The sequence below is a fragment of the Burkholderia sp. 9775_39 genome, from assembly GCF_015712225.1.
Classification (GTDB): domain Bacteria; phylum Pseudomonadota; class Gammaproteobacteria; order Burkholderiales; family Burkholderiaceae; genus Burkholderia; species Burkholderia cenocepacia.
Map to the genome: position 1 here is coordinate 57,672 of NZ_JACCQC010000022.1, position 55,834 is coordinate 113,505.

Here is a 55,834-nt window from a genome sequence, read left to right on the forward strand (position 1 = left end):
CTGTTGCTGGCGGCCTTGCTCGGCAGCCTCGTCGGCATCGAGCGCGAACGGCTGTCGTGGGCGGCCGGGTTGCGCACGCACATGCTGGTGGCTGTGGGGGCCGCGCTCGTGATGGTCGTGTCGGCGTTCGGCTTCGCCGACATCCAGGACGCGAAGAACGTGTCGCTGGACCCGTCGCGCGTCGCCGCGCAGGTCGTGTCGGGCATCGGCTTTCTGGGCGCGGGGTCGATCATGCTGCGCGGCGAGATCATCCGCGGGCTGACGACCGCCGCGAGCCTGTGGGTCGTCGCGGCGGTCGGGCTCGCCGTGGGCGGCGGGATGTACGTGGCCGCGATCGCCGCGACCGCGATCGTGCTGGCGATCCTGGCCGGGCTGAAGCCGATCGAGAAGCGCTTCTTCGCGACGCGGCAGCGCTGGGGCGTGCGCATTCTCGCGAGCCGCGGCGCGGTGAAGCTCACGTCGCTGCAGGCGATGCCCGGCATCGACCAGGCACGGATCGTCCGGTTCATCATCGAGCAGGACGACGCGACGCCCGACGACGATCGCATCCATGTGGTGTTTTCGAAGATGACGAGCGGCGAGTTCCAGGTGGCGCGTCAATCCCTGCAGACCCTCGCCGGCATCAAAAAATTGGAGGAAAGCGCTGGGTAGACGGTCATTCGAATAATATTGACGAACATTTCCGAGGACATTTCATGTGGCAAGAAGAGCGATACCAGAGGATTCGGCTTCTGTTATCGAAGATGCAGCGCGTTTCCACCGACCGGATCATGGCCGAGCTGAACGTGTCGCGCGAAACCGTGCGCCGCGATCTGGTCGATCTCGAGGCGCTCGGTGAACTGAAGCGCGTGCACGGCGGCGCGGTGCAGGTCGGCGACGAAGCGCCGATCGCCGAGCGTGCGCAGACGCACGTGAAGGCGAAGCTGGCGATCGCCCGCGCGGCCGCCCGGCTGGTGTCGGGCTCGCAGACGCTGTTCATCGACGCGGGCACGACCACGACGCTGCTGGCCGAGGAACTGGCGAAGCTGTCGGGCCTCACGATCGTCACGAATTCGATCGACGTCGCGCTGAAGATGCGCTCGGGCGACCCGGCGCAGGCGAAGAACGAAACGATCCTGCTCGGCGGGATGATCGGCAGCCGCGCGGCGGCGACGGTCGGCGACGGCACGGTCGCCGAAATCTTCCGCTATCGCGCCGATCTCGCGTTGCTGTCGCCGGTCGGCGTCGACCACGTGCGCGGCGCGACGAACTACGACCGGATGGAAACCGAAGTGGCGCGCGCGATGGTCAGCAACGCGGCGGAAGTCGCGATCCTCGCCGATTTCAGCAAGCTCGGCACGAACAGCCGGATCGGCTTCTGCGAACCGGCGCGGATCGGCACGCTGGTCACCGACCAGAAAGCGGAGTCGGTCGACAGCTACAAGAACATCCGGAAGGTCATCAAGAACATCGTGCTGTCCTAGGCGGCTGGCGGGCATCGTCGCGCGCGTGCCCGAGGGCTGAACCAGGCAGGTGGGCGGCCGGCATTCGCCGTGCCGGCCATCGTGTATGCTTGCCCGCATCGATCTAACGGCGGACAACATGAAGACTTCGGCACACCCCAAGCCTGAGGTGCGGTTCAGGATGCGTATCCAGCAGGCCGACACGATCGCGCTCGGCCCGGGCAAGGTCGCGCTGCTCGAAGCGGTGCGCGAGCACGGCTCGATTTCGGCGGCGGCGCGCAGCCTGAACATGTCGTACCGGCGTGCGTGGCTGCTGATGGACGAGCTGAACCGTTCGCTGAAATCGCCGGCGACGGTGTCCGAGCATGGCGGCCAGAGCGGCGGCGGCAGCGTGCTGACGCCGGTCGGCGAGGAAATCATCCGTCTTTATCGCGGGATCGAGGCGCGCGCGTACGCGGCTTGCGCGGACGAGATCGCCGCGCTCACGAAAATGGTGCGGCGCTGAAGGGTGCGTCGCGCTGACGTGCGCGCCGGCCTACCCGTGCCGCAGGCAGAAGCGTGACGACGTATCGCTCGCGGCGGCATTCGGCATGATGACGTCGCGCGCCTGCGCATCGAGCCGCCCGATCAATTCGACGAAGCTCGCCACGCTGGCGGTCCGCAGCGGGTAGTACGCGATGTGATGCCGCTCGCAGGTGCGCTTGAGCAGGTTCATCGAATCGTGGTCGATGCAGTCGACCGGAAACACGACCATCCGCGCGCCTGGCAGCGCCGCGGCCAGCAAGCCCTTGCGATCCTCGATGCCGCCGTCGTGCAGCGTTACTTCGCCGCCCGCGGTTTCGACGATCCGCCGGATCGCGCGGTTCGAGCCGGGCCGTCCGCCGACATAGACGACGCGCGTGCCCCGCAGTATCGACAGCGAATGCGCCGCGTGTTCGGCCGGGTCGTCCGTCGACGCCTGCACCGCCTGTTCGAGCGCGCTTGCTTCGGCGCGCAGCGTCTTGACCATCGCCATCAGGTCGTCGAGCCGCGCGCGCATCGCACGGGCGCTTGCCTGTTCCGCGGCGATCCGCTGCTCGGCCGCCTCGCGGCGGCTCGTGTGCAGCGCGAGCCGCTCGTCGCGCGCCGCCAGCGCTTCGTGCAACGCGTGTACTTCGTCGCGCAGCACGCGTTCGGCCGCAAGCGGTGGCGCGTGCCGGTGCGCGTGGAGCGCATCCCGCTCCTGCAGCGCCACGTCGCGCTGCGTGCTCATTTCGTGCAGGCGTGCCTGCTGTCGTTCGAGCTTCGCGTGCAGTTCCGCGTTCTCCCGTTCGAGCGCGACCAGCCGCCGGATATCGGCGCGATTGGCCGCGCCGACCAGATGCGACAGCATGTGCACGTCGCCGAACGCGACCTGGCGCACGGCCATCGTCGCGCGCGGATGCGTCATCAGCGCCCAGTACGCCGGGGGAATGTCGCCGCTCGCGAGCGCGTCCTTCCAGCGCGCGACGAGTGCGTCCGCGTCCTTCGCGCCGTCGAATGCGCGGATCGCTCCGGCATAACGCTCGTCGAGCGCCTTGTGCAACGCCTTGGCGCCGGCCGTGCCGCCGATCGCGAGTTCGACGGCCGCGTGATGGATCTCCAGATCGGTCGCGCGCTGACGGTCGACATCGGCGAATTTCGGCACCAGCTTGCGCAGTTCGTGCGTGGTCAGGCACGTGCCGATGATCGAGCAGTACAGGTTCGCGTCGAGTTCGGACAGGCGCGCGCGGCGCGTCAGTTCGACCTGTTGCGCGCGGGACGGCGCGCAGCAGGCGTCGATCCGCGTGCCGGCTGCCGCGGGCGAATGGCCGCCGGGCGACGAGAGGTCCGCCGTGCGGGCCAGGCGAAAGGGCGGAGCGTGCATGTTGACCTCGATCCGGCACGATCGGGCCGGAGACGGATACGCGAAAGATGGCTCGAAATATACCACGGAATATAACGAGGCCGATGCCGGGGAAATACCGGGCAACGGGGATCGCGCGGTCAGCAGAGCGCCGTTGAACGGTCGATCGGCTGCGGCACGACGGCAGGCGCAGCGGGCGGAACCGGGGGCGATGCCGAGGCCGGCGCATGGCGCGCGATCACGGATTCGACGCACAACCCGACGAACAGCACGTCGACGCGCTCCAGCGCGATGACCGCGCGGCGCATCGCGGCCGGGTCGTTGCTGAACGCATCGGAAAACACGTCGTCGCGCGTGCGTTCGAGGCGGCGCGCGTGGCCGATCGCGCGTTCGAGTTCGGAGAGCCGCGTGAAGCGGGCGGTACGCGCTTCGTGTTCGAGCATCGACAGCAATTCTCGAAGGCCCATGGCCGACAGTGCGTCGTCCGGCATGGCTTCGGCGTGCGCGGCCGAGAACATCCGGATGAAACGTGCGACGCTGCCGCGCAGGCGACGGAACGCATCGACGACATCGGTGACCTGCTGCGCCCGCGCGTCGCTCGACAGCGGCTTGAGCGCGCTGATCTTGCGCGCGAACGGCTGTTCCCGGGCGCCGTGCAGCGGGGTGCGATCCGTCGCCGTGCGGGTCATGATGGTGCTCCGGGTATGCAGGTCTCGATATATTCTACGGAATATATCGAATTCGCAAAAAAAGGCGATACCGTCGCCGCGCGACACGGTATCGCCCACGACTCGAACGGCCGCACCGGTCAGTCGATCGCGCGCATCGCGTGGCGCAGTTCCTGATAGCTGCGCAGCCCCGCGACGCCGAGTTCGCGCCCGATCCCGCTGAGCCCGAAGCCGCCCCAGCACACGTGCGGGTAGATCAGCTGCGGCGCGTTGATCCACACGAGCCCCGCGCGCACGCGCCGCTGGAACCGCCGTGCGACGGCCGCATCGCGCGTGACGACGGTCGCGACGAGCCCGTAGCGCGTGTCGTTCGCGAGCGCGATCGCTTCGTCATCGGTGCGGAACGATTTCACGCACGCGACGGGGCCGAACACTTCGTCGGTCCATAGCGGGTTGTCCGCGGCCGGTTCGGCGATCACGACGGGCGCCATGAAGAAGCCGGCGCCGCCGGCGTCCGCGACGCGGCCGCTGAACGCGATGCGTGCGCCCGCATCGACGCCGTGTTCGAGCATCGCCTCGACTCGCGCGCGGTGCGCGGCCGAGATCAGCGGCCCCATCGCGACCTGGTCGGTGCCCGGCGGCGCGACGACGAGCGCGCGCACGGCCGTCTCGAACGCGGCCATGAAGCTGCGATAGAGGCTGTCGTGCACGAGGATGCGCGCGGTGGCCGAGCACATCTGGCCGGCGTTGGTGAACGCGCCCGCCACGGCGAGCGACACCGCGACATCGAGATCGGCATCGTCGCGCACGATCAGCGACGACTTGCCGCCGAGTTCGAGCGTCACGCGCTTCATGTCGATGGCCGCGGCCTGCATCACCTTGCGGCCGGCCGCCGTGCTGCCCGTAAACGAAATCTTGTCGATCAGCGGATGCGCGGTCAGCGCCGCGCCGATCTCGGCGTCGCCGTTCACGACGTTGACGACGCCGGCCGGCACACCCGCTTCGATGACGATGTCGAGCAGCGCATGCTCGGTCGGCGACGTGAGCTCGGACGGCTTCAGCACGACCGCGCAGCCGGCCGCGAGCGCGGGCGCGAGCTTCCATGCGGTCGTGACCATCGGGAAATTCCACGGCATCACCAGCGCGGCGACGCCGACCGGATCGTGGAAGCGTTCGGCCGTGACGGCGTCGCTCGGCAACGCAACCGGTTCGGCCGCGAACAGCGCCGGGTCTTCGCACAGCTTCGCGTAGTACGCGAAGGTCGCGACGACATCGCCGACGTCCGCGTCGGCCTCGAACGGCGGCTTGCCGCTCACCTGCATCTGCAACGCGGCGAGACGCTCGCGCGCGGCGTCGACCCGCCCGGCGATCGCCGCGAGCACGCGGCCGCGCTCGGCGGGCGGCGTATAGCGCCAGCCGGCGAACGCGTCGCGCGCGGCGCGCACCGCGGCGTCGACGTGCGCGGGCGTCGCGAATTCCTGCCAGCCGATCGTATTGCCGGTCGATGCGTTGAAGACCGGCGCGCCGATCGTGTCGGAATGCGTGCGCACCGGCTGGCTGGCGATGCGCGCGGCGGGCAGCACGAACGGGTGCGTGGAACGGGAAAGTTCGGCGGTGGACATGACGGTCATCCTGTCGATCGGGTTAGCGGTAGGCGACGCCCGGCATCACGCAGAGCATTTCGAACGCGAGGTTCGCGCCGGTGAGCGCGGTGGTGCCGGCCGGATCGTACGGCGGCGATACTTCGACGAGGTCCGCGCCGACGATGTTCAGGCCCTTCATGCCGCGCACGATCTCCAGGCCCTGTTGCACGGTCAGGCCGCCGATTTCCGGCGTGCCGGTGCCCGGCGCGAACGACGGGTCGAGGCCGTCGATGTCGAAGCTCAGGTACACCGGCGTGTCGCCGACGCGTTCGCGCACCTGCGCCATCAGCGGCGCGAGCGACTTGTTCCAGCAGTCTTCCGCCTGCACGACGGTGAAACCCTGCTGCCGGCACCAGTCGAAATCGTCCGCGTGGTAGCCGGTGCCGCGCAGGCCGATCTGCGTGACCTTGTCGCATTGCAGCAGGCCGTCTTCCACCGCGCGGCGGAACGGCGTGCCGTGCGCGATCTTCTCGCCGAACATCGTGTCGTTCACGTCCGCGTGCGCATCGACGTGCACGACCGCGACCTTGCCGTACTTCCGGTGCAATGCGCGCAGGATCGGCCACGCGATCGTGTGATCGCCGCCGAGCGTGATCGGCCGGCAGCCGTTCGCGACGATCGCGTCGTATGCCTCCTCGATGCGGCGCACCGAGTCCTTCAGGTCGTACGGGTTGGTCGCGACGTCGCCGATGTCGGCCACCTGCAGCGAATCGAACGGCGCGGCGCGCGTGGCCATGTTGTACGGGCGCAGCAGCACGGATTCGGTGCGGATCTGGCGCGGGCCGAAGCGCGCGCCCGAGCGGTTCGACGTGCCGAGATCGAGCGGCACGCCGACGAAGCACGCGTCGAGCCCGTCGGTCGTCGTGGCCTGCGGCAGCCGCATCATCGTGGCGATGCCGCCAAAGCGCGGCATCTCGTTGCCGCCCATCGGTTGGTTCAGTTCGCGGGGCATGGGGCCGTCTCCTCTTTTTGGTGTCAAGCGATCGGCCGATGGTAGAGGAGAACGCACGCGCGAAGATCCTGAAGTCGCAACGTTTACATCGACCGGGCTCGATGCAAGTGGCGCCGCCGCATCGACGCGGCGCGACCGAACGCGGCGGCGCGGGTCAGCGCGGGATGGCCGGCGGTGCGTCGTCGTCGTGCGCTCCGGCGGCGGGAAGCGCGGCTGCCGCCGACCCCCATGCGGCGAGTTCGCGCTTGGTGCGCACGCCGAGCTTCGCGAAGGCACGCTTCACGTACGACTCGGCCGACGCGACGCGCACGCCGAGAATCGCGGCGGCTTCGGGCACGGTCTTGCCGGACAGCAGGTGCTTGCAGGTCTCGTATTCGCGTTTCGACAGCTTCACGTCGCCGGCCGCGAGCCGCGCGTCGAATTGCGCGAGCGGATGGACGTCGGGCGTGGGGTGCGCGATGCGCCGCGCGGCGGTGGTCGACGCATGCAGTTCGAGCAGCGGGAACAGCACGTCGCTGATGCTGCGGAAGCGGTTCATCTCGGCGAGCGTGAACGGCGGACGGTCGCGGCCGCGCTCCAGCGCGATCGAATGCTGCGAATAGCGCGTGCCGCGTGCGAGCACGCATTCGTGACCGATATGCACGTCGTCGTAGATCCGCTGGCGGAATTCGCCGGGCGGGATCGCCGCGATGTCGCGCACGACCAGCATCGTGCCGGTCTTGCCGCGCAGCCCCGCGAACAGCGGGTCGCTGTCGAGAAAGCGCTCGTAGTAGAGCGTCATCACGTCGGAGATTTCGGTGGCTTCGGTCCCGATGCCGCTGCTGCCGATCCATTCGCAGCGGTAGCCGGTGGGCATCGTGCCGTCGACGCGCGAGCGTTCGACGTGCGCGACGTCGAGCGGCACGACGTCGTTCAGCAGTTGCGTGAGGCGCGGCACGAAATGCGGCGTGCCGACCGTCTCGATCAGCTCGCCCAGCGCCTTGAACGACACGTTGAAATGGTCGTCGTCGCGGTGGAAGGGGTTCACGTTGAGCAGCATGCGGGTCCCAGGAACCGGCCCTTGAAGCGGCGCGATTGTAGCGATCCGCGCCCGAAAAGGTCATTAGGGGAATTACCGTACGGAGTCCTGCTGCCTCGCGTACCCCCGAAAACGCGGCTTGTCCCCCCCGAAGGGGGGCATACCGGGGCAGTGTAAATGAGTAACTTTGTCTCTGCTTTTTTCAATCGAGAGACGAAAGATTCAGATGACCAAACTGATCAAGGACATCCTGCCGCTGGGCGCAGGCGTGGGCGAATTCACGAAGCTCGACTTCGGGATGGACGAAAGCGACTGGCGCGCGGCCGAAGGCAGGAGCGGCAACTACATCGTCGGCTGGTGGGAGGGCAAGGCCGGCTCGGTGGAGTTTCCGGAAACGGCAGCCGACGAAGCGGTGTGGCTCGTCGAGGGCCGGATCGCGCTGACCGACGTCGAGGGCAATCGCAAGGAATTCACGCCGGGCCAGGGCTATCTGCTGCCGGCCGGTTTCGCGGGCCGATGGGAGACGATCGAGGACGCGAAGAAGTTCTACGTGCTGCTCGAGCAGTCGTGATGTCGGAAACCGCCGCCGCGGCGTCGTCGTCCGTGTGACGCGAACCCGGCGGCGGTTTCGTTTTTCGCGTGTGATGGCTGGGATCATGGAAATGGAAGTCAACGAAGCAAAACGGACCGCGCCGGTCGACGCGCACGCGCTGCGCGGCGCGCCGGTCGCGCTGGGCGTCGAAGCGGCGCTCGCGAATACGAAACTGTTCCCGTACTGGCTCGACAACCCGGCCGCGCCGGCCGCCGAGCCGGCCCTCGTCGGCGACGTGACGGCCGACCTGCTGATCGTCGGCGGCGGCTTCACGGGGCTGTGGTCGGCCGTGCAGGCGAAAGAACAGATGCCGCACCTGAACGTGGTGCTGATCGAGGCCGGCAAGGTCGCGCACGGCGCATCGGGCCGCGCGGGCGGGATCATCTCGACGTCGGTGATGCACGGGCTGCCGAACGCGGTGCGCGTGTTCCCGAACGATATCGCGCAGCTCGAAGCGTTCGGACACCGCAACCTCGACGGTTTCGAGGAAACGCTGAAGCGTTACGACATCGATGCCGACATCGAGTGGAACGGCGAGATGACGGTCGCGGTCGATCCCGGGCACCTCGTGCACTTGAAGGGCGACTACGACCTGCATCGCGAATACGGCCACGACGTCGTGCTGCTGAACCGCGACGAAACACTCGCGCAACTGAATTCGCCGCTGTTCGCGGGCGCGCTGTGGTCGCGCAACCGCAGCGGCATCGTGCATCCGGCGAAGCTCGCATGGGGGCTGAAGCGCGCGGCGCTGCAGCTCGGCGTGACGCTGTACGAGCACACGCCGCTCACGAGCGTGACCGACGAAGGCAGCACGGTGTTCGTGAAGACGCCGAAGGGCAGCGTGCGCGCGCCGCGCGTCGTGTTCGGCAGCGGCACCGCGAAGGTCGGGATTCCCGACATCAACCGGCGCGTGATGCAGGTGCGCGACCACGTGCTCGCGACCGAGCCGCTGACGGACGCGCAACTCGCGCGGATCGGCTGGAAGAACCGCCAGGGCGTGTACGACACGCGCACGCAGCTCAACTACTTCCGGCTGACGAAGAACAACAACATCATCTTCGGCGGCCTGGTCAGCTATCACTTCGACGGTGACCCGGAGCCGCATCAGGACGGCCGGCGCGAAACCTACTACCGGCTCGCGGAAGCGTTCTACCGCACGTTCCCGCAACTGAGCGACGTGCGCTTCTCGCACGCGTGGGGCGGCCCGATCGACTACTGCTCGCGCGGCTCGGTGTTCGCGAAGCGCTATCTCGGCGACAAGGCCGTGTTCGTCGCCGGCTATACGGGCTTCGGCGTCGCGGCGAGCCGGTTCGGCGCGTTCATGGGGCTGAACATCCTGTTCGACCGCGACAGCCCGGAGCGCAAGCTCGACATCGCGAACCAGAGCCCGAGCTACATCCCGCCGGAGCCGATGCGCTGGGTCGCCGCGAAGATCACGTTCCATGCGTTCGACGGCGCGGATGCCGAAGGCGGCTGGAAGCGTGCGTGGATCAGCGGCCTCAAGGCGATGGGCTTCCCGATGTAAGCGACACGGCGGCCCCGCGCGGGCCGCCGCCATGACACGCTCCCCCGAGGAGACGGTCCGCACGGCGGACACGGAGAGAGACACCCCATGAACGTTGTGAACCTGCAGGATGAAGCGCGGCAGGAAAGCGCGCTGTTCGTCGTCGTGATGCTGCTGCTCGGCATGCTCGGGCCGACGGTCTTTCTCGGTCTGCCCGCGATCGTCGGGCAGGTCGAGCGCCATTGGGGCTTCGGCGAAGCGGCGCTCGGGCTGTCGAGCTTCATCGAGGTGCTCGGCGAATCGACGGGCACGCTGCTCGTCGCATTCGTGCTCGGCCGCCAGCCGGTGCGGCTCGTGCTCGCGGGCGCGGTGACGCTCGCGGCCGGCGCGAATCTCGGCACGCTCGCGACGCACGGGCTCGTCGCGTATTCGACGTTGCAGTTCGTCGCGGGCGTCGGGTCGGGCGGGCTGAACGGCATCGCGCTGCGCTACCTGTCGTATTCGCGCGCGCCGGAGCGCAATCTCGGGATCATGCTGATGGGGCAGGTGATGTGGAGCATGGTGCTGCTCGCTTATATCTTCCCGCTGCTGAGCGGCACGTGGGGCGCGTATGGGGTGTTCGGCTTCGTGGCCTGCGTGCTCGGCATGTTCGTGCTCGCGACGCCGCTGTTTCGCCGCGGCGAAACGATGGCCGCGCCGACGCCGGCCGGCGCCGTCGGCGGCATCGACCGCAAGGGCGCGATGCTCGTGCTGTGCGCGCAGCTCGCGCTGTACGGCGGCGTCGGCGTCGTGTGGACCTTCCTCGAGAAGATCGGTACCGATGCGGGCCTGAGCGGCCGGTCGGTCTCGCTCGTGCTCGGCGTCGCGAACGTCGCGAGCCTCGTGATCTGCGCGGCGATGCCGAAGCTCGGCGCCGGCGCGGGCCTGCGCCGCTGGACGCTGATGAATCTCGGCGGCTGCGCGGTCGCGGCGGTGCTGCTCGCGATGCCGGCGTCGGTCGCGACGTTCACGCTCGGCGCGATCGTGTTCATCGGCTGCTGGACCGGCGGCGCGCTGCTGATCTACGCGACGATTCCGCAGTACGACCTGATCGGCAAGTCGGCCGCGCTGTCGCCGGGCTGCGTCGCATTGGGCTATGGCGTCGGCTCGGTCGCGGGCGGCTCGCTGATCGAACGTGCGGGCACGCAGTCGGCGCTGTTCGCGGCGATCGTGCTGTGCGCGGTCGCGTTCCTCTGTTACGGGCGGCTGCGGCCGGCCGTGTTCGGCATGGCGCGCCCGCTCGCGGTGGCGCCCGAGTGACGGTTGCGACGCGCGCCGCTGCCGATGGCGGCGCGGGTCAGGTTCGGTTCATCGGCGAAGGCGGTCAGGCAGCGCACGATTCGCGCCGTGCCGGCCATGCGTACACGGGCAGCGGCTTCCAGCATGTTTTCGAATACCACCGATCTCGATCTCCGGCTCATCCGGGTCTTTCTGGCCGTCGTCGACGCACGCGGCATCACCGCCGCCGAGGCGTCGCTCGGCGTGCGGCAGTCGACCATCAGCACGCAGCTGTCGGCGCTCGAAGCGCGCGTCGGCTTCAAGCTGTGCGATCGCGGGCGCGGCGGCTTTCGCCTGACGTCGAAGGGCGAACGTTTCGCGGCCACCGCGCGCACGCTCGTCGCGGCGACGTCCGAATTCGTCGCGCGCGTGCGCGACATCGACCGCAAGCTGGTCGGCACGCTGTCGATCGGCTTGATCGGCCAGGCGCCGCTCGTCGAGAACGCGCGCGTGGCCGACGCGATCGGCGCGTTCCGCCAGCGCGACCAGGCCGTCACGTTCGCGATGAAGGTCGCGTCGCCGCAGGAGCTCGAGGAAAGCCTCGTCAACAACCAGCTCGATCTCGCGATCGGCTATTTCTGGCATCGCGTGCCGGGCCTGCTCTACACGCCGCTGTTCACCGAGCAGCAGGTGATCTACTGCGGGCGCGGGCATCCGCTGTTCCATGCGTCGCGGCCCGTGACGGCCGACGATCTGCAACTGCACGACTGGGTATGGCGCACCTATCCGGTGCCGGAGGAGCAGTATCCGCTGCCCGAGCGGCGCGTGACCGCGAGCGCGGACAGCATCGAGGCCGCGACGATCCTGATCCTGTCGGGCGGCCATCTCGGCTACCTGCCCGCGCATTACGCGGAGCCGTTCGAGCAGCGCGGGCTCGTGAAGGCGGTCGGCCGCGCGACGTTCAGCTTCGACGTGCCGCTGCATCTCGCGATGAAGCGCAGCACGAGCGACAAGCCGATCGTCGACGCGTTCTGCGAGGACCTGCTGCGCGCGTTCAACATCAAGGCGGCCGCGCTCGCCGCGTAGGTTCGCGCCCCGCGCTCAGCAGTCGACCAGCACCCAGTCGAACAGCTCGCGGCGCGTGCGCACGCCGAGCTTCGCGAACGCGCGCTTCACGTACGACTCGGCCGTCGACAGCTTCACGTCGAGCTGCTGCGCGGCCTCGGGCACCGAGCGCCCGCACAGCATCAGCCGGCAAATCTCATGCTCGCGGCGCGACAACTGCACGTGCTGCCGTTCGAGCCGCGCATCGAAGCCCGCCTGCGACGCGGCATTCACCGACACCGCCGCCACACGCCGTGCCGCACAGGTGCGCGCGTGCAGCTCGAACATCGGAAACAGCAGATCGACCATCTGCCGGAAGTGGAACAGCTCGTCCGTCGTGAACGCGGCCCGCTCGACCGTGCGCGCGAGGCCGAGCGCGTATTGCTGATGCGCATTGCCGTGCACGAGCAGGCATTCCTGAGCGATGCCCGGTTCGTCGAAGATGCGCCGGCGGAATTCGCCTTGCGCGATGCCGGCGACATGGCGCTGCACGAGCAGCGTCCCCGCCTTGCCGCGCAGCGGCGCGACCAGCGGGTCGGTCTGGCAGTAGTCCTGGTAATAGACGTCCATCACGCGCAGCGTATCGGCCGCGAAGCGCAGGCTGCCGCTGCCCAGCCATTCGACGACGAAGCCCGACGTACTGGCCGGGTCCGCGCGCCAGCGTTCGAGATGCACGGCGTCGGCGTCGATGCTGTCGTTGACGAATTCCGTGACCGCATCGACGAAATCCGGCGTGCCGACCGCGCGTAGCGTCGCGCCGAGCGTGTCGGGACGCACGCCGATCAGGTAGTGGCCGCGGGCGGCCGGGTCGGGCTGGAGAAGTCGCATGGTCGGGCGAGGCGGTCGGAGGGGACAGCGCGACGTTACGCGAACGCCGCGCACGCGTCAGCCGGGAATTCACCGGATCAACCGCACGAATTTCGTGCGTTGTCCCCAAAACGACGACAGGACCACGCGGCCGGCTGGCCGGAAATCGCAAAAGCCCCCGCGCCGGGGGGGCATACCGGCGCGAATCGTCTGCCTATAGTGAAAGCGCTTCGAAAACCTGACGACCAGAAAGGACAGGCCATGCAGATTCAACCGACGCCGGCCGCCGCGACGCCGGCGGATTTCGTTTTGACCCACGCGAGGGTTTACACCGTCGATCCGCACCGGCCGTGGGCGCAGGCCGTTGCCGTGCGCGACGGCCGGATCGTGCATGTCGGCGATACCGCGTCCGTGCACGCGTACGTCGGCGCGAACACGAAAGTCGTCGATGCGGCCGGCCGGCTCGTGCTGCCGGGCTTCGTCGAATCGCACTGGCACTTCGAGACGACCGCGTTCGCGTTCCAGGCGTTCGTCAACTACGAGGATCCGCACCAGGTGCTCGCCGCGTTACGCACCTACGTCGAATCGCATCCCGATGAGCCGGCGATCACCGGGATGGGCTGGGTGCAGGCGACGATCCCGCCGGCGATGCTGCGCAAGGAGACCCTCGACGCGGTGTGCGCGGATCGCCCCGTGTGCCTGCTGTCGACCGATTTCCATTCGATGTGGGTGAACTCGAAGGCGCTGGAAATCGCCGGCATCGACGCGTCGACGCCACCCGTGCAGGAAGGCGCGAGCTGGTTCGAGAAGGACGCGGCGACGGGCGAGCCGACCGGGCTGATCGTCGACGGCGCCGCGTACTCGCTGCTGCTGCAGCGGATCAGCGCGGCCGGCCTGCTGCCGACCGGCATCGACCTGTATCTGAAATCGATTCCGCCGTGGCAGGAGAAGCTGTGCGCGGCCGGCGTGACGACCGTGTTCGACGCGGGCTTCTTCGATGCGAGCGGCGACCAGTCGCTGCTGTACGAGACGCTGCAGACGATGGAGCGCGCGGGCGACCTGAAGCTGCGCGTGGTCGGCAGCGTCGCGGTGATCGGCGAGATCGACGATCCGGTCGGCACGCTGGTCCGGTATCGCGAGCGGTACGATTCGCCGCTCGTGAAGGCGCGCGCGCTGAAGCTGTTTCTCGACGGCACCGAGGCGAACCACACCGCGTACCTGCTGGAACCGTATGCGGACCGTCCCGATACCTGCGGCGCGCCGACGATGCCGGCCGACACGTTCAATCGCTATCTGGTCGACGCGGATCGCGCGAACGCGAACGTGATGGTGCACTGCGTCGGCGACGCGGCCGTGCGGATGGCGCTCGACGGCTTCGACGCCGTCAACCGCACGAACCCGCCGCGCGATCGCCGTCATGTGATCACGCACGCGTTCCTCACGCATCCGGACGACATTCCACGCTTTCGTCGCGCGGGCGTGATGGCGAACACGCAGTTGCAATGGGGCGTGGTCGACGCGTACACCGAGCAGTTGCGCGACCACTACGGCCACGAACGCTGGAGCAACATGTACACGTTCCGCACGTTCGTCGACGCAGGCGTGACGGTGTCGATCGGCATGGATGGCCTCGCGTGCCAGTGCCGCTGTCAGCACAAGCCACTCGAACACATCGAGTCGGGCCATACGCGGCAGCTCGCGGGCGAGCCCGATGCGCCGGTGTTCCCGGACATCGCCGAACGCCTGAGCATTCCGCAGCTGATCGCCGCGTACACGATCCACGGTGCGTACCAGCTCGGCATGGAGCACGAGGTCGGCTCGCTGACGCCCGGCAAGCGCGCGGATCTCGTCGTGCTGGAGCGCGACCTGTTCGAGGTCGGGCAATACGACATCGGGCGCATCGACGTCGGGCTGACGATGATGGGCGGCCGCATCACGCACGTGGGCGACGATTTCGGCGCGCGGACGGGCCTGCAGGCGTCGTGAACGGCGGCGGACCGGCGATGCGGCGACGGAAGCTTTCAAGTCGCTTCCGTTGCCGCCGATTGTGCGGCGTGTCCCCCTGTTGGCAGGGCAGACCGGCCAATTTCCTCTGGCTACATTTTTCCGGACCGAAGCACGCGCCGCTCATCGCGGGCGGATCATGACATCGACGGAGGAAAACATGGCAGGGGACTGGAAACATCGGGTGAAGAACGCATGCGCGGCGCTCGCGCTGGGTGGTTTCGCCGGGGCGGGCGTGCCCGTCGCGCAGGCGGCGGACGTCGTCAACGTGTACAACTGGGGCAATTCGATCGGCAAGGCGACGATCGCGAACTTCGAGAAGGCGACCGGCATCAAGGTCGTCTACCAGGAGTTCGATTCGAACGAGACGCTGCAGGCGAAGCTGCTGTCGGGTACGTCGGGCTACGACGTCGTCGTGCCGTCCGACATCTTCTGGGCGCGGCAGTTGCAGGCCGGCATCTACCGCAAGATCGACCGAAGCCAGGTGCCGAACTACGGGCTGCTCGATCCGGACATCATGAAGGTGCTGTCGAGAGATGATCCGGGCAACCAGTTCGGCATTCCGTGGACGTGGGGCACCGACGGGCTGGGAATGAACGTCGAGAAGGTGAAGGCCGCGCTCGGCGCCGACGCGCCGCTCGACAGCTGGTCGCTGCTGTTCGATCCGAAGTACGCGAAGAAGCTGAAGCGCTGCGGCGTGTCGGTGCTCGATTCGCCGGTCGATGCGTTCGGGATGGCGTTCGTGTACCTGAAGAAGGATCCGAACACGACGAACCCGGCCGACTACCAGGCCGCGTACGAGTTGCTGAAGACGGTACGGCCGTACATCACGCAGTTCAATTCGAGCAGCTACATCAACGATCTCGCGGGCGGCGACATCTGCCTCGCGCTCGGCTGGTCGGGTGACGTGAATTCCGCGCGGATCGCGGCCGCCGCCGCGAAGAAACCGTATCGAATCAAGTACGTGATCCCGACCGAAGGCAGCGCGATGTGGTTCGACATGATGGCGATTCCGAAGGATGCGCCGCATCCGGACGCCGCGCTGAAGTTCGTCAACTTCGTGCTGTCGGAGCAGGAGAGCGCCAACCTGACCAACGACACGTCGTATCCGTCGGCCGTGCCGTCGTCGCGGCACCTCGTGCGCGCCGAGGTGACGAGCGATCCGGCCGTGTTCCCGCCCGCCGACGTGATCCGCCGGCTGAGCCTCAGCAAGCCGGTTCCGCCCGAGCTGATGCGGCTGCAGAACCGTCTGTGGACGAAGCTGAAGACCGAGTAAGCCGCCCCGCACACCCGCACCTCTTTCGCGCGCCCCGCCGTCGATCGCGGCGGGCGGGGGCGCGTGCGTCCCGACGACCACCGACACCATGAACATCAAACACATGACGGCGCTGTGCGCGCTCGCGTTCGACGCGACCGCGGCATTCGCCCACACACCGCACGCGACCGACGCGAGCCGGATGAAGGCGTTGCAGGCGCAGGTTACCGCGCTGCAGCGGCAGATGAACGCGCTGCGCGCGAGCATGCTGGCGGCGAAGCCGGCCGGCGCGGCAACGACCGCCACGACTGCCACGACCGCGGCGACCGCGACGACCGCGACGACGGCGACGACGGCGACGACCGCGACGACCGCCGCATCGGCCGGCGCGAAGATCGGCACGATCAACACGGCCGCGGCCGCCGCGCAGGCTGCCGAGTCGGCGCCCGCGTTCACGAACGACGACCTGCAGCAGATGCGCGAGCAGATCGCGAATGCGTCGCTGAAGGTCGATGCGTTGCAGGAGGCGGCGACGACCGGCCCGCTCGCGGGCCTGAGCATCACCGGCTACGTCGATCCCGTGTACCTGTTCAACCGCGCGCAGCGCACGTCCGGCTTCCAGTTCCTGAACCACGATCCGGGCGCGTACGACTACTTCAACAGCACGATCGGCGACGTCTACCTCGACATCAGGAAGACCTTCGGCGTCGGCCCGATGGCGCCGTCGGCGGAGATCGTGATCCAGCCGAACCGCGGCTTCGGCAACGTGTTCAGCAATGCGCACGGCGGCATCGGCAACAACATCGTCACGCAGGCGCAGGTCAACGTGCCGCTCGGCACGACGCGCACGTTCGAGATCGGGATGATGCCGAGCCTCGCCGGCTACGAGGTGCAGCCGTCGAACCAGATGCTCACGCTCACGCACGGATTGCTGTACGACTTCAGCGAGCCGGGCAACCTGGTCGGTATCGGGCTGAAGGGCTCCAACGCGGCGATGACGCGCTTCTGGCAGGTCGTGATCGGCAACGAGGTGCTGCGCACGGCCGGCGCGATCGCGAATGCGGCGAACAACACGACGAAGCCGAACTGGACGCCGACGATCACCGCGCGCTTCGACAACGCGACGTCGACGGCGTTCGACTTCGGCCTCTCCGGGATGCTCGGCCGGCAGTCGCTGTTCTCGCCGTGCGCGGCGGGCGGCTACGGCTACCAGTGCAACGGCTCGTCGCCGACCGGCCTCTACAAGTACGTGGAAGCCGACATGACCTATACGCACGACAAGACGCAGATCAACGCACAGGTCGACTACGGCGAGCTGCAGAAGGGCGCATGGAACGGCGGCACGACGCGCTGGTACGGGATGTCGCTGCTCGGCCATACGAAGTGGACGACGTCGTGGCTCGGCCGCATGGGCGCGACGCTGCGCTTCGACTACCTGAACAACGCGTCGAACGGCGGCGGTGGCACGAACATCCAGTACGGGCTCGCGGGCGGCAACCCGTCGGTGAACGGGTCGAGCGGCTTCGGCGTCGATCCGTCGTGCTTCCAGGGCTCGGCGACGAACGGCACCGAGTGCAAGGGCGCGCAACGCTATGCGATCACGGCCGACCTGTTGTTCTATCCGACGCAACAGATCACCGTGAAGGTCGAATACCGCCACGACGCGGCGAATCATCCGGTGTTCCTGAAGAGCAACGGCACCTATGCGCGCAGCAACGACCTGGCCGGCATGCAGTTCATCTATTCGTTCTGACCGTTCCGACGGCCGGCGCGCGCCGGTTCGTTCGTGGAACGCATCCCATGCCGGGCCGCGCGGGCCCGGCGCTCATTCGACACAGGAGGTTTGATCTTGAAGCTGCACACTTTCGCGACCGACGTCACCGATCCGCGCGAGCGGGGCCGCCTGATCGGCGCGCGCTTCGCGCCGGCGATCCGCGAGACGGTCGCGCTGTATCTCGCGTTCTTCCCGAAGCTCGGCATCGATCCGCAGCGGGCGCGGGCGATCGGCGAGGCGAGCCTCGCGGCGCTCGACGCATGGTGTCCGCGCCTCGCCGCCGAGGTGGAGGCGACCGCCGACGGCGCCGAGCTGCCGCGCTGGCAGCTCGCGTGCCTGAACGCGCGCACCGAGATTCTCGCGACCGCGCCCGCGTCGGCCGAAGGCGAGTGCTCGACGACCGTGTACGCGCCGGCCGGCCCGCATGCGCCGCGCACGCTACAGACGTGGGACTGGCACGACAGTCTCGCGCCGCAGGGGCTGCTGATGCGGTTCGCGACGCCGCAGGGCCGCACCGTCAAGCTGTTCACCGAATTCGGGATGCTCGCGAAGCTCGGCGTGAACGACGCGGGGCTCGGGCTGCACTTCAACATCCTGCATCACGCGAGCGACGACGATGGTGGCGGCGTGCCGGTGCACGCGATCGCGCGACGGCTGCTCGAGGATGCGACGACGGTGCAGGAGGCGGTCGAGCTGGCGCGCACCGCGCGCGTCAGCGCCTCGACGGTGCTGACCGCGTTCACGCGACACGATGCGAACCCGCGCGCGGCGAGCATCGAGCTGAGCCCGTCCGGCGTCGGCGTGGTCGTGCCGCGCCCGGATGGCTGGCTGCTGCATACGAACCACTTCCTCGATCACGCGTTGAGCGGCGGCGAATGCATGCCCGACAGCTCGACCACGCGCGAGCGCTTCGCGCACCTGAACGCGGTCGTGGCGGGGATGACGGGCGCCGATGTGCGCGAACGCGCGGCGGCGATGTGCGGCGCGGCCGGCGACGCGGCCGTGGTGTGTTTCCACCCGGATCGGTCGATGCCCGACACCGAGCGCTGGGAAACGCTGCTGACCGTCGGCATCGATACCGACGCGTGCGCGCTCGACTACGCGGCCGGCAATCCGCACGACCTTGCGCGCGACGGGTTCATGCGGTTCTGACGCGGCGCGCGCGGCGACGGTCGGCAGGGCGGCACGGCGGCACGCGTGGGCCGCCGTTGTGGCGCTCAGGCGTCGATGCGCTCGACCTTGCCGACGAGCAGCCCGTACGACAGGCTGCCCGCGAGCGCCATCGCGGCGATGTAGGTGATCGCGTGCGAGAAGTCCGCACCGTCGACCAGCAGCCCGATCACGATCGGCGTCGCGATCGCGGACAGGTTGCCGACCAGGTTGAACACGCCGCCCGTGAGGCCGAGCAGCCGTGCAGGCGCGAGCCCCGACACGAGCGACCACGTGATCGACGCGAAGCCGTTGCCGAAGAATGCGATCGTCATGAACGCGATTACCCAGCCGGTCGAGCTCACGTAGTTCGCGCCGATGATGCAGGTCGAGATCAGCAGCCCCGAGATGATCGGCAGCTTGCGCGCGAAGCCCTGCGATGCGCCGCGCCGCGTCAGCCAGTCCGACAGCACGCCCGAGCACAGCACGCCGACGAACGCGGCGAGGAACGGCAACGACGCGAGGAAGCCCGACTTGATGAAGTCCATCCCGCGATACTTGACGAGGTAGGTCGGGAACCACGTGAGGAAGAACCACAGCGTCGAGTTCAGCGCGAACTGGCCGAGGTAGATGCCCCACAGCTTGCGCCGGCCGAGCACGACGCCGAGGTCGCGCCACGTCGACGGCGCGCGTTCGCTGCGCGCCGCGACGCGGTCCTCGAGATCGACGAGGCCGCCGCCGTCGCGGATCAGCGCGATTTCGGCCGCGTTGACGCCGCGCAACGCGCGCGGCTCGCGATATACCGCGTACCAGATCGCGGCCCACGCGATGCCGGCGAGGCCGGTCGCGACGAACACCATGTGCCAGCCGAGATGCACCTGCAGCCACGCGAGCACCGGCGTGAGGAACGCGAGGCCGACGAACTGGCCCGACGTGTAGCCGCCGATCGCGCTTGCGCGTTCGCGGGTCGGGAACCACGTCGTCACCACGCGGTTGTTGATCGGGTAGGCCGGCGCTTCGAGCGCGCCCACCGCGAGGCGCAGCACGATCAGCGCGACGAACGAACCGGCGAAGCCGAGCAGCAGCGTCGCGGCCGACCACAGTGCGAGCGCGCCCGCATACAGCACGCGCGGCGAGACCTTGTCGACGAGCCAGCCGCCCGGAATCTGCATCAGCGCATAGGTCCAGCCGAACGCGGAGAACACGAGGCCCGCGCGAACCGGATCGATGTTCAGTTCCTTGAACAGCTCGGGCGCCGCGATCGACAGGTTGCTGCGGTCGAGATAGTTGATCACGACGGTGACGAACAGCAGCGCGAGAATCAGCAGCCGCTTGCGGCTCGGCGGCGTGGTGGCGGTCGCCGCCGCGGTCGCGCGGGCGGCGGATTCGGATGCGGCGCCGGTGCGCGCGGATGCCCGCTCCGGCGGGTTGGCATGGGTGCGTGACGCGGATTGGGCCACGGTCGTCTCCTGTGTTCTATGTTCCGGCCGGCGCTCGCGAACGAGGTGGCCGAATCGAATGGCATTGGGGCGAACGTTAGAGCCGTGGCGCGGCGTGCGTCAACATTTGGGCAGGCATCCCTATTAATGGGACGTCTTGCGTTCAGTATGTGGGACAGGGCGACGAAGGCAGCGCATCCTGCATCAGTCGGCCATCGCCTCCTTCGTGCTGACCCAGCCCTGCACGGCGCCAGCGCGCGGGTTGCGATATCGCACCTTCAGCCACTGAAAATCGTCGCTCGCATCGATCAGCTCCACCTTGTCGCCCGCGACGACGTAGCGGCGCGTGGGCGCAGCACGCATCGCATCGTGCAGCGGCAGGCGCGCCGGGCGTACCTTGAACGCGACCGTGCCGCCGTCATGACCCTGCGGGCGGCGCGACACGCGCTTGCCGTGCTCGTCATAGGTGAGCAGCATCGACGACGGGCCCGATTCGCCGTCGAGCAGATCGCGCAGGTCGTCGGGGACCGCTTCGCTGGTTTGATACAGATACATCCTGCCGGTGCCGTCGAAACGGTACGCATCGGTGTACCAGATCGGGCCACCGCGACACGAGCTGTACAGCGTGCGCGCTTTCGGCTTCGCTTCGACGTTGATCAGCGCGTCGCAATTGCCGTGGGGCCCGTCGCCCGCCGGCATCTTCAGCGGCTCGAACCGCTGGCGCGCGGCGTCGTACAGGTAGATGCCGTATTGCTCGTTGACCATGCCGAGCATCGCGCGCATCGTGAGATCGCGACGACCGTCGAAGTTGTAGTCGTCGGTCGCGAGGTGATAGCGGCCTTCCTCGTCGGCGGCCGTGACGTCGAGCGTCTGCGTTTTTCCGCTCGGCAGGAAACGGACCGTGACGTGCGCGCCGTCCGCGCGCTCGACGCGGGCCGTGACGGTGTCGTCGACCTTGAACTCGAGCAGCGGCTTGGCCGCGTGCGCGGCGGGTGCGATCGACGCACACGTGGCGAACAGCAGCGCGGCGACACGGGGAAGCGGGCGGAATCGCGGGGAGCGCGTCATGAGCGGGCGTCGTGGCGAAGGAAAACGGGTGGGCGACCGGTCAGCGCGGCGTGCTGTCGTCGCGATAGCCGCTCTTGCCGACGAAGATCTCCTTCAGCGCGGCGCGCAGCGTGACCGGATCGTACTGGCCGGGCGCGAGATGGATCACGTAACGCGTCTGGCCGTCGAGCCGCGCGGCGACGCCGGGCTCGATCTCGACGTCGATCGTATCGTCGGTCAGCCGCACCGACAGATCCTTGACGCGCACGTTGAGCTGGTCGCGCACCATCACTTCGATTAGCGCATCGTCCGGAAAGCGCGACAGCGCGAAGCAATAGTCCTGCTCGGCATCGTGACAGTAGATATTGGCGAAGCTTTCGTCGTCGTCGAGGTCGGACGTGGCCGCGCCGACGGTAGCGTGCAGTTCCATGAGCATCGATTCCTGCTGAACGGTTATTTGTGAGCGTGCATCGTCGTTTCGATCGCAGCCGCGGCGTCGGGCATTGCGTCGGCGTGCGCGTCGCGTGCCTTCAGCCACAGCCCGAATTCGCGCATCACGTCGACCACCGGCCGCAGCCGCTCGCCGTCCGCGGTGAGATCGTACTCGACGCGCACCGGCACTTCCGGATAGACGGTGCGCCGCACGAGCCCCGCGTCTTCCAGCGCGCGCAGGTCGAGCGTCAGCATGCGCTGCGAGATGCCCGGCATGTCGCGCCGCAGGTCGCTGAAGCGGCGCGGCCCGTCGAGCAGATACGACACCAGCAGCAGCCGCCAGCGGCCGCCGAGCAGGCGCATCGCTTCTTCAACGGAACATCCTGTCGCACTCGTTTTCATCGCGCTGAATCCTGGTCGGTAAATTTTTTGTGACTACGGCACAAACGACTGCCGTCTTCTCAGCCGTGTGCCGATGCGAGATATTAGCGCCCGCGTCGCGGCGAATCGATACATGGACAACCCACGAAGGAAACATATGAAGCTCTATCACGCTCCCGGCAGCTGTTCGCAGGCGATCTGCATCGTGCTGCGCGAAGGCGATATCGACGCCGAGATCGTCAAGGTCGACGCGCGCAAGCATGTCGTCGACGGCGGCCGCGATTACTACGACGTGACCGAACTTGGCTACGTGCCGCTGCTCGAACTCGACGACGGCACGATACTGCGCGAAGGGCCGGTGATCGCGCAGTATCTCGCGGACCAGCGCCCGGAAGCCGCGCTTGCGCCCGCTTATGGCACGCTCGCGCGCTACCGGCTGATGGAATGGCTGAACTTTCTCGGCACCGAGATCCACAAGGGCTTCATCCCGCTGCTGTATGCGGTGCAGGCGGGGAAGTACGTCGAACCCGTGCGGCAGAAGCTCGACAGCCGCTTCGCATGGATCGACCGCCAGCTCGACGGCAGGACGTTCCTGACCGGCGATACGTTCACCGTCGCCGATGCGTACCTGTTCGCGCTGACCGGCTGGGGCAAGGCCGACTGGATGCGCTCGGTATACAACGCGGATATCGACCTGAGCCGGCATGCGCATCTGCGTGCGTGGTACGAGCGGGTGCGGGAGCGGCCGGCCGTGCAGGCGGTGCTGGCGGCGGACAAGCTGTTGCGATGACGCGCGGCCGCCGCAGCGGGGAGGGCGCGTCGTTTCGCCGTAGCGACGCCGCGCCATGCCGCAACAGTGCGCGCTATAATCGCCGCCATGAAACTGCTTCGGACCTTCATCCTGCTGCTGCTGTGCGCGGTGCTGCCCATCACGGGGCTGGCAGCCAGCGGCCTGACCGGTGAATGTCCGATGCAGCACACGATGTCGATGGACGCGGACACGGGCATGAACATGGCCATGTCCGCCGAGATGAGCGATTGCGATTCGATGCAGCCGCCATCCGCCGATCACGCGAAGGCCAAAGCCAAGGGCATGGCCTGCAAGGTGACGGCCCAATGCCAGTTCGGCAGTCTCTACCACCCGGCCGCCCGCGCCGACGTCAACCGTCCCGCTGCATTCGCCAGCACGATCGTCTTCCACTACACGCAGTCCGTCCCAGCTCGCGACCCGAACGGGTTGTGGCGCCCGCCACGCATCAGCTGATCCCGATTTGACCGGTTCGCCGCGCACGCGGTGAGGTTCGTCCTGCGCGCAGGACGTGGAATCCCTTTGGATTCCGATTTGGGGTTACACCATGTCATTCGTTTTCCGCACGCTGCGCATGCCGCGTGCAGGTCGGCGCGCGCCCGTACCGTGGGCCGCGCTGCTGGTGGCGGGCGCCGTTCACGCGCAGCAGTCGCCGCTGACACTCGACGCCGCGCTGCAGTCCGCCACCGATCGTTCCGCGTCGATGCAGGCCGCACAGGCTTCCGTGCTCGCGCGTTCCGAAGCGGCCGTCAAGGCCGGCCAGTTGCCGGACCCGATGCTCAAGGCCGGCATCGACAACCTGCCAATCAACGGTGGGCAGCGCTTCACCGTCGGCCAGGACTTCATGACGATGCGCCGCATCGGCATCGAGCAGGAATGGGTGTCCGGCGACAAGCGGCGGCTGCGTACCGCGCTGGCCGACGAACAGGTCGGCCGCGAGCGTGCCGGCTATCTGATGCAGCTCGCGGCCGTGCGCCGGCAGACCGCGACGGCGTGGCTCGATGCCGTCTATGCGAAGCAGGCGCTCGCGCTTCGGCAGGCGCTGCTCGGTCACATGAACCATGAACTCGACGCGACGCAGGCGTCGTATCGCGGCGCGAAGGCGAGCGCGGGCGACGTCGTGCAGGCCCGCGCGATGCTCGCGCAGACGCAGGACCAGGTGCTCAAGGCACAGCAGGCGTATCGCACCGCGCTCATCGCGCTGGCCCGCTGGACGGCGGTGCCCGTGACGGATGTGGCCGGTACGCCGCCCGCGCCCGAATCCTTCGTATCGTCGTTGCCGCCGGACGAACTGCGCCTGTCGCAGCCGGCGCTCGTCGCCGCCGCGGACGATATCGCGGTGGCCGAAGCCGACGCCGCGGTCGCGAACAGCGAGCGCAGCCCCAACTGGACGTGGGAAATCGCGTACCAGCAGCGCGGCGGCGCGTATTCGAACATGGTGTCGGTCGGCGTCTCGATCCCGCTGCCGCTCAATCGCAAGAATCGCCAGAACCGCGACGTCGCCGAAAAGGCGGCGCTCGCGACGAAGGCGCGCCTGATGTACGAGGACACGCTGCGCCAGGTGCAGGCCGACATCCGTACGCAATCGGACACGCTGGCGAGCGGCCGCGAACGCATCGCGAACCTCAGCGCCGCGCTATTGCCGGCCGCCGACCAGCGCGTGCAGCTCGCGACGGCGGCGTACCGGGCCGGCACGGGGTCGCTCGCCGACACGTTCGCCGCGCGACGTGCGCAACTCGAAGCGCAATTACAGGTGCTCGATCTCAGGCGCGACGTGTCGCAGACCTGGGCACAGCTCGAATATCAGGTCGTGCCGTCGGCGATGGCCGCCGCGCAGTGAAGGAGATGCTCATGACAAGGCAATCACTGATGCGTGCGGCGTTGATCGCATCCACCGGCGCGGTGCTCGTCGGCGCCGGCTATTTCGCGGGCGTCCGCCATGCGACGAACGGCGCGGCGACGGCCGCCATGCCCGCCGCTGCGCCGTCGGGCGTACCGTCGGGTGTGCCGGCTCAGCAGGCCGCACGCAAGGTGCTGTACTGGCACGACCCGATGGTGCCGAACCAGCACTTCGACAAACCGGGCAAATCGCCGTTCATGGACATGCAGTTGCAGCCGGTCTATGCGGACGAAGGCGGTGCCGCGACAGGCATCCGGATCGATCCGGGTCTGCAGCAGAACCTCGGCATCCGCTATGCGACCGTGCGTCGGCAGCAGACGGCGGCCGGCTTCGACGCGGTGGGCACCACGCAGTTCGACGAAGCGCGCGCGGAGGTCGTGCAGTCGCGCGTCACGGGCTACATCGACCATCTGTATGCACGCGCGCCGATGCAGCGCATCGCGAAGGGTGCGCCGGTCGCATCGCTGTTCGTACCCGACTGGCTCGCGCCGCAGGAGGAATATCTCGCGCTGAAGCGCGGCGGCATGGACGGCAACCTGCTCGATGCGGCGCGCGCACGAATGCGCGCGCTGTCGATTCCGGACGGGATGATCGCGACTCTCGATCGCACCGGCCGCGCCCAGACGCACGTCGTGCTGAGCGCGCCGGAGACGGGCGTCGTCAGTGAGCTGAACGTGCGCGACGGCGCGATGGTCGCGCCCGGCCAGACGCTCGCGAAGATCGCCGGGCTGGCGACGCTGTGGCTGATCGTCGAGGTGCCGGAAGCGCTCGCTTTGAACGTGCAGCCGGGAATGTCGGTCGACGCGACGTTCGCGGGCGATCCGGCCCGGCATTTCAGCGGACGCATCCGCGAAGTGCTGCCCGGCATCAGCACGGGCAGCCGCACGCTGCAGGCGCGCGTGGAGATCGACAACGCATCGCTGAAGCTCACGCCCGGCATGCTGATGCGCGTGCGGGTCGCCGCGAAGGAGACGGTGTCGCGCCTGCTCGTGCCGTCCGAGGCCGTGATCGCGACCGGCCAGCGCACGCTCGTCATCGTGAAGCTTGGCGACGGCCGGCTCCAGCCGGTGTCGGTGACGGTCGGCAACGACGTCGGCGGCGATACGGAAGTGCTCGGCGGGTTGAACGAAGGCGATACGGTCGTCGCATCGGGGCAGTTCCTGATCGATTCGGAAGCCAGCCTGAAAAGCGTGCTGCCGCGGCTGGAGCGGGCGGCAGGCGCAAGCTCGGCCGCATCGTCCGCGACGGCAAGCGCGCCGGTCTACGAAACCACCGGCAAGGTGGAGAAGGTCACGGCCGACGACATCACGTTCTCGCATCAGCCGGTGCCGGCGCTCGGCTGGGGCGCGATGACGATGGCGTTCGGCAAGCCGTCGGCGCACGCGTTTCCGGACGTGAAGCCGGGGCAGATCGTGCGTTTCGCGTTCACGCAGACCGACGACGGCTACCGGCTGACGAAGGTCGAGCCGCAGGGAGGTGAGCGATGATCGCGCGCCTCATTCACTGGTCTGTCCATCATCGGTTTCTGGTGCTGCTGGCCACCGTGCTGCTCGCGGCATGGGGCGTGCATTCGCTGCGGCAGACACCGCTCGACGCATTGCCCGACCTGTCGGACACGCAGGTGATCGTGAAGGCGTCGTATCCGGGCAAGGCGCCGCAGGTCGTCGAGGATCAGGTGACCTATCCGCTGACGACGACGCTGCTCGGCGTGCCCGGCGCGAAAACCGTGCGTGCGTACTCGTCGTTCGGCGACGCGTTCGTCTACGTGCTGTTCGACGACCGCACCGATCCGTACTGGGCGCGCTCGCGCGTGCTCGAATACCTGAGCCAGGTGCAGAGCCGCCTGCCGGCGGGCGCGACCGTGTCGCTTGGGCCCGATGCGACGGGTGTCGGCTGGGTATACGAGTACGCGCTCGTCGATCGCACCGGCCGTCACGATCTCGGCCAGTTGCGCGCGCTCAACGACTGGTTCCTGAAGTTCGAACTGAAGGCCGTGCCGGACGTCTCCGAAGTCGCGAGTATCGGCGGCATGGTGCGCCAGTACCAGGTCGTGCTGGACCCGGACAAGCTGCGTGCATACGGCATCACGCAGGCGGCGGTCGCGGAGGCGCTCGGCAAGGCCAACCAGGCCTCCGGCGGCTCGGTCGTCGAGCTGGCCGAGTCGGAGTACATGGTGCGGTCGTCCGGCTACCTGCGCACGCTCGACGATTTCCGTCACGTCGTGCTGCGCACCGACGACACCGGCACGCCGGTCTTGCTCGGCGACGTCGCACGCATCCAGGTCGGCCCGGCGATGCGGCGCGGTATCGCGGAACTGAACGGGCAGGGCGAAGTGACGGGCGGTGTCGTCGTGATGCGCTCGGGCAAGAACGCGTTGACGACGATCGACGCGGTGAAGGCGAAGCTCGCCGACCTCAAGCGTTCGCTGCCTGCCGGCGTCGAGATCGTCACGACCTACGACCGATCGCAACTGATCGCGCGCGCGGTCGACAACCTGACGGACAAGCTGATCGAGGAATTCGTCATCGTCGGTGTCGTCTGCGCGGTGTTCCTGTTCCATCTGCGCAGCGCGCTGGTCGCGATCCTGTCGCTGCCGCTCGGCGTATTGGCCGCGTTCATCGTGATGCGCTACCAGGGCGTGAATGCCAACCTGATGTCGCTCGGGGGGATCGCGATCGCGATCGGCGCGATGATCGACGCGGCGATCGTGATGATCGAGAACGCGCACAAGCATCTGGAAGCGTACGACCGCGCGCATCCGGGCGAGCCGATCACCGCCGCGCGTCGCTGGGAGCTGGTCGCGGCATCGGCGGCGGAGGTCGGCCCCGCGCTGTTCTTCTCGCTGCTGATCATCACGCTGTCGTTCGTTCCGGTGTTTTCGCTGGAAGGGCAGGAGGGCAAGCTGTTCGCGCCGCTGGCGTTCACGAAGACCTATACGATCGCGGCCGCCGCCGGGTTGTCGGTGACGCTGGTGCCGGTGCTGATGGGCTATCTGGTGCGCGGCCGCATTCCGCACGAGCACGCGAACCCGATCAATCGCGTGCTGATCCGCCTGTACCGGCCGTTGCTCGAAGCGACGCTGCGGCGCCCGTGGGCCGCGATCGGCGTGGCAGTCGTCGCGCTCGTGCTGACGGCCGTGCCGTTGTCGCGGCTCGGCGGCGAATTCATGCCGCCGCTCGACGAAGGCGATTTGCTGTACATGCCGACCGCGCTGCCGGGCATCTCGGCGGACAAGGCGAGCGAGCTGCTGCAGCAGACCGACCGGCTGATCAAGACCGTGCCCGAGGTCGACACGGTGTTCGGCAAGTCGGGTCGCGCCGATACGGCGACCGACCCCGCGCCGCTCGAGATGTTCGAGACGACGATCCGCTTCAAGCCGCGCAGCAGATGGCGGCCGGGCATGACGCCGGAGAAGCTCGTCGACGAACTCGACCGGACGGTGAGGGTGCCGGGCCTGTCGAACGTATGGGTGCCGCCGATCCGCAACCGGCTCGACATGCTGTCCACCGGGATCAAGACGCCGGTCGGCGTGAAGATTTCCGGGCCGGACCTGACGGGAATCGACGCGATCGCGACGCAGGTCGAGGCCGCCGTGAAGCGCGTGCCGGGCGTGACGTCCGCGCTCGCGGAGCGGCTGAACGGCGGCCGCTACGTCGACGTCGACATCGATCGGCTCGCCGCCGCGCGTTACGGGCTGTCGGTGGCGGATATCCAGTCGGTCGTGTCGTCGGCGATCGGCGGCGAGGACGTCGGCGAAGTGATCGCGGGGCGCGAGCGTTTCCCGATCAACATCCGCTATCCACGCGAGATCCGCGATTCGCTCGAGAACTTGCGGCAACTGCCGGTCGTCACCGCGCGCGGCGCGCAGATTCGCCTCGGCGACGTCGCGCGTGTCGCGATCGCCGACGGCCCGCCGATGATCCGCAGCGAGAACGCACGGCTGTCCGGCTACGTGTACGTCGATCTCCGCGGTGTCGACCTGAGCACGGCGGTTCGTGCGATGCAGCAGGCCGTCGCGCGGCAGGTCGCGTTGCCGCCCGGCTATTCGATCGCGTGGTCGGGACAGTTCGAGTATCTCGAACGCGCGGCGGCGACGCTGCGCACCGTCGTGCCCGTCACGCTCGTCGTGATCTTCGTGCTGCTGTTCGTCACGTTCGATTCGGCGGCCGACGCGTTGCTGCTGATGTCGACGGTGCCGTTTGCGCTGGTCGGCGGATTCTGGCTCGTATGGGCGCTCGGCCATGCGGTGTCCGTCGCGACGTCGGTCGGGTTCATCGCGCTGGCGGGCGTGGCGGCCGAATTCGGCGTGGTGATGCTGCTGTACCTGAAGGGCGCGCTGCAGCGCCGGCTCGATGCCGGCGAGCTGCTGACCGATGCGTTGCTGCTCGACGCGATTCGCGAAGGCGCGGTGCTGCGCGTGCGGCCGAAGGCGATGACGGTCGCCGTCGTGCTCGCCGGCCTCGTGCCGATCATGATCGGCCACGGCGCCGGTTCCGAAGTCATGCAGCGCATCGCCGCGCCGATGGTCGGCGGCATGGTCACGGCGCCGCTGCTGTCGATGTTCGTCATTCCCGCCGCGTGGCTTCTGCTGCAGCGCCGTCGTGCGCGAAGCGCGGGCCGCACGCGGCATTCCGATGCAGTTCCTTCCGGCACGAACGTGCCATCCCTTCCCACCGGAGAATCACGATGAAGATGAATCAATTGATCGCTGCTGCAACCGCTGTCGTCGCGCTGAGTGCTTTCGCGGTACCGGCGTTTGCCGCCGGCGAGATGTCGAACATGGACATGTCCGGCATGAAGATGTCGTCGGACGGCGCGGCGGAATCGAACGCCGCGCTGACCGACGCCGAAGTGAAGAAGGTCGATGCCGCGAGCGGCAAGATCACGTTGAAGCACGGCGCGCTGCAGAACGTCGGGATGCCGCCGATGACGATGGCGTTCAAGGCGAAGGATGCGGCGATGCTCGCGCAAGCGCATGCAGGCGACAAGGTCAAGGTGCGGATCGAGAAGGTCGACGGCACGTTGACGATCGTCAAACTCGTCAAGGGTTCCTGATCGGCGGGATGCGGGCGTCGCAGCCGCCGCCCGCATCCGGCGCCGTGAAGCGCGCCGCGCCGACGTATTGGTCGGCCGGCGCGCCCGACCAGCGTTCAACGCGCCAGCGTCACCGCCAGATACCCCGCATAACCCGCGCCGTTCGCGAGCAACGCCCAGATCGCGAGCCCGCGCGTGCGCGCATTGATGCGCAGCCAGGCCGCCGCCGCGAGCGTGATGATCACGCCGGTCAGCACTTCGGGGCGCGGCTCCCACGGCGTCAGCATGATGCCGATCGCCGGCAGCAGCGTGCCCTGGAACACCATCGCGCCGGTGATGTTGCCGAACGCGAGCGTGTCCTTCCGGCGGCGGATCCACAGCACGCTGTTGACCTTCTCCGGCAGTTCCGTCGCGATCGGCACGATGATCAGCGACAGCAGCAGCGCCGACACGCCGAGCACGTGCGACACGCCTTCCACGCCGTGAATGAAGCCCTTCGCCCCGCCCACCAGCAGCGCGACGCCGATCAGCAGTTGCAGCACGATCGTCGCCAGGTTGGTCGGCAGGCCGATGCGCGACAGGAACATCGCGTGCGGCGCCTCGGTGCCGTGCCCGGCGTCGACGAGCCCGGTCGATGCACGGAACGTCATCACGACGTACATCACGTAGAGCCCGACCAGCATCGCGGCGAGCAGCGCGCGCACGGCCCAGTTGTGATGCGGAACGAACATCGCGACGGTCGCCAGCGAGAACGCGGCGAGGAACGTGTTCATGTCGCGCACGAAGCCGGTGCGTTCCGGCGTGATCGTGCCGCGCAGCCCGCGCGTGCGGATCACGGCGAGCGTCATCAGGAACGTGGTGAGCGTCGCGAGCATCAGCGGCGCGCCGAGAATCGCGCCGACGCCGATCTCCTCGTTCACGGCCTGGTTCGACGTGCCGCCGGCCAGCGCGAGCAGCGGCACCATCGTTTCGGGCAGCGCGGTGCCGACGGCCGCGAACAGCGAGCCCGTCACGCCTTCGGAAATCTTCAGGCGTTCGCCGAGATGTTCGAGCGTATTGGTGAAGACTTCGGCCGCGACGAGGATCACGACCAGCATGAACGCCAGTTCGACAAACATGAAGGTCATGCGGCACCTCCGCAGGCAGCGGTGGCGTGGGCAAGGCGAGCAGGGAGGAACATGGGGACTCCGTGGTCGGACGCTGACGAACCATGACACATCCGCCGACGTCCGACCAGGAACGACGCGATGTGCCGATGGTCTCGCCAAGCCGATCAGGCTGAACGCGCCACGGCCGCAGGCCGAGTGTGTTGACGCGTTCGCTTTCCGGGGGCGGAAAGCAGGCTACTCCCCAAAGACGGAGAGCAGTCTAGCCGAGCGGTTTTCTTTCGACAAGCCTTCGTCTCGAAAAAAATATACCCCTCCATCCTATAGGGGCAGCCTTCCGGATATATACTCCCCTACCCTATACAGGAGCCATCGATGAGTCATACCGTCCGCGAGAAACAGAAGCTGCTGAACCGCGTGCGCCGTATCAAGGGACAGGTGGAAGCGATCGAGCGGGCGCTGGAAGAAGAGCGCGGCTGCAACGACGTGCTGCAACTGATCACGAGCTGCCGTGGCGCGATGAACGGCCTGCTGGCCGTCGTGCTGGAAGACCACATCCGGTCGCATCTCGTCGATGCGGACACGCCCGATGCGCACGAGGGCAGCGCGACCGAGCAGCTGATCGAGGTCGTGCACAGCTATTTCAAGTAACCGGATGCAAACATGAACGAATTCGACGGCGCGGCGGCGGGCGGCGCGCACAGCCACGCATTTCTGGGCGCCGCACACGCGCGCAACGAGCGGAAGACGTGGATGGTCATCGGCTTGTGTACGGCGATGATGATCGCCGAGATCGTCGGCGGCACGCTGTTCGGCTCGCTCGCGCTGGTCGCCGACGGGCTGCACATGTCGACGCATGCGGGCGCGATGCTGATCGCCGCGCTGGCCTATACCTATGCGCGCCGGCATGCCGACGATCCGCGTTTCGTGTTCGGCACCGGCAAGCTCGGCGACCTCGCCGGTTTCACGAGCGCGATCGTGCTGGCGATGATCGCGGTGCTGATCGGCTATGAGGCGATCGCGCGCCTGCTGGCGCCGGTGCCGATTCACTTCGGCGAAGCGATTCCGATTGCGGTGCTGGGGCTTGCCGTGAACCTCGCGAGCGTGTGGCTGCTCAGCGGCGACCACCATCACGGGCATGGTCACGACCATCACCATGCGCACGGGCACGACCGCCACGATGACCATGATCATGACCACGACGACGCGCACCACGCGCATCATGCTCACGGTTCGCACTCGGCCGCGCATCACGACCACAACATCCGGTCGGCCTACGTTCACGTGATCGCCGACGCGGCCGTATCGGTGCTGGCGATCGTCGGCCTGCTGCTCGCGCGCGCGTTCGGATGGGTCTGGATGGACCCGCTCGCGGGCATCGTCGGTGCGCTGGTGATCGCCAACTGGGCGTACGGGCTGATGCGCGATACGGGCAGGATCCTGCTCGACGTCAACGTCGATCGCAAGCTGACGGACAACGTCCGCCGCGCGATCGAGGCGCTCGGCGACACGGTCAACGATCTCCATGTGTGGCGCGTGGGCCCCGGGCACATGAGCGCGATCGTGTCGGTCGAATCGGCCGACACCGCGCGCGATGCACGTTTCTACCATGCGCTGGTCGCGGGCTTCGACGGCGTGTCGCACGTGACCGTCGAAGTGCTGACGCCCGCGAAGGCGGCCTGATCGTGGCCGTGAAATCGCCGTGTATCGAGCTGTGCGCGTTCGACGGCCGCACGGGCTTTTGCGTCGGCTGCCTGCGCACCCGCGACGAGGCGCGCGACTGGAAGAAGCTGACCGACCATCGCCGGCACCAGATCCTCAACGACCGCACGCGCCGGCAGGCGAAACTTCGGCGCGATACGGCGGAATAGCGAGCGCGCACGCACGGCGTGCGGTCGTGTCAAGGGACTGCAGTAGCATCACAGGCATTCGACATCTGGATCCCTGAACCGGAGCGACCCATGCAGACCGACTCATCGACCGGCATTCTTCGGCAGATCCCACGCAGCGTGTGGGTGCTCGGCTGTGTCAGCCTGCTGATGGACGTGTCGTCCGAAATCATCCACAGCCTGTTGCCGATGTTCCTGATGGCGGGGCTCGGCGCGAGCGCGACGACGATCGGCCTGATCGAGGGGATCGCCGAGGCGACGTCGCCGGTCGTCAAGGTGTTCTCCGGCACGCTGAGCGACTATCTGCGCAATCGCAAATGGCTCGCGGTGACCGGCTACGCGCTCGGCGCGCTCAGCAAGCCGCTGTTCGCGATCGCGCCGACGATCGGCGTCGTGGTGACCGCACGCATCGTCGACCGCGTCGGCAAGGGGATTCGCGGCGCGCCGCGCGATGCGCTCGTCGCCGACGTCACGCCCGTTCACCTGCGCGGCGCCGCGTACGGGTTGCGCCAGTCGCTCGATACGGTCGGCGCGTTCCTCGGGCCGCTGCTGGCCGTCGTCATCATGCTGGGGTGGCGCGACGATTTCCGCCTCGCGTTCTGGCTGGCCGTGATCCCGGGCGTGCTCGCCGTGGCGCTGCTCGCGTTCGGCATCGACGAACCGGCGCGTGCGCCGGGCGAGCCGCGCGTCAATCCGATCCGCCGCGAGGTCGTCGCGCAACTCGGCGCCCGCTACTGGTGGGTCGTGGCCGTCGGCGGCGTGTTCGCGCTCGCGCGTTTCAGCGAGGCGTTCCTGGTGCTGCGCGCGATGGGCAGCGGCGTGCCCGTCGCGCTCGTGCCGCTCGTGATGGTCGCGATGAACGTCGTGTACGCGTTGTCCGCTTACCCGTTCGGCAAGCTCGCCGATACGACGAGCCACACGACACTGATGGTGGTCGGGCTCGTCATGCTGATCGCCGCCGATATCGTGTTGGCGCACGGCGCGCACTGGCCGGCCGTGCTCGTCGGCGTCGCGCTGTGGGGGCTCCATATGGGCATGACGCAAGGGCTGCTCGCGACGATGGTCGCGCATGCCGCGCCGGCCGAATTGAGAGGGACGGCGTTCGGCGTGTTCAACCTGGTCAGCGGCATCGTGACGCTCGTATCGAGCGTCGTCGCGGGCTTCCTGTGGGACCGGGCCGGTGCTGCTGCCACGTTCTACGCGGGGGCGGTGTTCAGCGCGGCGACCATCGCGCTGCTCGTGTGCGTTCGCACGTCGTTCGGCACGGTGCAGGATCGCTAGCCGCACGACGCGGCGGCGCACGCGCTAACGATCGGCGCCGCGCGGAAAATAAAGCGCGAACGTCGTGCGCCCGTCGCGGCTCGCGACCTCCACCTTGCCGCGATGCAGCTCCATGATCGACTTCACGATCGCGAGCCCGAGCCCCGCGTTGCGCGCCGCGCCGTGCCGCGACGAATCGATCCGGTAGAAGCGCTCGAAGATCCGCTCGACCTGTTCGGGCGGAATCGCGGCGCCGCGGTTCGTGACTTCGACGACCGCGTAGCCGCGTTGTACGGACACGGCCAGCTCGATCGTCGACGCGGCGTCCGCGTGTTCGAGCGCATTCGACGCGAGGTTGCTGACCGCACGCCGGAACAGCGTCGCGTCCGCGACGACCGGCGCTTCGCCATGCACGTCGATGCGCACGCCGGCCTCGTCGGCCAACGCCTGGAAATACGACGCGAGGCGGCGCAGTTCGCTGCCCGCGTCCAGTTCGGCGGTCTTCAGGTGCTGCCGCGCATTGTCGGTGCGCGCGAGAAACAGCATGTTCTCGATCATCCGCTGCAGCCGTTCGCATTCCTCGATGTTCGATTCGATCAGCGCTTCGTATTCGTCGACGGTGCGGGCGCGCGACAGCGTGATCTGCGACGAGCTGATCACGTTCGCGAGCGGCGTGCGCATGTCGTGCGCGAGATCGGACGAGAACTGCGACAGCCGCACGAACGCGCGTTCGAGGCGGTCGAGCATCCGGTTCACCGACGTGGCGAACTCGCGCAATTCGACCGGGCCGCCGCGCGCGTCGAGGCGTGCGTTCAGGTTGTGCGCCTCGATGCGCGACGTTTGCCGGCCGAGGCTTTCGACCGGGCGCAGGCCGCGCGACGCGACCGCGTAGCCGAGCGCGCCGACCAGCAGCGCGCCGACGGCCGCCGCGAGCCAGATGTCGACGCGATAGCTTTCGAGCAGCGACTGCCGATCGGCCGCGGTGCGCGCGAGCGCGACCTCGATCGCTTCGCCGGACGGCAGCGTTTCGCGCGCGTACACGCAGCGCGACGTGCCGATGCCGGGCGGCGCGCACGTGAACGGCCCATCGGCGCTGCCAGCCGGATGCGGCGCCGAGATCACCGATGCGAGCGTGTTGCCGGCTTCGTCGGAATGCTCGACGAGCGGCTCGTGTCGCGCATCGTAGATGCCGAGATAGACGCCCGGATGCGACAGCAGCACGTCATGGAACACGGCCGGGTCGGCGCGCAGCGCGGCCGTCGAGCCGCTGGCGCGTGCCAGTTGCAGGAACTGGTTGAGCTTGGCGGAGATCTCGATGTCGTCGCGCCGCGTCAGTTCGGCGGACAGCGAACGATAGAGATACGCGCCGGTCAGCGCGAACACGAGCGCCGCGACGGCGGCGAACGCGAGCGTCAGGCGCCGCAGCAGCGAATACGACGCGGGGCGCGCGGTCACGAACGATCCTCGAGCACGTAACCCATGCCGCGGATCGTGTGGATCAGCTTCTTCTCGTAAGCGTTGTCGATCTTCGCGCGCAGGCGCTTGATCGCCGCATCGACGACGTTCGTGTCGCTGTCGAAATTCATGTCCCAGATCTGCGACGTGATGAAGGTGCGCGTCAGCACCTCGCCTTCGCGTTCCGCGAGCAGCTGCAGCAGCGCGAATTCCTGTGCGGTCAGGTCGATGCGGGCGTCGGCGCGCCGCACGCGGCGCTTGAGCAGGTCGATTTCCAGATCGGCGACGTGCAGGATGTCGCGCACGTTGCGCGGCGCGCGCCGCAGCAGCGAGCGGATACGGGCGAGGAATTCGGCATACGCGAACGGCTTGAGCAGGTAATCGTCGGCGCCGAGTTCGAGCCCGGCGACCTTGTCCTCGATCGCGTCGCGGGCCGTGAGCAGCAGCACGGGCGTCTGCTTCTGCGCACGCAGCCGCCTGAGCACCTCGAAGCCGTCGAGCTCCGGCAGCATCACGTCGAGCACGACCAGGTCGAAATCCTCGTGCAATGCGAGGAACAGCCCGTCCTTGCCGTTTTCCGCGACGTCGACCGTGTAGCTCGCCTCCGTCAGGCCCTTCCGCAGGTAGGACGCCATCTTGGGTTCGTCTTCGACTATCAGTATCCGCATGGTGAGGCAGGCTGTCCGTGATTCCAGCCGGTCAGTGTAACGCCGGAGCGTACGGTGTCGCGCGTGCGCGCAGGATGACCGGCGGATGACGGAATTGTCATGAAAAGCCGGTCATGTTCCGGCCATGCCGTCGTCACCGCGGCGGCGATAAGCTGCGACCGTCTTGTCCCCGGAGCGCGCCGTCGCGGCGCCGCGATGGCCCGAACGATCGCTGTCTGCCCGATTTCGCATCCATGTCGTACTGGCGCACATTCCTCGTCGTCGTGTTGCTCGCGCTGAGCCTGCCGATCCAGTCGTTCGCGGCTGTTTCGATGCAGTGCGCGAGCGTCGCCGCGCCGCATGAGGAGAAGGCGTCGCACGCGATGCCGGCCGCGCAGGATGGTCATGCCGATCACGGCGGCCACGCGCGGCATGCGTCGTCGTGTGTCGCGTGCGTGTCCTGCTGCTTCGGCACGGGCATGTCGGGGGCGCCTGCGGTGCCGGCCGCGGCGAGCGGCGGCGTCACGATCGTCGCGCCGCCGCCTTCGGCTGCGGACGTGTCGTTCCTGACCGGCGGCATCGACCGGCCGCCGCGCCGGATGCCCGCCTAGTCCCTGCCCGTGGCCGACCGGCCGCGATCCGCCCTCTACTCCGGCGGCCGCCTCAGGCGCGCCGGACGACTTACGACGAGACATGTTCATGCGATTGATCATTGCGGCGCTAATGGGCGCGGCGGCCCTCGTGCCGTCGCTCGCGCCCGCGCAAACCCCGTTGCCCGATCCGGCGGACGCCGCCGCGTCGGTGCCGGACGTCACCGTGACGTCCGCGTTCGACGGCTACCGGCCGTATCGGGACGATGCAGGTCCGGGCTGGAAGCAACTGAACCGGGACGTGACGGCGCGGCCCGCGAAAGGGCGTACGACCGGCGGCGCGGCCGGCAACGGCGCGGCCCATTCGATGCACGGAGGGGCCGCGCGATGACGACGTTCGCGATATCGCCGAGGATCGGCGCGGCCGTGCTCGCGCTGGCGTTCCTCGCGGGCTGCACGACGTTTTCGAAGGACGGCGGGTTCGACGCCGTGTCGTCCGCCGCATCGGCGCGCATCGGCAAGGACGCGGTGGTGGTCAGGACCGACGCCGACCGCGAAGCCGTCGACCGGCGGACGAAGGAACTGCTCGGCAAGCCGCTGTCGATGGACGACGCGGTGCAGGTCGCGCTGCTGAACAACCGCGGGCTGCAGGCGTCGTACGCGGAACTCGGGCTGTCGGAGGCCGACCTCGTGCAGGCCGGCCGGCTGCCGAACCCGCGCTTCGCATTCAGCCGCACGCGTGCCGGCGACGGCGAGCTGACGCTCGGCCGCACGTTCTCGGCGAACGTGTTCGCGCTGCTGACGATGCCGCTTGCGACGAAGATCGAGCGCCGCCGTTTCGAGCAGACCAGGCTGGAAACGGCCGATGCGATGCTGAAGGTCGCGGCCGATGCGCGCCGGGCCTATGTGGAAGCGGTCGCCGCCGAGCAGGCCGCGAACTATGCGCAGCAGGTGCGCGACGCCGCGAGCGCGGCCGCCGAACTGGCGCTGCGCATGCGGCAGGCCGGCAACTTCAGCCGGCTCGACTACGCGCGCGAACAGGCGTTTCATGCCGACGCGGTCGCGCAGCACGCGAAGGCGCGCCAGCAGGCCGTCGCCGCACGCGAGAAGCTCACGCGTGCGATGGGGCTGTGGGGCGAACGCACGCGATACGCGCTACCCGAACGCCTGCCGGATTTGCCGAAGGCGCGCCCGGATCTGCCCGATCTCGAACGCTTCGCGATGCGCAACCGCCTCGACATCCAGGCGGCGAAGCTGCGGACGCAGGGCGTCGCGTCGTCGCTCGGCCTGAGCAAGGCCACGCGTTTCGTCAACGCGGTCGAGCTCGGTTACGTGAACGACTACGAGACCGGCAAGGGCCACGAGCACGGCTACGAGATCAGCGTCGAGATTCCGCTGTTCGACTGGGGCGGCGCGAAGGTCGCGCGCGCCGAGGCCGTCTACATGCAATCGGCGAACCTGCTCGCGAAAACGGCCATCGATGCCCGCTCCGAAGTACGCGAATCGTACGCGGCGTACGTGACGAGCTACGACGTCGCGACGCACTATCGCGACGAAGTCGTGCCGCTGCGCAAGACGATTTCCGACGAACTGCTGCTGCGCTACAACGGGATGCTCGCGAGCGTGTTCGAGCTGCTGACCGATGCGCGCGAACAGGTCGGCGCGGTCAACGGCTACATCGACGCGCTGAAGGACTACTGGCTCGCCGAAACCGATCTGCAGATGGCCGTCGGCGGCCGGTTGCCGTCGTCGGGCGCCGCGCCGCGCGCACCGCATGACGCCGAATCGGCACCCGCATCCACATTCGACGCCGACGCTGCGCCGCAGCCGGCTTCCACCCCCGCGGCGCCATCGGCGCCCGCCACGCAACCGCATCCGGAAGGTCATTGACATGGTGTCCCGTCGACAATTTCTCAGCGGCTCGGGCGCCGCGCTGCTTGGCGCGGCGATGGTCAGCCGGGCCGGCGCCGCGTCGCTGCCCGACGCGCCGACGATGGCGAAAACCGGCACGCAGCCGCCGCTCGTGCCGCCCAACGGCCGCCCGTACACGCCCGTCGCGACGCTGAACGGCTGGTCGCTGCCGTGGCGGATGAAGAACGGCTGGAAGGAATTCCACCTGACGGCCGAGCCCGTCGTGCGCGAGATGGCGCCCGGCATGAACGCGAACCTGTGGGGTTACAACGGCCAGTCGCCCGGCCCGACGATCGAGGCCGTCGAAGGCGACAAGGTCCGCATCTTCGTGACCAACCGGCTGCCCGAGCACACGACGATCCACTGGCACGGGCTGCGGCTGCCGAACGGGATGGACGGCGTCGGCGGCCTCACGCAGCCGCATATCCCGCCCGGCAAGACCTTCGTCTACGAGTTCCAGCTCGAAGCGCACGGCACGTTCATGTATCACCCGCACGCCGACGAGATGGTGCAGATGGCGATGGGGATGATGGGCATGTTCATCGTGCATCCGAAGGATCGCGGCACGATGCCGGTCGATCGCGATTTCGTGTTCCTGCTCGCCGCGTACGACATCGATCCGGGCAGCTACACGCCGCGCGTGAACGAGATGACCGACTTCAACATGTGGACCTTCAACTCGCGCGTGTTCCCGGGCATCGATCCGCTGCCGGTGCGCGCCGGCGACCGCGTGCGGATTCGTTTCGGCAACCTGACGATGACGAATCACCCGATCCATCTGCACGGCTACAGCTTCGAGGTCGCGGGCACCGACGGCGGCTGGATTCCGCCGGTCGCGCGCTGGCCGGAAGTGACGGCCGATGTCGCGGTGGGCCAGATGCGCGCGATCGAGTTCACCGCCGATCGCCCGGGCGACTGGGCGTTTCATTGCCACAAGTCGCATCACACGATGAATGCGATGGGCCACCAGGTGCCGAACCTGATCGGCGTGCCGCAGAAGGATCTCGCGAAGCGGATCGGCAAGCTCGTGCCCGACTACATGGCGATGGGTAGCACGGGCGGCGCGATGGGCGGCATGGAGATGCCGCTGCCCGACAACACGCTGCCGATGATGACCGGCACGGGCCCGTTCGGGCCGCTGGAGATGGGCGGCATGTTCACGGTGCTCAAGGTGCGGCAGGGGCTCGGGCGCAACGACTATCGCGATCCGGGCTGGTTCCGGCATCCGAAGGGCACCGTCGCATACGAATACACCGGCGAATTGCCGGATAGCTGAAGCAGCATGCGGCGGCCGCACCGAGGCGGCCGCCGGTTTCCATTCACTGACACGGGAGTCGACACGATGAAGAAGGGACTGGTTTTGATGGCGACGGGGTGGGCGCTGGCGTTGTCGGCCGCGTCGCACGCGGCCGGCGACATGACCGGCGGCACGGCCGGCATGGACATGAGCGCGGATGCGAAGCAGGGCGCCGCGGCGTCGAGCATGTCGCACGGCGAGATCCGCAAGGTCGACACGGCGGCCGGCAAGCTGACGATCAAGCACGGCCCGCTGGAGAACCTCGGGATGGACGCGATGACGATGGTATTCAAGGTGAAGGACCTGGCGATGCTGTCGCAGGTGAAGGCGGGCGATACGATCGACTTCGTCGCCGAGGACGTGGACGGCACGCTGACCGTCGTCGAACTGAAGAAGCCGTGACGCGGAGCGCGAACATGACGATTTCCACACGCAAGCGGCTGGCCGGCTTCACCGCCGCTGCCGCGCTCTTCGCGATTGCACCGGTCGCGGCGTCGGCGCACGGCAAGCTGGAAAGCGCGGTCCCGGCGGCCGGCAGCACGATCGACGCGGCGCCCGACATGGTGCGGCTCACGTTCAACGAAGCTCTCGAACCGGCGTTCAGCACGGTGAAGGTGTCGGATGCGAGCGGCAACGCCATCACGCAGGACAAGGCGAAGGTCGACGCGTCGAACCCGCGCGTGATGACCGTCGCGATCCCGACGCTCGCGGCGGGCGCGTACACCGTGCAATGGGCGGCGATGACGGCCGATGCGCATCGCACGAAGGGCACTTATACGTTCCGGGTGAAGGGATGAACGACGGCGTCGTCGGCCTGCTGCGGCTTGGTGCGGTGACGATCCAGAACGCCGGGTTCGCGGTCGTCGTCGGTGCGCTGCTGGGGCGCCGCTGGCTCGCGCGCGGCGCGTCCGCATGGCAGCACGGTGTCGGACGGCGGCTCGTCGCGACGCTGCGCATCGCGTCCGTCGTATCGCTGCTCGCGAGCGTCACCGCGTTCTGGGCGCACTGCGCGCTGATGAGCGAAGTGTCGCTGCTCGACGCGGGCCCGGCGGTATGTTCGATGCTCGCGGGCACCGGCTTCGGTCATGCGTGGCTGGCCGGCACGGCGTTCATGCTCGTCGTCGTGCTGCTGTCGTTCGCCGGACGTGCGAACGACACGCGGTTTCCGTTCGCGATGGCGGCCGCGCTTGCCGGTGTCGCGCTGGCGCGCAGCAATGGCGGCCATCCGGTCGACGCCGGGCTGTTCAGCGTGCCGGTGTGGATCGACTGGCTGCATCTGCTGGCGATCAGCGTGTGGATCGGACTCGTGCTCGTGACGACGTTCGGCGTGATGCCGCGGCTCGCCCGCATGCCGGCGAGCGAACGCATGACGGGCGCGGCGTTCGTGCAGTCGCTGTCCGATGCGTCGACCTGCGCGTTGATCGTGCTGTTCGCGACCGGCGCGTACAACGGCTGGCGCGGCGTCGAGACGCCGGCCAACCTGCTCGCGTCGACGTACGGGCAGATCCTGCTGCTGAAGCTCGCGCTCGTGCTGCTTGCCGCGATGCTCGGCGCACACAACCGCTTCTTCGGGATGCCGACGCTGCTGCGCGCGTTGAAGGACCCGGCCGCCGCGATGCCGGCACACGCGTTGAAGCGGTTCTGCACCGTGCTGCGAGTCGAGGCGGTCGTGCTCGGCGGCGTACTGATGGCGGCGGCCGTGCTCGTGTCGAGCGCGTTGCCGGGGACGATCTAGCGGCGGGGCTTCGGCGCCGGAAGATGGGGTGCATGGTCGGGGCTTGACCGGAGGACACAGGGCGATCGCGGCGTGATGACGACCATTACATCGGCCTGTCTCGCGATTACCAAAAACTGTCACCGAGCGCCGCTAAGCTTTCGCCACCCTCACAACCGGGATTCCCGCCATGCGCTCGACAATCCGCCTGTTTGCCCCGCTATTGCTGCTCCCGACGCTCGCCGCGCCGGTGTGCGCCGCCACCGCCGCACCCGTCAGCCCGAATTGCGGCGGCAGCACGACGCCGATCGCCGATATCCAGGGGGCAGGCGCGCCGTCGCCGCTCGCCGGTCAGAACGCATCGATCGAAGCGGTCGTCACCGCCGATTTCGGCGGCACGGACGGCTTCGGCGGCTTCTTCGTCCAGCAGGCCGACGCGCAGCGCCGCAACCAGCCGGGCGTGTCCGAAGGGCTGTTCGTCTATGCGCCGAAAGCGCGCGCGAAGGCCGGCGATCTCGTGCACGTGACGGGCAAGGTCGAGGAGAAATACGGGCAGACGCAGCTCACGCTGTCGGGCGCGATCGCGGTGTGCGCGAACGGCCAGACGGTCACGCCCGCGACGCTCACGCTGCCGGTCGACAGCCCGAGCGCGTTCGCCGCATACGAAGGGATGCTCGTGCGCCTGCCGCAGACGCTGACCGTCACCGACAACTACGAACTCGGCCGCTACGGCAGCGTGATGCTCAGCAACGGCCGCTTGCGGACGCCGACGAGCGTCGTGCCGCCCGCGCAGGCGCAGACGCAGATCGACGCGAACGCGCGCAACCGCCTGATCCTCGACGACGGCTCGAACAAGCAGAACCCGGCAACCGTGCCGTATCCGGCGCCGGGCCTGTCGGCCGCGAACACGCTGCGCGCGGGCTACACGGTGCGCGACGTCGAAGGCGTGCTCGAAGTGCGTTACGGCGCCTGGCGCGTGCAGCCGCTGCCCGGCGCGGCCGCGCCGGCGTTCGACGCGCGTTCGAACCCGCGCACCCAAGCACCGGCGCGCGATCCGAAATCGAACCTGCGCGTCGCGTCGTTCAACGTGCTGAACTATTTCAACGGCAACGGTCTCGGCGGCGGCTTCGACGATCCGAACAACCGCGGCGCGAAGACCTTCCAGGAATTCCAGCGTCAGGAAGCGAAGATCGTCAGCGCGCTGAAGGCGATCGACGCCGACGTGATCGGCCTGATGGAAATCCAGAACAACGGCTACGGCGAACTGAGCGCGGTGCGCCAGCTCGCGGCGAAGCTCGGCAACCACTGGCGCGTGGTCGATCCCGGCACGTCACGGCTGGGCGGCGACGCGATCGCGGTCGCGCTGATCTACGACAGCCGCAAGGTCGAACCGGTCGGCCGCGCGGCGACGCTCGCGATCGACGACAAGAACCGTCAGCCGCTCGCGCAGTCGTTCCGGCTGATCAACGGCAACAAGCAGGCGCTGACGGTGGCCGTGAATCACCTGAAGTCGAAGAACTGCCCGGATGCGGCGAACGACGATCTCGACCAGGGCGATGGCCAGGGCTGCTGGAACCCGACGCGCACGCGCGCGGCGGCGAAGGTGGCCGACTGGCTGGCCGGCAACCCGACGGGCGTCAAGAGCCAGGGCGTGCTGCTGATCGGCGATTTCAACAGCTACACGTACGAAGACCCGATCCGCGCGCTCGAATCGCGCGGCTACCGCAACCTCGTCGCGCGCTGGATCGGCGCGAATGCGTACAGCTACGTGTACAACGGCGAAGCCGGCTATCTCGACCACGCGCTGGCGACGCTGCCGCTCGCATCGCACGTGAAGGCCGTGCACGAATGGCACATCAACGCGGACGAGCCGCTCGCGCTGCAGTACACGCTCGCGTACAAGTCGGCGGAGCAGCAGAAGACGTTCTACGCGGCCGATGCATATCGTTCGTCGGATCACGATCCGGTGCTGATCGATATCGCGCTGCCGGGCGGCGGGAAGTAATCGCGGTTCGAGTCTTGACGACGGGCGACGTGCGGCAGGCAATACCGTACGTCGTCGCTTGTCCGGGAACACCGTTTGAATGCCGGGTAAATAATGCCGTGAAGAATTAATCGAATCGGTATTTTATGGATGACGCAGCGCACGGCGATGCTGCGATTGAAGCGTGATTGAAGCGAATCGAATCATCGAATGACGCGCGCACGCCGCGGCATTGCATTAATCGATCGGCGATAATAAAAATGAAAGAATAATCCTGTCGATTTGAAGGCTTTGAATGCGCTTGTCCAAGACGGGATAGGCTTCCGCGTTATGCCGGAAAAGCAAAATATTCGGTGCGGCATTACCGATGAAGCACACGCTGCCAGAATAATCCCGCTTTCTTTCAGATTCCAGACACTGTCCGCCCTTTGCATCATTGCGGGATTTTTAATATCCGAATGATCTTTGACAACGCGGCGCAGCACCGCCTATTTTTGTGGTGTCGTAAATTTAGTCATATAAAAGTTGGCCAAACTGCAGGGGGCGCGTCCGAGCACCATTCTCGCCAGCAGTTTGCTGTGTCTGTATCAAGTTCAGTCTCTGAGAAGTCCAATCCCCAACCGCCGACTGCCGACCGTGCAACGCGAGTGGCGGGACGGCCTGCGCGTGTCGCAGGCGTTGGCGGCCTTTGTGACGCGGTATCCGAAGCCAAAGGAAAGAGATGAAACCAGACAGGAGCAGTACCGGCAGCCGCCGTGTTCGTCGCGGCCGGCTGGCCGGGCTCGGTGCATTGTCGGCCATGACGCTGGCGCTCGCGGCGTGCGGCGGCGACGATTCGTCGTCGGTCGGCGCGTCGAGTCTCGCGCAGGCCACCGCGAGCCAGCAGGCGAGCGCGCAGGCGGCCGGCACCCAGGCGCCGGCGGCCAACCAGCCGTACGTCGACCCGGTCGCGTACTCGATGAACGCGACCGACGGCCTCGCGCCGTCGCAGGTGTCCGAGAAGGCGGCCGTCATGCATTACCAGTGGACCGGCGGCGGCAAGACGATCGACTACACGACGACCACCGGCCACCTGACCGCGCAGGACGCGAACGGCAATGCGGAAGCGTCGATGTCGTATGTCGCGTACACCGCGCCCAGCACGAACGGCAAGCCGCGCCCGGTCACGTTCGTCTACAACGGCGGGCCCGGCTCGTCGTCGATCTGGCTGCGGCTCGGCTCGTTCGCGCCGACCCGCGTGGCCACGCCCGATCCGCTGTTCGGCAACAACTGGCCGAACTACCCGCTCGTCGACAATGCGGAGAGCCTGATCGACACCACCGACCTCGTGTTCATCGACCCGCCCGGCACCGGGCTGTCGGAAGCCGTGTTGCCGAACACCAACCAGAAGTACTGGGGCTCCGACGTGGACGTGAACATCATGCGCGACTTCATCCAGCGCTACCTGAACGTCAACAGTCGCGGCACGTCGCCGATCTACCTGTACGGCGAATCGTACGGCACGCCGCGGACCGACATGCTGGCGCTCGCACTCGAATCGGCCGGCGTGCACCTGACGGGCATCGTGTTGCAGTCGTCGATCCTGAACTACTTCGCGGATGCGGTGGAAGCGGTGGCGATCACGCAGTCGACCGAAGGGCTGCTGCTCGATACCGATACGGTGGCCGGCTACCTGCCCGGCTACGCGGCGGTCGCCGCGTACTTCAACCAGGTGTCGCCGGCGCCGGTGAACCAGGATCTGTACGCATTCCAGACGGAACTGTTCACGACGCTGATCTACAGCCAGCTGCAGAAGTACTCGCAATCGTGGGTGTTGAGCCAGCTCGGCATTCCGGATGCGCTCGGCACGCCGGTGTTCCCGAGCGATGCGACGCTCAGGCTGTGGTCGATCCCGTCGAGCCTCACGCAGCAGGCGCTGCGCGGCTACTTCAACGCGAATCCGTTCGGCACGAGCCTGCTGCCCGGCACGACGATCGGCCGCTACGACGGGCGCGTGTCGTTGCCGAACTCGGACCCGCGGCTGCAGACCGACGGCGATCCGTCCGACATCCTGATCTCGCAGCCGTTCACGAACGCGCTCGCGACGCAGATGCCGGACTACCTCGGCTATACGGCCCCGAACGCGACGTACCTGCCGCTGAACGACAACATCATCGGCGTCTGGGACTTCTCGCACGACGGCCAGCCGATGCCGGACACGATCCCCGATCTGCTCGGCGCGCTGCAGCTCAACCCGAAGCTTCGCGTGCTCGCGGAGAACGGCTACCACGATCTCGCGACGCCGTTCTTCAACACCGAGAAGCAACTCGCGCGGCTGCAGACGGTGAAGGGCCTGAATCCGAAACTGCAGGTGAACTTCTTCCAGGGCGGCCACATGACTTACCTGGACGACGTCGCCCGTCCGCTGATGAAGCGGGACCTGCAGACGTTCTACAAGGGCGCGCGGATTCCGACGGCGCTGACGCTGCACACGCTGCCGCCGCCGTGGCCGGATGAAAACCCGCCGAGCGTTCCGACCGGCAGCGTCCCGGGCGCGACGGCCGCGACGACGCTGGCGGCGGCCCCTTGAGCGACGGCGTCCTTGTCGAAGGAACCCACTCTTCATCCATTGAATGCGAGCGATCATGTCCCTAATCCAATTGATGCGGCGTATGTCTCCGTTGATCGTGCTCGGTGCCGCGATGAGCAGTGCCTACGCGTTGCCGCCGCAGGCGGTGGCGCCGGTGAAGCTGCCGCACGGCGGGCGCGGTGTCGACGGTCCGTTCTTTCCGGCCACGCGCGCGGCGCCGGTGTTGCCGTCGACCGGCGCGGCGTTGCAGCAGCAGGCGCAGCAGCGCGTCGATGCGCGGCTCGGCGCCAATACCGTGCTGAGCAACGGCGCGGCCGTGACGAAGGCGCAGGCGCAGAGCAGCGGGCTCGGCTTCGTGTCGAAGCACTTCGACGAGATCGACGCGAAGCACACCGGCCGCGTGACGATGAGCGATGTACGGCAGTTCATCCGGCAGCGGCAGGTGCAGGCGCAGCAGGAACAGCAGGACGAGTGACGTAGTCGGGCAGGGCGGCGGCCGGCGCGATGGCGATCGCACCGGCCGCCGCCTATTCGGCTGCGCGGGGGCGGGGTCGCCCGGCTTCCGTTGCATGTTTTCATCCCGCATGCCCGAGGAGTCGGGGACGTCCTATCCCGTGCGCGACTTCTCGCGTCGCGGTCCGAAGCGCGCGCGATAGTCGCGCGGCGAGATGCCGACGCGTTTCGAGAACGCACGCTGCAGCGCGTCCACGCTGCCGAATCCCGAGCGTTCCGCGATCCGTTCGAGCGGCCAGTCGGCCCGCTCCAGCAGCGCCTTCGCGCGCTCGACGCGCGCTGCCAGCACGTACTGCGCGGGCGATAGTCCGGTCTCCTTGACGAAATGGCGCGCGAACGTCCGTTCGCTCATGTGCATGCGGGCGGCCAGCGCGGCGACGCCGAGGTCGGCGGCCGGATCGTCGGCGATGTCGGCGAGCAGCGACCGCATGCGCGGCGTCGCCCCGGCCTGGATGTCGAGCCCGACGCTGAACTGCGCCTGTCCGCCGGGACGATGCATGAACAGCACGAGTTCGCGTGCGATCGCGAGCGCGGTCGGCGCACCGCAGTCCGCCTCGACGAGCGCCAGGCACAGATCGATACCGGCCGTCACGCCGGCCGACGTATGGAACGGCGGATCGCTCACGTAGATCGCGTCCGGCTCGATCCGCGCGTCGGGACAGAGCGCCTGTAGCGCCGAGCACTGGTTCCAGTGCGTGGTTGCGCGCTTGCCGTCCAGCCAGCCACCGGCGGCGAGCACGAACGCGCCGGTGCAGATGCTCGCGATGCGCCGCGTGCTCGCGATCCGGGTGCGGAGCCACGGCAGCACGCCGGCTTCCGACGCGGCGTGCCGCAGCGCCGCTTCATCGCCGCCCGCGACGATGATCGTGTCGATTCGTTCCGGCAGTGCCGCGAGGGCGGCCGCGCCGGCGAGCCGCAGGCCCGCGTGCGTGACGATATCGTCCCCGTGTTGCGACGCGAGCGTGAGCCGGTACGGAACGGCGTGAGCCGGAAGATGACGGTTCGCGACCGCGAACACTTCCATCGGCCCCGTGATGTCGAGCGACTGGACACCTGCGAAGCCGACGACCACGACGTCGCGTGCCGAACGGGTTGACTGAGGCATGGCGGAAAGTGCGGTGGAGTTGTCCTTGTGACCGCGAGCATGATCCTTGTAATTTTCCGGACATGCAATCGATCGACACGGGTGGGCGATGCGGGAACGGAAGACAGGCGGCGCGGTGCTGCTCGTATGCGGGCTGCTGGGTGCGTGGGCATGGGGGTGGCCGACGCGGGCGATGGCGGAGGACCCGCCGGCGGCGGCCCGGACGCTGACGATCGGCATGCCGAAGGCGGGCCGCCCGCGGCCGCTCGTTGCGATCGTCGCGGACAACGCCGGAACGGAGACGACCGATTTCATCGTGCCGTACGCGATTCTGAAGCGCTCCGGTGCGGTCGATGTCGTCGCCGTGTCGGCCGACGAAGGCGCGGTCGAACTGATGCCCGCTCTGCGCGTGCTCGCCGATACCACGTTCGACCGGTTCGACGCGACGGTGCCCGCGGGGGCGGATGTCGTGATCGTTCCCGCGATGCATCGCGCGGACCGGCCGGCCGTGCTGGCCTGGCTACGCAAGCAGGCCGCTGCCGGCGCGACGATGGTGGCGATCTGCGATGGCGCCGAGGTGCTCGCGAACACCGGCCTGCTGCGGCATCGCACCGCGACGTCGCACTGGTATTCGCGCGAGCGCCTGCGTCGCCGCTTCACCGAGACGAAATGGGTCGACGATCGTCGCTACGTGATGGACGGCAACGTGATGACGACGACCGGCGTGTCCGCATCGATTCCCGCTTCGCTGGCATTGTTGAGCGCGCTGGCCGGGCCGACCGCCGCGCGCGACACGGCGCGCGGCCTCGGCGTGCAGGCATGGAGCGATGCGCACGACGGCAGCCGCTTCGGGGTGACCACGCGCGCGGTGGCGATCGCATTGATGAACCGCGTTGCGTTCTGGCGGCACGAGACGTTCGATCTTCCGGTCGAAAGCGGGTTTGACGAGCTGCCGGTCGCGTTGAGCGCCGACGCGTGGGCACGGACCTGGCGCAGTGACGTCGTCGCGACGGCCGATGCGGGCGTGGTCGAGTCGAGGTACGGGCTGCGGTTGCTGGCGCAGCCGGCCCATGGCCGGCACGCGCGCGTGACGACGTCGGCCGGCTGGCGGGGCGAATCGACGCTTGCCGGTGTGCTCGCGGATATCGCGGCGCGCTACGGCGACGCCACATCCGGGTGGGTCGCGTTGCAACTGGAGTATCCGGAGTAGCGCCCGCCGCGCTTACTTCACCCATTCCGCGAGCCGCGGATCGGGATAGGGCAGGAGATCCTGCGACGCGGTGGGCTCGGCCACCCATTTCTCGCCGTTCCAGTGGAAATCGGCCTGCGTTTCCGATCCGTGGCCGTTCGAGCGGATGGCCATGGTGCAGGCAGCCTGTCCGGGGTACGTCGGGTTCTTGGCACCGATGCAGGACCCGAGAAACACCATGACGTCGCCGAGGCCGAACCGCTCCTGCATCGCATAGGTTGCGTCGAGGTCGGAGAGCCGGTCCGGCACCGGCGTCGCGTCGCATGCAGCGACGCTCGCGGCCAGCAGCAGCGCGGCGGCGCGGCCGGCGCGCCGCCAGTGGCACGGGCCGTGGGCGGAAGGTGCGTCAGCGTCGGCGCGCTGCCGCGCGCGGGCATGTGACGGGCGGGGCATTCGGCGTCCAGCGGATGAACATGGCGGCCATTGTGACGGATTTCGCCGGCCGCCGCGACGTTCGCCAGGAGATCGACATGAAGCTGCCGTGCCTCGACGTACCGCTACCCGGCGCCAGCCCCGACGCGGCGTGATGGCGGCTCGCGTGCCGCGTGCGCGAACGCCAACGCGCGATCACCGTCATCCTGAACGGCCCGCCGTGTTCTGCCGCATGGCGAACGCGCCGTTCGCGTCGTCGAGCGCGAAGCCCCTCACGTTGAAATGCCCGAGGTCGAGCGACCCGCCGCGACCGCGCCCGGTCATCAGCGTCACCGCTGCCGTTGGGTACATCCATTTGCCGCGCAGCGTGATGTCGGGGACGCTCAGGCCGTCCGTCGTGCAGACAGCCGGTTCCACAGCATGCCGGAGCGGCTCCCGCTGCGGCAATACGCGAGCACCGGCTTGGGCAGCGTGTCGACCAGTGCGCCGAACGCGTCGACTTCCGCGTCGCCGATGCGATCGCGTTCGACCGGTAGGTAGCGCGCGTCCATCCCGAGTTCGCGCGCGGCCGCGGCGATTTCCTCGAACGCCGGCTGGTCGTCGCCTTCGCCATCCGGCCGGTTGCAGATCACCGCACGGAAGCCGGCATTGCGGATCGCCTTCAGGTCGGCCGGCGTGATCTGCCGCGACGCGGTGAAGCCGGTCGCCGCGGCCGCGCGACATTGCTCGATCGCCCGCGCGAAACAGCCGATCGCGAAGTCGACGTCCTGCTCCGTCGTGAACCGCCCGAAACTGATGCGCACGGTGCGACCGGCCGTTTCCGCATCGAGGCCGATCGCGGTCAGCACGTGGGACGGCGCGCCGCTGGTCGAATTGCACGCGGAGGTCGACGACACGGCGAGCGCATCGCCGAGCATGAACGGGAAGAAGCCCGGCGCATGCACCGTCAGGCTCAGCGTGTGCGGGATGCGGCGGGCGGCGGCCGCGTTCTGCGTGACGTCGCCGAGCGCGAACAGCGCGTCGGTCAGCCGTGCGCCGAGCGCCGCGATTCGCGCGGTCTCGCCGTCGAGTTTTTCCGCGGCGAGTGCGCACGCGACGCCCATGCCGACGATCTGATGCGTCGCGAGCGTGCCCGAACGCAACCCGCGCTCGTGGCCGCCGCCGTGAATCTGCGGTGCGATCCGGCTGGCGATCTCGCGGCGGACGAACAGGGCGCCGATGCCTTTCGGGCCGTACACCTTGTGGGCGGACATCGACATCATGTCGATGCCGAGCGCGCGCACGTCGATCGGCGTCTTGCCGAGCGCTTGCGCGGCGTCGACGTGGAGCAGCGCGCCGGCGGCGTGCACGATGCCGGCGATCGCGCCGATGTCGGTCAGCGTGCCGATCTCGTTGTTCACGAGCATCAGCGACACGAGGCCCGTGTCGGGGCCGATCGCGGCCGCGACCGCGTCGGCGGTGATTTCGCCGTGTGCGTCGGGCGTCAGGAAGGTGACCTGCGTGCCGTGCTTCGACAGGTTCGCCATCGTGTCGAGAATGGCCTTGTGCTCGAGGCGGCTCGTGATCAGGTGGCGCTTGCCGGTCGCGTTTTCCGCATAGCCCTTCAGCGCGAGGTTGTTCGATTCGGTGGCGCCGGACGTCCAGACGATTTCGTCGGCATCCGCGCCGATCAGGGCGGCGACCTGCGCGCGGGCGTGCTCGACCTTGTCTTTCGCGAGCCGGCCGGCGGCGTGCGAACTGGAAGCGGGGTTGCCGAAGATGCCGTCGAAGCCGAGGCAGGCCGTCATCGCTTCGATCACGCGGGGATCGGCCGGGGTGGTGGCTGCGTAGTCGAGGTAGTGCAGCGGGGTGGGTTCGCTCATGTCCGTCTCTTGCTGATTGCGTAGTGACGGAAATGATACGGGGGACAGAAGGGAAAAAGGATCCAAAGTTGGCTGGCGATTCAGCTCGATGTGGAATAACGTTTTCTCTGTTTGCGAAATGAGGGAATTTGTTTCTCGGTGGGCCCGGCCGTGCGCTGAGGCGCCGGCTTGACCGGCGGGTTTGGCCTGCCGCGGACGGCCGGGTCGCACGGAGAAGCGCCGCGGGCCGGCATGGCAGCTGGCCATCGCCTGCCCGGGTTCGAGCCTGCCGGCGCCCGGCGGCACGTCGGGTCACGCGCGCATCAAGTCTCGATGAGATTGAGAAACTGCCGCACGCGCGGGTGCGTGCTCGCGGTAAAGAACGCATCGGGCGTCGTGTCCTGCACCACCACGCCGTTCTCCATGAACACCACGCGATCGGCGACGTCCTGCGCGAAGCGCACTTCGTGCGTGACGACGAGCATCGTCATTCCGTTGCCCGCGAGTTCCCGCATGACCGCGAGCACGTCTTCTCGCAATGCCGGATCGAGCGCGGAAGTCGGCTCGTCGAACAGGATGACTTCCGGGTCCATCGCGAGGCCGCGGGCGATGGCGACGCGCTGCTTCTGGCCGCCGGACAGTCGCGCCGGGTATTCGCCGGCCTTGTGCGCGAGGCCCACGCGGTCGAGCAGGTGCAGCCCGCGCTCGAGGGCTTCGCTTTTGCGCACGCCCTTGACGCTCACGAGCCCCTCGATGACGTTTTCCAGCGCGGTGCGGTGCGGAAACAGGTTGAACGACTGGAACACCATCGCCGTACGCTGGCGGATGGCCTTGATGCGTTTCTGCTCGTCGCGCGACAGCGCGGTGCCGCCCGCACGTTCGATTTCGATGCCGCACACCGATACCTTGCCCGCATCGGGCAGTTCCAGAAAATTCAGCGAGCGCAACAACGTGGTCTTGCCGGAGCCGGACGGCCCCATCAGCACGACCACTTCGCCGCGTGCGACACGGAAGTCGACGCGCCGCAGCACGACGTTTTCCCCGAAGGACTTGGCCAGCCCCTGAACGACGATGGTATGCATAGGTGTAGTCATTGAAAGCGCCGCGACACGCGGCCTTCGAAGATCGTCTGGACGATCGTCAGGATCTGGTTGATGACCCAGTAGATCAGGCCGACCATCAGGAACATCTCCATGTAGCGGAAGGTCGACGCGCCGACCTGGTCGGCCACGCGGGTGAGTTCGACGACGGTGATCGTGGACGCCAGCGACGTATCCTTGATCAGCGCGATCATCCGGCTGCCGACGGGCGGGATCGCGATGCGCAGCCCCTGCGGCAGGATCACGCGCCACATCATCTTCCAGTAGTTCATGCCGAGCGAATGCGCGGCTTCCCACTGGCCGCGATCGACCGCGTTGATCCCGGAGCGGAAGTTCTCGCTCAGGTACGCCGCGGAGAACAGCGTGAGCGCGAGCAGCGCGGCCGGTACCGGGTCGAGCGTGATGCCGTAGCGCGGCAGCCCGAAGTAGATCAGCAGGATCTGCACCAGCAGCGGCGTGCCGCGAAAGATCGACACGTACGCGAACGCGATGCCGCGCAGGAAGCGGATCGACGACACCCGCGCGAGCGCGACGGCGAGCCCCAGCGCCGAGCCGAGCGCGAACGACGCGAGGCCGAGGAACACGGTCATCGTCACCGCGCTTTCGAGCAGCGGCAGCGACCGCACGAAGAGATCGAACATGCGTCACTCCTTCTGCGCTTTCGCCCGCGCGATGTTGCCGACCATGTCGTAGGTCGGACCGACCCAGCGCTTCGCGAGCCGTTCGAGCGTGCCGTCGGCGGCCATGTCGTCGATCGCCTTGTCGACGGCGGCGAGCAGCGCCGGTTGTCCCTTCGCGAGCGCCGGCGCGGACAGCTGATAGATCAGCGGCTCGCCGACTTCCTTGACCGGCAGGTGATTCACGTTCGCGTATTTCATCCCGCCGAAGTGGGAAATGATGACCGCATCGAGGCGGCCGCTGCCGAGATCGTTGAACACGAGGCCGCCGTTGTCGTACGCGCGAATGTCGGCGTCCTTCAGGTGCGCGCGTGCCCAGGTTTCGTTCGACGAGCCCGTGGTCACGCCGACGCGCTTGCCTTTCAGGTCGGCCTGCCCGTGAATGTGGGTGTTGTCGGTGCGCACGAAGATCCGGAAATCCTCGACGCCGTACGGTTTCGCGAAATCGACCTGCTTGCTGCGCTCGGCCGTCGGCGTCAGGTCGTTCATCACCAGATCGTATTTGCCGGCCTTGAGCCCTTCGACGAAGTTCTTGTACGCGTCCGCGACGAACACGACCTGCTTCACGCCGATGCGCTTGCCGACTTCGCGCGCGACTTCGACGTCGTAGCCGGCCGGCTGGTTGCGCTCGTCCAGCAGGCTCCACGGCGGGCTGCTCTGCGTGTTCGCGACGCGCAGCGTGCCGCTGCCGCGCGCGGCAGCGAGCAGGTCGGCCGCGCCGGCATCGAGGCTCGACAACGCGAGCGCGCCCGCGATGCCGAGCGTGGCCAGGCCTCTGGCCAGAACGCGGGTGGTCTGAGGGTTCATGGTGTCTCCTTGAGTGGTGGCTTGTTCCGCACGGCGGGTGTGTACGAGCGCCGCGTTACGCTGCGTGGTTTCTGACGTCGGTGAACGCGGCGAGCCCCGTGTATAGATCGTCGATCAGCAGCTCGGGGGCTTCGAGTCCGATCGACAGGCGCACGATCGGCTGGTCGGTCAGCGGGAACCGGCGCTGCGCCTGCAGCGGCGCCGGGTAGTACGCGGCGAGGCTGTGGACGCCGCCCCAGCTCGCGCCGATCGCGAAGTGGCGCAGCGCATCGAAGAACGCGGTGAACGCGGCTTCCGGCGCGGGTTCGAGTATCAGCGAAAACAGGCAGCCGTTGCCGGAGAAATCGCGCTTCCAGATCGCGTGCCCCGCGTCGGACGGCAGTGCGGGAAACAGCACCTGGCGAACCGCCGGATGCGATTCGAGCGCCTGCGCGACGCGCAGCGCCGCCGCGCTTTGCGCATCGAAGCGCACCTTCAGGGTGTCGAGGCCGCGCAACACGAGGAAACAGTCGTCGGGGCTCGCCTGCTGGCCGAGGATGCTCTGCGTCTCGCGCAGCGTCTCGTAGTAGCCGAAGTCGTTCATGCTGATCGCGCCGAGCAGCAGATCGGAGTGACCGCCGAACAGCTTCGTGGCCGCTTCGACGCTCAGGTCCACGCCATGTTCGAGCGGTCGAAACGCGAGCGGGCTGGCCCACGTGTTGTCCATCATCGTCATGATGCGATGGCGGCGCGCGACGTCGACGATCGCCGGCACGTCCGGCATTTCCATCGTCACCGTGCCCGGCGATTCCATGCAGATCATCCGCGTATTCGGTTTCACGTACCGCTCGATGTCGGCGCCGATCGCCGGTTCGTACAGCTCGACGTCCACGTCGAACAGCGCGAGCCATTTCTGCGCGAAGGTCTTCAGCGCGCCGTAGCACGCGGCCGACACGAGCAGGTGATCGCCGCCGCGCACGAAGCCCATCACGGACGTCATCAGCGCGGCCTGCCCGGACGGCGCCAGCACGCAGTGCGCGCCGCCTTCGAGCACGGCGATGCGGCGCTCCAGTTCGCGCGCGGTCGGCGTGCCGGTGATGCCGTAGCTGTAGCCGTCGGGCTGGCGTTCCTTGCGGCGGGCGAAATCGTCGAGCGAGTCGAATACGACGGTCGAGGCACGCATGACCGCCGGCGACAGGCTGCGGAACGGTTGCGGAGGGAGCGGCGGGGTGGTCGTCATGATGCGGGTCGGGACTCCATGGCTGGAAACGGGATGACGAGCAGTTTTACTTTCGCGCCGGTTTGCAGCAACATCGGAAATAATTAGGTTGATAAGCCGGAGTTATAGGTGAGCGTGCGCGATATCGAGGTGTTCCGGGCGGTGATGAACGCCGGCAGTACCAGCAAGGCGGCCGGCGTGCTGGAGATTTCGCAGCCGGCGGTGAGCCAGTCGATCCGGCGGCTCGAGGGCATGGCCGGGTTCCGCCTGTTCGAGCGCGTGCGCAGCCGGCTCGTGCCGACGCAGGAGGCCGTCGCGCTGATGCGCGACGTCGACCGGTACTTTCTCGGCTTCGAGGTGATCGAACACCGGATCCGCAGCCTGCGTTCGTATGGGTTGGGGCGCCTCGCGATCGCGTCGCTGCCCGCGCTCGGCACCGGCTTCCTGCCGCGCGTGATCGCGTCGTTCGACGCGGCGGCGCGCGACGTGCAGATTTC

54 protein-coding genes and 1 riboswitch (2 of these 55 only partly in view) are annotated in these 55,834 nt (G+C 68.1%); of the genes, 33 read left to right on the plus strand and 21 right to left on the minus strand.

Features of this window, described 5'->3' with window-relative positions:
• The 3 genes from H0X90_RS26060 to H0X90_RS26070 all read left to right on the plus strand — a co-directional run.
• A protein-coding gene (locus H0X90_RS26060; RefSeq protein ID WP_006482226.1) for an MgtC/SapB family protein crosses the window boundary here: on the plus strand, positions 1–651 show its 3' portion. It extends 30 nt beyond the left edge of the window; the window shows 651 of its 681 coding nt (coding positions 31–681); its start codon lies beyond the left edge, outside the window; it ends in the stop codon at positions 649–651.
• Between the two features lie 44 nt (positions 652–695).
• Positions 696–1,463, plus strand: coding sequence for a DeoR/GlpR family DNA-binding transcription regulator (locus H0X90_RS26065; RefSeq protein ID WP_006482225.1), 768 nt, complete (start codon positions 696–698; stop codon positions 1,461–1,463).
• A 160-nt stretch (positions 1,464–1,623) separates the two neighbouring features.
• Entirely contained in the window at positions 1,624–1,947 is a 324-nt protein-coding gene (locus H0X90_RS26070; RefSeq protein ID WP_006495828.1) for a winged helix-turn-helix domain-containing protein, read from the plus strand.
• Positions 1,948–1,977: 30 nt separating this feature from the next.
• Here the strand turns inward: H0X90_RS26070 and H0X90_RS26075 are convergent, their stop codons facing one another.
• The 5 genes from H0X90_RS26075 to H0X90_RS26095 all read right to left on the minus strand — a co-directional run bounded on the left by H0X90_RS26075 (position 1,978) and on the right by H0X90_RS26095 (position 7,608).
• Positions 1,978–3,327, minus strand: coding sequence for a DUF2325 domain-containing protein (locus tag H0X90_RS26075; RefSeq protein ID WP_077189219.1), 1,350 nt, complete (start codon positions 3,325–3,327; stop codon positions 1,978–1,980).
• A 119-nt stretch (positions 3,328–3,446) separates the two neighbouring features.
• Entirely contained in the window at positions 3,447–3,995 is a 549-nt protein-coding gene (locus H0X90_RS26080; protein ID WP_077189218.1) for a hypothetical protein, read from the minus strand.
• Between the two features lie 119 nt (positions 3,996–4,114).
• A complete protein-coding gene (locus tag H0X90_RS26085) occupies positions 4,115–5,596 on the minus strand; it encodes an aldehyde dehydrogenase family protein (RefSeq protein WP_077189286.1) in 1,482 nt (493 codons plus the stop codon).
• Positions 5,597–5,618: 22 nt separating this feature from the next.
• Positions 5,619–6,569, minus strand: coding sequence for an agmatinase (gene speB, locus H0X90_RS26090; protein WP_006495824.1), 951 nt, complete (start codon positions 6,567–6,569; stop codon positions 5,619–5,621).
• A 154-nt stretch (positions 6,570–6,723) separates the two neighbouring features.
• The gene (locus H0X90_RS26095) at positions 6,724–7,608 is read right to left on the minus strand and encodes a helix-turn-helix transcriptional regulator (RefSeq protein WP_034202856.1); all 885 of its coding nucleotides are present in this window, start codon (positions 7,606–7,608) and stop codon (positions 6,724–6,726) included.
• A 205-nt stretch (positions 7,609–7,813) separates the two neighbouring features.
• Here H0X90_RS26095 and H0X90_RS26100 point away from each other — a divergent pair, with 205 nt between their 5' ends.
• The 4 genes from H0X90_RS26100 to H0X90_RS26115 all read left to right on the plus strand — a co-directional run bounded on the left by H0X90_RS26100 (position 7,814) and on the right by H0X90_RS26115 (position 12,026).
• Positions 7,814–8,158, plus strand: coding sequence for a cupin domain-containing protein (locus H0X90_RS26100; RefSeq protein WP_034202855.1), 345 nt, complete (start codon positions 7,814–7,816; stop codon positions 8,156–8,158).
• 85 nt (positions 8,159–8,243) lie between these two features.
• Positions 8,244–9,704 (plus strand): FAD-binding oxidoreductase, encoded by a 1,461-nt coding sequence (locus H0X90_RS26105; RefSeq protein ID WP_006495822.1) that lies wholly within the window; start codon positions 8,244–8,246, stop codon positions 9,702–9,704.
• An 87-nt stretch (positions 9,705–9,791) separates the two neighbouring features.
• Positions 9,792–10,982: an MFS transporter gene (locus H0X90_RS26110; RefSeq protein WP_059722277.1), complete on the plus strand. Its 1,191-nt coding sequence runs from the start codon at positions 9,792–9,794 to the stop codon at positions 10,980–10,982.
• Positions 10,983–11,105: 123 nt separating this feature from the next.
• Positions 11,106–12,026, plus strand: a complete 921-nt coding sequence (locus H0X90_RS26115; RefSeq protein ID WP_012493096.1) for a LysR family transcriptional regulator — start codon at positions 11,106–11,108, stop codon at positions 12,024–12,026.
• A 15-nt stretch (positions 12,027–12,041) separates the two neighbouring features.
• Here H0X90_RS26115 and H0X90_RS26120 read toward each other — a convergent pair whose 3' ends face one another.
• Positions 12,042–12,872 (minus strand): helix-turn-helix transcriptional regulator, encoded by an 831-nt coding sequence (locus H0X90_RS26120; RefSeq protein ID WP_006495819.1) that lies wholly within the window; start codon positions 12,870–12,872, stop codon positions 12,042–12,044.
• A gap of 240 nt (positions 12,873–13,112) precedes the next feature.
• On the opposite strand from H0X90_RS26120, the gene H0X90_RS26125 reads away from it, so the two are divergent.
• The 4 genes from H0X90_RS26125 (at position 13,113) to H0X90_RS26140 (ending at position 19,036) form a co-directional block, all read left to right on the plus strand.
• Positions 13,113–14,837 carry an amidohydrolase gene (locus H0X90_RS26125; RefSeq protein ID WP_006495818.1) on the plus strand — a complete coding sequence of 575 codons (1,725 nt, stop codon included), beginning with the start codon at positions 13,113–13,115 and terminating at the stop codon, positions 14,835–14,837.
• Positions 14,838–15,015: 178 nt separating this feature from the next.
• Positions 15,016–16,131 carry a polyamine ABC transporter substrate-binding protein gene (locus H0X90_RS26130; RefSeq protein WP_012493097.1) on the plus strand — a complete coding sequence of 372 codons (1,116 nt, stop codon included), beginning with the start codon at positions 15,016–15,018 and terminating at the stop codon, positions 16,129–16,131.
• 88 nt (positions 16,132–16,219) lie between these two features.
• Positions 16,220–17,863, plus strand: coding sequence for a DUF3138 family protein (locus H0X90_RS26135; RefSeq protein ID WP_077189217.1), 1,644 nt, complete (start codon positions 16,220–16,222; stop codon positions 17,861–17,863).
• Positions 17,864–17,959: 96 nt separating this feature from the next.
• Positions 17,960–19,036 (plus strand): C45 family peptidase, encoded by a 1,077-nt coding sequence (locus H0X90_RS26140; protein WP_077189216.1) that lies wholly within the window; start codon positions 17,960–17,962, stop codon positions 19,034–19,036.
• Between the two features lie 65 nt (positions 19,037–19,101).
• On the opposite strand, the gene H0X90_RS26145 is transcribed toward H0X90_RS26140, so the two are convergent.
• The 4 genes from H0X90_RS26145 to H0X90_RS26160 form a co-directional block, all read right to left on the minus strand.
• Positions 19,102–20,493 carry an MFS transporter gene (locus H0X90_RS26145; protein WP_077189215.1) on the minus strand — a complete coding sequence of 464 codons (1,392 nt, stop codon included), beginning with the start codon at positions 20,491–20,493 and terminating at the stop codon, positions 19,102–19,104.
• Between the two features lie 183 nt (positions 20,494–20,676).
• Entirely contained in the window at positions 20,677–21,540 is an 864-nt protein-coding gene (locus tag H0X90_RS26150) for an SH3 domain-containing protein (RefSeq protein ID WP_077189214.1), read from the minus strand.
• A gap of 40 nt (positions 21,541–21,580) precedes the next feature.
• Positions 21,581–21,955: a hypothetical protein gene (locus H0X90_RS26155; RefSeq protein ID WP_077189213.1), complete on the minus strand. Its 375-nt coding sequence runs from the start codon at positions 21,953–21,955 to the stop codon at positions 21,581–21,583.
• 17 nt (positions 21,956–21,972) lie between these two features.
• Complete coding sequence (locus H0X90_RS26160; RefSeq protein WP_077189212.1) at positions 21,973–22,353, minus strand: helix-turn-helix domain-containing protein; 381 nt, start codon at positions 22,351–22,353, stop codon at positions 21,973–21,975.
• A gap of 136 nt (positions 22,354–22,489) precedes the next feature.
• Between H0X90_RS26160 and gstA the strand changes: the two genes are divergently transcribed.
• From gstA to H0X90_RS26190, 6 genes are all read left to right on the plus strand, one after another.
• Positions 22,490–23,122: a glutathione transferase GstA gene (gene gstA, locus H0X90_RS26165; protein WP_077189211.1), complete on the plus strand. Its 633-nt coding sequence runs from the start codon at positions 22,490–22,492 to the stop codon at positions 23,120–23,122.
• A gap of 87 nt (positions 23,123–23,209) precedes the next feature.
• Positions 23,210–23,596: a hypothetical protein gene (locus H0X90_RS26170; RefSeq protein WP_027808257.1), complete on the plus strand. Its 387-nt coding sequence runs from the start codon at positions 23,210–23,212 to the stop codon at positions 23,594–23,596.
• A gap of 91 nt (positions 23,597–23,687) precedes the next feature.
• Positions 23,688–24,980 (plus strand): TolC family protein, encoded by a 1,293-nt coding sequence (locus H0X90_RS26175; protein ID WP_077189210.1) that lies wholly within the window; start codon positions 23,688–23,690, stop codon positions 24,978–24,980.
• A gap of 11 nt (positions 24,981–24,991) precedes the next feature.
• Positions 24,992–26,527, plus strand: a complete 1,536-nt coding sequence (locus tag H0X90_RS26180; RefSeq protein WP_077189209.1) for an efflux RND transporter periplasmic adaptor subunit — start codon at positions 24,992–24,994, stop codon at positions 26,525–26,527.
• Positions 26,524–29,730 (plus strand): efflux RND transporter permease subunit, encoded by a 3,207-nt coding sequence (locus H0X90_RS26185; RefSeq protein ID WP_077189208.1) that lies wholly within the window; start codon positions 26,524–26,526, stop codon positions 29,728–29,730. The genes H0X90_RS26180 and H0X90_RS26185 overlap by 4 nt, the downstream gene beginning before the upstream one ends.
• Positions 29,727–30,095, plus strand: coding sequence for a copper-binding protein (locus tag H0X90_RS26190; protein WP_077189207.1), 369 nt, complete (start codon positions 29,727–29,729; stop codon positions 30,093–30,095). Before H0X90_RS26185 ends, H0X90_RS26190 begins: the two co-directional genes overlap by 4 nt.
• 95 nt (positions 30,096–30,190) lie before the next feature.
• Here H0X90_RS26190 and H0X90_RS26195 read toward each other — a convergent pair whose 3' ends face one another.
• Positions 30,191–31,201: a sodium:calcium antiporter gene (locus tag H0X90_RS26195; RefSeq protein WP_077189206.1), complete on the minus strand. Its 1,011-nt coding sequence runs from the start codon at positions 31,199–31,201 to the stop codon at positions 30,191–30,193.
• Positions 31,202–31,270: 69 nt separating this feature from the next.
• Positions 31,271–31,438: riboswitch (yybP-ykoY riboswitch) on the minus strand.
• 117 nt (positions 31,439–31,555) lie between these two features.
• Between H0X90_RS26195 and H0X90_RS26200 the strand changes: the two genes are divergently transcribed.
• The 4 genes from H0X90_RS26200 (at position 31,556) to H0X90_RS26215 (ending at position 34,350) form a co-directional block, all read left to right on the plus strand.
• The gene (locus H0X90_RS26200; protein WP_006479857.1) at positions 31,556–31,831 is read left to right on the plus strand and encodes a metal/formaldehyde-sensitive transcriptional repressor; all 276 of its coding nucleotides are present in this window, start codon (positions 31,556–31,558) and stop codon (positions 31,829–31,831) included.
• A 12-nt stretch (positions 31,832–31,843) separates the two neighbouring features.
• Complete coding sequence (dmeF, locus tag H0X90_RS26205) at positions 31,844–32,863, plus strand: CDF family Co(II)/Ni(II) efflux transporter DmeF (protein WP_077189205.1); 1,020 nt, start codon at positions 31,844–31,846, stop codon at positions 32,861–32,863.
• A gap of 2 nt (positions 32,864–32,865) precedes the next feature.
• Positions 32,866–33,051: a DUF1289 domain-containing protein gene (locus tag H0X90_RS26210; protein ID WP_006484585.1), complete on the plus strand. Its 186-nt coding sequence runs from the start codon at positions 32,866–32,868 to the stop codon at positions 33,049–33,051.
• Positions 33,052–33,141: 90 nt separating this feature from the next.
• A complete protein-coding gene (locus H0X90_RS26215) occupies positions 33,142–34,350 on the plus strand; it encodes an MFS transporter (protein WP_077189204.1) in 1,209 nt (402 codons plus the stop codon).
• A gap of 24 nt (positions 34,351–34,374) precedes the next feature.
• On the opposite strand, the gene H0X90_RS26220 is transcribed toward H0X90_RS26215, so the two are convergent.
• Both H0X90_RS26220 and H0X90_RS26225 read right to left on the minus strand, forming a co-directional pair.
• A complete protein-coding gene (locus tag H0X90_RS26220; protein WP_077189203.1) occupies positions 34,375–35,784 on the minus strand; it encodes a heavy metal sensor histidine kinase in 1,410 nt (469 codons plus the stop codon).
• Complete coding sequence (locus H0X90_RS26225; RefSeq protein ID WP_060212903.1) at positions 35,781–36,452, minus strand: heavy metal response regulator transcription factor; 672 nt, start codon at positions 36,450–36,452, stop codon at positions 35,781–35,783. The genes H0X90_RS26220 and H0X90_RS26225 overlap by 4 nt, the downstream gene beginning before the upstream one ends.
• Before the next feature lie 233 nt (positions 36,453–36,685).
• Between H0X90_RS26225 and H0X90_RS26230 the strand changes: the two genes are divergently transcribed.
• The 10 genes from H0X90_RS26230 to H0X90_RS26275 all read left to right on the plus strand — a co-directional run bounded on the left by H0X90_RS26230 (position 36,686) and on the right by H0X90_RS26275 (position 46,971).
• Positions 36,686–37,042 carry a hypothetical protein gene (locus H0X90_RS26230; protein ID WP_034202839.1) on the plus strand — a complete coding sequence of 119 codons (357 nt, stop codon included), beginning with the start codon at positions 36,686–36,688 and terminating at the stop codon, positions 37,040–37,042.
• An 88-nt stretch (positions 37,043–37,130) separates the two neighbouring features.
• A complete protein-coding gene (locus tag H0X90_RS26235; RefSeq protein WP_034178278.1) occupies positions 37,131–37,412 on the plus strand; it encodes a hypothetical protein in 282 nt (93 codons plus the stop codon).
• Positions 37,409–38,911 carry a TolC family protein gene (locus H0X90_RS26240; RefSeq protein ID WP_077189202.1) on the plus strand — a complete coding sequence of 501 codons (1,503 nt, stop codon included), beginning with the start codon at positions 37,409–37,411 and terminating at the stop codon, positions 38,909–38,911. Before H0X90_RS26235 ends, H0X90_RS26240 begins: the two co-directional genes overlap by 4 nt.
• 1 nt (position 38,912) lies before the next feature.
• Positions 38,913–40,208: a multicopper oxidase family protein gene (locus H0X90_RS26245; RefSeq protein ID WP_077189201.1), complete on the plus strand. Its 1,296-nt coding sequence runs from the start codon at positions 38,913–38,915 to the stop codon at positions 40,206–40,208.
• A 66-nt stretch (positions 40,209–40,274) separates the two neighbouring features.
• Entirely contained in the window at positions 40,275–40,631 is a 357-nt protein-coding gene (locus H0X90_RS26250) for a copper-binding protein (RefSeq protein WP_077189200.1), read from the plus strand.
• A 14-nt stretch (positions 40,632–40,645) separates the two neighbouring features.
• Positions 40,646–41,026 (plus strand): copper homeostasis periplasmic binding protein CopC, encoded by a 381-nt coding sequence (gene copC / locus H0X90_RS26255; protein WP_006484606.1) that lies wholly within the window; start codon positions 40,646–40,648, stop codon positions 41,024–41,026.
• Positions 41,023–41,964, plus strand: coding sequence for a CopD family protein (locus tag H0X90_RS26260; protein WP_077189199.1), 942 nt, complete (start codon positions 41,023–41,025; stop codon positions 41,962–41,964). Before copC ends, H0X90_RS26260 begins: the two co-directional genes overlap by 4 nt.
• 169 nt (positions 41,965–42,133) lie before the next feature.
• Positions 42,134–43,948 (plus strand): ExeM/NucH family extracellular endonuclease, encoded by a 1,815-nt coding sequence (locus tag H0X90_RS26265; RefSeq protein ID WP_048984231.1) that lies wholly within the window; start codon positions 42,134–42,136, stop codon positions 43,946–43,948.
• A gap of 700 nt (positions 43,949–44,648) precedes the next feature.
• Positions 44,649–46,496: a peptidase S10 gene (locus H0X90_RS26270; protein WP_077189197.1), complete on the plus strand. Its 1,848-nt coding sequence runs from the start codon at positions 44,649–44,651 to the stop codon at positions 46,494–46,496.
• Positions 46,497–46,578: 82 nt separating this feature from the next.
• On the plus strand, positions 46,579–46,971 hold the full coding sequence (locus tag H0X90_RS26275; RefSeq protein ID WP_006484518.1) for a hypothetical protein: 393 nt from the start codon (positions 46,579–46,581) through the stop codon (positions 46,969–46,971).
• Positions 46,972–47,103: 132 nt separating this feature from the next.
• On the opposite strand, the gene H0X90_RS26280 is transcribed toward H0X90_RS26275, so the two are convergent.
• Positions 47,104–48,114, minus strand: a complete 1,011-nt coding sequence (locus tag H0X90_RS26280; RefSeq protein WP_077189196.1) for a GlxA family transcriptional regulator — start codon at positions 48,112–48,114, stop codon at positions 47,104–47,106.
• An 88-nt stretch (positions 48,115–48,202) separates the two neighbouring features.
• Between H0X90_RS26280 and H0X90_RS26285 the strand changes: the two genes are divergently transcribed.
• Complete coding sequence (locus tag H0X90_RS26285; protein WP_077189195.1) at positions 48,203–49,303, plus strand: DJ-1/PfpI family protein; 1,101 nt, start codon at positions 48,203–48,205, stop codon at positions 49,301–49,303.
• A 12-nt stretch (positions 49,304–49,315) separates the two neighbouring features.
• On the opposite strand, the gene H0X90_RS26290 is transcribed toward H0X90_RS26285, so the two are convergent.
• The 7 genes from H0X90_RS26290 to metC all read right to left on the minus strand — a co-directional run bounded on the left by H0X90_RS26290 (position 49,316) and on the right by metC (position 55,358).
• A complete protein-coding gene (locus H0X90_RS26290; RefSeq protein ID WP_006495792.1) occupies positions 49,316–49,735 on the minus strand; it encodes a hypothetical protein in 420 nt (139 codons plus the stop codon).
• A 180-nt stretch (positions 49,736–49,915) separates the two neighbouring features.
• Positions 49,916–50,047: a hypothetical protein gene (locus tag H0X90_RS36085; RefSeq protein ID WP_256858804.1), complete on the minus strand. Its 132-nt coding sequence runs from the start codon at positions 50,045–50,047 to the stop codon at positions 49,916–49,918.
• A 50-nt stretch (positions 50,048–50,097) separates the two neighbouring features.
• On the minus strand, positions 50,098–51,576 hold the full coding sequence (locus H0X90_RS26300; protein WP_077189194.1) for an aminotransferase class V-fold PLP-dependent enzyme: 1,479 nt from the start codon (positions 51,574–51,576) through the stop codon (positions 50,098–50,100).
• Between the two features lie 302 nt (positions 51,577–51,878).
• Complete coding sequence (locus H0X90_RS26305; RefSeq protein ID WP_006484591.1) at positions 51,879–52,637, minus strand: amino acid ABC transporter ATP-binding protein; 759 nt, start codon at positions 52,635–52,637, stop codon at positions 51,879–51,881.
• 8 nt (positions 52,638–52,645) lie between these two features.
• Complete coding sequence (locus tag H0X90_RS26310; protein ID WP_034202830.1) at positions 52,646–53,296, minus strand: amino acid ABC transporter permease; 651 nt, start codon at positions 53,294–53,296, stop codon at positions 52,646–52,648.
• A 3-nt stretch (positions 53,297–53,299) separates the two neighbouring features.
• Positions 53,300–54,139, minus strand: coding sequence for an ABC transporter substrate-binding protein (locus H0X90_RS26315; RefSeq protein WP_006484549.1), 840 nt, complete (start codon positions 54,137–54,139; stop codon positions 53,300–53,302).
• A gap of 55 nt (positions 54,140–54,194) precedes the next feature.
• Entirely contained in the window at positions 54,195–55,358 is a 1,164-nt protein-coding gene (metC, locus tag H0X90_RS26320; protein ID WP_077189193.1) for a cystathionine beta-lyase, read from the minus strand.
• 108 nt (positions 55,359–55,466) lie between these two features.
• On the opposite strand from metC, the gene H0X90_RS26325 reads away from it, so the two are divergent.
• Positions 55,467–55,834: part of a LysR substrate-binding domain-containing protein coding region (locus H0X90_RS26325; RefSeq protein WP_077189192.1), annotated on the plus strand (this coding region is incomplete at its 3' end). The annotated region continues 566 nt past the right edge of the window; the window shows 368 of its 934 annotated nt.

What these genes read in the sequence shown, in the direction of transcription:
- H0X90_RS26180 (WP_077189209.1), top strand. Translation starts at nt 24,992, where the DNA reads ATGACAAGGCAATCACTGATGCGTGCGGCGTTGATCGCATCCACCGGC.
- H0X90_RS26110 (WP_059722277.1), top strand. Translation starts at nt 9,792, where the DNA reads ATGAACGTTGTGAACCTGCAGGATGAAGCGCGGCAGGAAAGCGCGCTG.
- H0X90_RS26075 (WP_077189219.1), bottom strand. Translation starts at nt 3,327, where the DNA reads ATGCACGCTCCGCCCTTTCGCCTGGCCCGCACGGCGGACCTCTCGTCG.
- H0X90_RS26215 (WP_077189204.1), top strand. Translation starts at nt 33,142, where the DNA reads ATGCAGACCGACTCATCGACCGGCATTCTTCGGCAGATCCCACGCAGC.
- H0X90_RS26135 (WP_077189217.1), top strand. Translation starts at nt 16,220, where the DNA reads ATGAACATCAAACACATGACGGCGCTGTGCGCGCTCGCGTTCGACGCG.
- H0X90_RS26285 (WP_077189195.1), top strand. Translation starts at nt 48,203, where the DNA reads ATGCGGGAACGGAAGACAGGCGGCGCGGTGCTGCTCGTATGCGGGCTG.
- H0X90_RS26195 (WP_077189206.1), bottom strand. Translation starts at nt 31,201, where the DNA reads ATGACCTTCATGTTTGTCGAACTGGCGTTCATGCTGGTCGTGATCCTC.
- speB (WP_006495824.1), bottom strand. Translation starts at nt 6,569, where the DNA reads ATGCCCCGCGAACTGAACCAACCGATGGGCGGCAACGAGATGCCGCGC.
- H0X90_RS26315 (WP_006484549.1), bottom strand. Translation starts at nt 54,139, where the DNA reads ATGAACCCTCAGACCACCCGCGTTCTGGCCAGAGGCCTGGCCACGCTC.
- H0X90_RS26160 (WP_077189212.1), bottom strand. Translation starts at nt 22,353, where the DNA reads ATGAAAACGAGTGCGACAGGATGTTCCGTTGAAGAAGCGATGCGCCTG.
- metC (WP_077189193.1), bottom strand. Translation starts at nt 55,358, where the DNA reads ATGACGACCACCCCGCCGCTCCCTCCGCAACCGTTCCGCAGCCTGTCG.
- H0X90_RS26125 (WP_006495818.1), top strand. Translation starts at nt 13,113, where the DNA reads ATGCAGATTCAACCGACGCCGGCCGCCGCGACGCCGGCGGATTTCGTT.
- H0X90_RS26070 (WP_006495828.1), top strand. Translation starts at nt 1,624, where the DNA reads ATGCGTATCCAGCAGGCCGACACGATCGCGCTCGGCCCGGGCAAGGTC.
- H0X90_RS26260 (WP_077189199.1), top strand. Translation starts at nt 41,023, where the DNA reads ATGAACGACGGCGTCGTCGGCCTGCTGCGGCTTGGTGCGGTGACGATC.
- gstA (WP_077189211.1), top strand. Translation starts at nt 22,490, where the DNA reads ATGAAGCTCTATCACGCTCCCGGCAGCTGTTCGCAGGCGATCTGCATC.
- H0X90_RS26155 (WP_077189213.1), bottom strand. Translation starts at nt 21,955, where the DNA reads ATGCTCATGGAACTGCACGCTACCGTCGGCGCGGCCACGTCCGACCTC.
- H0X90_RS26300 (WP_077189194.1), bottom strand. Translation starts at nt 51,576, where the DNA reads ATGAGCGAACCCACCCCGCTGCACTACCTCGACTACGCAGCCACCACC.
- H0X90_RS26095 (WP_034202856.1), bottom strand. Translation starts at nt 7,608, where the DNA reads ATGCTGCTCAACGTGAACCCCTTCCACCGCGACGACGACCATTTCAAC.
- H0X90_RS26240 (WP_077189202.1), top strand. Translation starts at nt 37,409, where the DNA reads ATGACGACGTTCGCGATATCGCCGAGGATCGGCGCGGCCGTGCTCGCG.
- H0X90_RS26305 (WP_006484591.1), bottom strand. Translation starts at nt 52,637, where the DNA reads ATGCATACCATCGTCGTTCAGGGGCTGGCCAAGTCCTTCGGGGAAAAC.
- H0X90_RS26115 (WP_012493096.1), top strand. Translation starts at nt 11,106, where the DNA reads ATGTTTTCGAATACCACCGATCTCGATCTCCGGCTCATCCGGGTCTTT.
- H0X90_RS26310 (WP_034202830.1), bottom strand. Translation starts at nt 53,296, where the DNA reads ATGTTCGATCTCTTCGTGCGGTCGCTGCCGCTGCTCGAAAGCGCGGTG.
- H0X90_RS26085 (WP_077189286.1), bottom strand. Translation starts at nt 5,596, where the DNA reads ATGTCCACCGCCGAACTTTCCCGTTCCACGCACCCGTTCGTGCTGCCC.
- H0X90_RS26230 (WP_034202839.1), top strand. Translation starts at nt 36,686, where the DNA reads ATGTCGTACTGGCGCACATTCCTCGTCGTCGTGTTGCTCGCGCTGAGC.
- H0X90_RS26150 (WP_077189214.1), bottom strand. Translation starts at nt 21,540, where the DNA reads ATGACGCGCTCCCCGCGATTCCGCCCGCTTCCCCGTGTCGCCGCGCTG.
- H0X90_RS26235 (WP_034178278.1), top strand. Translation starts at nt 37,131, where the DNA reads ATGCGATTGATCATTGCGGCGCTAATGGGCGCGGCGGCCCTCGTGCCG.
- H0X90_RS26280 (WP_077189196.1), bottom strand. Translation starts at nt 48,114, where the DNA reads ATGCCTCAGTCAACCCGTTCGGCACGCGACGTCGTGGTCGTCGGCTTC.
- H0X90_RS26290 (WP_006495792.1), bottom strand. Translation starts at nt 49,735, where the DNA reads ATGCCCCGCCCGTCACATGCCCGCGCGCGGCAGCGCGCCGACGCTGAC.
- H0X90_RS26250 (WP_077189200.1), top strand. Translation starts at nt 40,275, where the DNA reads ATGAAGAAGGGACTGGTTTTGATGGCGACGGGGTGGGCGCTGGCGTTG.
- H0X90_RS26170 (WP_027808257.1), top strand. Translation starts at nt 23,210, where the DNA reads ATGAAACTGCTTCGGACCTTCATCCTGCTGCTGCTGTGCGCGGTGCTG.
- H0X90_RS26080 (WP_077189218.1), bottom strand. Translation starts at nt 3,995, where the DNA reads ATGACCCGCACGGCGACGGATCGCACCCCGCTGCACGGCGCCCGGGAA.
- H0X90_RS26225 (WP_060212903.1), bottom strand. Translation starts at nt 36,452, where the DNA reads ATGCGGATACTGATAGTCGAAGACGAACCCAAGATGGCGTCCTACCTG.
- H0X90_RS26245 (WP_077189201.1), top strand. Translation starts at nt 38,913, where the DNA reads ATGGTGTCCCGTCGACAATTTCTCAGCGGCTCGGGCGCCGCGCTGCTT.
- copC (WP_006484606.1), top strand. Translation starts at nt 40,646, where the DNA reads ATGACGATTTCCACACGCAAGCGGCTGGCCGGCTTCACCGCCGCTGCC.
- dmeF (WP_077189205.1), top strand. Translation starts at nt 31,844, where the DNA reads ATGAACGAATTCGACGGCGCGGCGGCGGGCGGCGCGCACAGCCACGCA.
- H0X90_RS26100 (WP_034202855.1), top strand. Translation starts at nt 7,814, where the DNA reads ATGACCAAACTGATCAAGGACATCCTGCCGCTGGGCGCAGGCGTGGGC.
- H0X90_RS26105 (WP_006495822.1), top strand. Translation starts at nt 8,244, where the DNA reads ATGGAAATGGAAGTCAACGAAGCAAAACGGACCGCGCCGGTCGACGCG.
- H0X90_RS26120 (WP_006495819.1), bottom strand. Translation starts at nt 12,872, where the DNA reads ATGCGACTTCTCCAGCCCGACCCGGCCGCCCGCGGCCACTACCTGATC.
- H0X90_RS26200 (WP_006479857.1), top strand. Translation starts at nt 31,556, where the DNA reads ATGAGTCATACCGTCCGCGAGAAACAGAAGCTGCTGAACCGCGTGCGC.
- H0X90_RS26270 (WP_077189197.1), top strand. Translation starts at nt 44,649, where the DNA reads ATGAAACCAGACAGGAGCAGTACCGGCAGCCGCCGTGTTCGTCGCGGC.
- H0X90_RS26065 (WP_006482225.1), top strand. Translation starts at nt 696, where the DNA reads ATGTGGCAAGAAGAGCGATACCAGAGGATTCGGCTTCTGTTATCGAAG.
- H0X90_RS26185 (WP_077189208.1), top strand. Translation starts at nt 26,524, where the DNA reads ATGATCGCGCGCCTCATTCACTGGTCTGTCCATCATCGGTTTCTGGTG.
- H0X90_RS26130 (WP_012493097.1), top strand. Translation starts at nt 15,016, where the DNA reads ATGGCAGGGGACTGGAAACATCGGGTGAAGAACGCATGCGCGGCGCTC.
- H0X90_RS26265 (WP_048984231.1), top strand. Translation starts at nt 42,134, where the DNA reads ATGCGCTCGACAATCCGCCTGTTTGCCCCGCTATTGCTGCTCCCGACG.
- H0X90_RS26275 (WP_006484518.1), top strand. Translation starts at nt 46,579, where the DNA reads ATGTCTCCGTTGATCGTGCTCGGTGCCGCGATGAGCAGTGCCTACGCG.
- H0X90_RS26190 (WP_077189207.1), top strand. Translation starts at nt 29,727, where the DNA reads ATGAAGATGAATCAATTGATCGCTGCTGCAACCGCTGTCGTCGCGCTG.
- H0X90_RS26175 (WP_077189210.1), top strand. Translation starts at nt 23,688, where the DNA reads ATGTCATTCGTTTTCCGCACGCTGCGCATGCCGCGTGCAGGTCGGCGC.